We start from the raw sequence: 50,387 nt of genomic DNA on the forward strand, positions 1-50,387 counted from the left end.
CGAAACGCAGTGTCGTTTCCGTATCCTGCATCGGCCAGTACGACGCCGTCCGGTGCACCGCTTTGCCGGGCCTCGCGGGGCGGACCACATCGATGGATTCTTCGCCGAACTGGCGTAGGACTGCGCTCCCGGCACGACGACACGCCTGCGCTATCGAAAGCTCATCGACCGGTTCACGCGTCAGCTCGTGAACATCGAATTGCGCGGTGACAATCCGGCGGCACAGATGTTGGTCAATGAGAGCTGGCCACAAGACGAGCCGACGCCGATCTATTTCTCATCGGAAGACGATGCACGGCTACAAGCGGTGTGCGTTGCAACCGAGGGCGCGGCGTTCAAGGAACTGCGAAACACGGCGATCGTGGCGCTATTTCTCGCGTCAGGGGTCACGGCCGCCGAACTCAAGCAGTTGCGCGTCGACGACCTCGATGTGCATGGCGAGCGCCCCACTGTCTTCGTTGACAAGCATGGACCTCGCATTGCACGGCGGGTGCCAATCGAATCTTTCGCGGTCGACGTGCTGCGCGAATATCGTGAGGCGCGCAGCCGCATCCAGGCCCCGACGCAATGGCTTTTCATAGCCACTGCGGGCGGCAAGCCGATGCTGCCGGATACGATGCTGAAATGTGTCCGCGTAGCGCTACGCCGCGCTGACCTGTCGGCGGCCGACGAGAGTCCACACTTGCTCAGAAACACGTTCGGTCGTCGGCTGATCATCGCCGGCAAAACCAATGAGCAAGTGAGCAATCTTATGGGCCTGTCGAGCCATCGCACTGCGACTCGCCTTCGCCAAACTCTCATACTGAGCGAGGCGTCCGACGCACAAGCCTAGTGCCTTGCGGGCCGGCCTCGGCCACAATCGGGGATCGGACGCCGCGACGCGCTTGCCCCCTGTCACCTGGTCCGAGCAGGACCAGTACGTTGATCGGAGTACCGTCGTCGCGTCATCGCTTGCCAGATGCTTTGTCACGGTCTTCCTGCGAGCCTAAACGACCGTTCGACTCCGCGCGTCGAGCCGGCGCACGCGTCACGCTGGAACCACCCTTGAGCCATCTATCAACGGCTATATAGCGGGCCGATGAGAACTCGACCATTTTCTCGACCGCTTTCGCCGTCTGTATTTGTTGCGCGATTTCGGGAGGAATTTCGCCACAGGCAATTAACACGCCCTTTCCGCTGATTGCCTGCTCTATCGTCTTCCCACGAAAGGAAAGACGTACGCGAAACGACGGCTGCTCATCTGCGTCTGGCGAATATGCAACATCAAGCGTCGAGTCCGCAAAGTCGGTCCACAATTCGGCGAGTCCAGGGTGCTCACTGCCCGTCAACTCCGATGCACGGTCGAACCCATCATTCACGTTGGTTATGCACCGTCTGTCAGGGTCAATCAGGTAGCACAGAAACATGTTACCTCCTGCAGTTGGAGGCCCTCTCCGAAAGCCAGCTTCGAGTTAATGACTTTGGTCGAATGGCTTGCTGCCCGGCCAAAGAACCGAGCCACGGTGTTGGGAGGCGCGGTACAGCGCGCCGTAGTGCTGACCGCCGCTTTAAGGATAGGAGCAAAAAAGAGCCCTGAGCGCGGCTTTTGCGTTCGTCAGACCAAAATTGGGATAGGAGCCGAAGCGCAGACTCGTGGACGGAGCGCGGCTAAGGGGCGAGCCGTCCGGCTCATTCCGGCCATGAAGCGTCATTCGCTTGTACCGCGCAGCGGACATTCAGGCGTCGCGTCCACTGGGATACCGCCCTTTCAAATTTGGCAGCGCGAACGCCAACTGCAAGTCGCGAGCGTCCGCATGACTGTCCGTTGCCGAATCTAAACAATTGAGGGAGATGGATGTCGACCGGCGTCACAGCCGGCGGGATGTTCGCTGAAGGCTACGACGGCGACGGCTGCCGAGGTGCTGGTCCTGACACGAAACTTGGCTCGCACGGGGTATCAAATCGTGGTCGACGGCAAACCGTCCACGACATCTTCTGCTCGGGCATGACGACCGCATCTCGGTCGTCATGATGGGCAGCGCGATAAAGTTCGACGAATTCGAAGGGCGTAAGTCTGGCCCCGGAGGTGAGCGACCAGTCCGTGCAGTATGCACGCCCGCGGGTGTGCGTTCTTGAGCGTGAGGCACGGCGTCGGCGGCTTTGTCGGCGGTTTGCCGGTGCTGTTCGAACGTCGGCCATTTATCTTCGAGCGGTCGATGGTAATTCCCGGCGAGGAGACACGCCTCGCATTCCTGACGCCATCAAAGCCCTCGCGGCTGGCAATCCGATGGCGGTCTATCGCCGACGCCGCGTCCCTAGTTGCCCTCGATCTGGCTCGCACTCAGATCAGTCGGCAGGCAGTGCGGATGCTCGAAGCCCATCGGCGATGCGCCCGTCGAATACAGGATGTTGTCGGTATTGTTCGGGCCCACTCCTTTGGGCACCGCGCCGAGTCCCGCGAGCTTACGCATGCGATAGGCGATTGCGTGATCGGCGCACGCGGAGTCGCCGCTCACGCCCAAGCCGCCGATAACTCTCCCGCCTGCATAGAGCGCGACGCCACCGCCGAAGGTGATCACGCCGCCGAGCACGCGGCCGATGCCGGTTCCCTGCTCAAGAAAGCGCGGGTCGAACGGATTCGAATTGTTCAGGCCATAGAGCGAGCCCCCCGGCTGCGTCGCTCCGTAAAGATTAGCAGTCGAAAGGGCGAGACCATCGTTGCTGAAGCCGTTCGCCGTATAGGCCTTTGCGATCGCGATCGCGCGGCTTCCCGGCCACGCATCGCCGGTCTTGATCACCGAGCATAGATGCCCGTGCCTGTCCACGATGGCCGCCCACATGCGGTTCGGCGTGAAGATGCCGCCATTGCCGCTCTGCACGACGGTAGCCAACTGCTTCTCTACAAGGGAAATCGTTCCCTGCGGGAGCATGCAGCGCCCGGTCGGGCCGTCGTCGTTGTCGTTGGCATGCGCAGGCGCCGACAGCGCAGCGGTCAGAAGTGCTGGAACGACGGGAAGCAATAAACGACGATCGCTGATGAGCATGGTAATTCTCCCAACGAAAGGAGGCCGGGCTCGAACCGCCTCCGGAATACGGACGGACCTACAGAATCACGAACTGGCAAGTTTAATTAACTTAGGAATGCAAAGCACGGGCGCCGGAGATAAGTGTTTTTGGTGTCTGTTCAATCGTGTGTGAGCGGAGATAGAGCCATTATCTCAGTGGGTTTATGACGGTCGAGAAATCAAATGATGATTTAGTCTTTCGCCAGCATTACGTTCGATTGCTGCGTGCAGCCAGGTAGCGAAGGGAAGTGTAGGCAATCTTTTGGAAAAAGGGTAAGCATGAAAGTGTGCGCGCACATGCGTCAGGGAAGTGCAGCGGAACACATCCCACGGATCGGCCGACATTCGAGACGACAGTAGCACCCGGTATCGGAGTCGCGGGTTCGTCGCACGGGCGCGTCGATTCATTGCTGTAGCTCTCGCTTTGTCTTCGCCTATCGTAAAAAGTGGCGGAGATCAAACACGTTTCGATGTCGCCTGTTCAAGCTGCCTTCGGAGTATGCAGACCACATTGGAAGACTCTAGGGCGGTCATATTGGAAGTCGCCGACTCGACTTTCGGCTCGACTTTCCGTCGCGTCGGCGTCTTCTTGGATCGGCGCTTTCACGATGAAGAGATACGATAGTACGGCCATGAGGGCCAAGATGGCGCTCGCGATCGGGGCCAAGAAGAACACGTAAGTGTGATGGTCCACGATGCCCGTCAAGCGCGGCGCCGCAGAGCCCGCGAGAAAGCCACCGCCATGCACGCAGAGACGGTAGGCGGCAGTGGCCGTAGTAGCCACGCACACGAACGGACATAGTCGATCGGGACGATAGAATGAACGGTGATGCCGGCCTTCGACCAGCCTGCAACGTCGCGCAGTTCAAGGACCGCTTTACCTCTCAGATGGAGCACAACGGGCGGGACAAGTGCCGAGCGACTGAAGAGATGTCGACTACTGCCCGATGCGGCCGATTTATGGTCGGCCAGCCCGCCGATTGACATCGGGCGCCGGATCCTATGTCATGCGAAACGCTATTTGAGAAAGACCTAGTATTTCGGGGAAGCAGCCAACGGCTCGGCATGCAGGCAACATCGTCTGCTGGCAGGCATGTTTAGATATCACATGTCGCAAGGACGCTACCTTCGTGAGCAGGTCCCGTAGAAACCCTTCACGGAAAGCCCTGAGGTTTGAGTTATCGGCTTCCGGCGCAATGAAGAATCGGCCGAAAAATTTGTAGCGAGTGCCGCGGCCCGCTGGTTCGGGCGGCTGCAGAAAAGGATCGAATCGGGGTTACTTCTTGGGGGGCGGCGCTCCAGGGATCGCGTTGACGCGCGCGGCATTCGCAGCATTGGCGGCGTTCGCCGCGTTAATCGCGTCCATGTTGTACCTCGGGGCGGCGTTGTAGTTCGGAGCGGCGTTGGCACCCGGGTTCTGGGTCTGCGTGTTGGACAGGTTGTTGCCCGGCGCGGTGTTCGGCTGCTGCAGCGGCTTCGGCTGAAACGTCTGATTGATGACGCCCATCTGGCCCAGCTTCTTCGCGGCCTGGCCGCCGGCGCTGGCAGCAGTGGCGAAGCACAGGCCGGCGGCGCCAGCGATCAGCGCAATCTGCATGATGCGACGCTGCGCGCGATTGCGGTCTTTCTTCATGACGGCCTCCTGGTCCGATGCCCGTCGCGCGAATGCGCAGCCGAGAGTCCTATTTTGCGCAAGGACGATACCCGCGTGGAGGAGGGTTTTTGCCTAGGTCTGAGTGAATCCAGTCTGCGGCATACCGCACGACAACACGCTCAAGCTGACGGCTCCGGTTGTGATGTGGCGACCAACCAAACGATTGCAGATCACATGCTTTGAGGTGCGCAGGTCGTCGCACGGTGCCTTATCGAAGGGCTCCAATACCGTCGACGCCCACCGCGGCTGGCGAACTGCTGAAACGAGCCATCCGGCGATGTCTTGTCTTCGCACGCCAGCAGCGTTTGCGCGACGGGCACCTTGGGCATGACTTCGCGCGTGCTGAGCAACTATCAACTACTCGTTGAATCGCTGCGAGGGCCGCAACTGGGAAACACAGAAGGTCAGCGCGCGCGCCTGGAGGTGTCGTGCAAGTCGGACCTGGCCGGCGCAGCTGGTGACGAAAAGATTATTATTCAAACTGTGTTCATGCAATTCCTGTTTTTGGTTCAGCTTTCCTTTTAGGTGCTCTTTTCACATTTGTTGGGCGGCGCTACGTGAAAACAAGCGGATCAGGGTCTAACGAGATTGGTGATCAACAGAAAGCTGATAACAATGTCAGCTCACCGGTAGGCTTGACGAATCGCTGATGTCGGTCGTGTCCGGCAGTTCGGGCCACGGTCGCTGCGGAAAAACGGCGCTCGAAATGTGATCTTCGGCAACCGGCCACAAACGGCCGTTCGACAAGATGCCGAGAATCGTAGATCGTCAACTCTTGAACTTCGCAGAGTCAGCTACCCGATGCGATGGAACTCGAAATCACTTTGCGAACTGCTCCGGCCGCTGACGAGTGCTTTTTGCTGCGATTTGGCAAGCCTACGACGACTAAATCAGCTCGAAACAGGGAACGCTGGTTTGCGCCGCCTAATGGCGCAGACAGCGCATGCTGAAGGGGCCGTCTCGTTGAGCGTCATGCGCAAGAATCCAGCGCGTCGCCTCTACGTTCTGCGACCGGGCTTTCAATGTGTCGGCGCGACGCCCACTGAAGTGAAAATACTATGGCGCCCATCAATGGTCGCGTCAATCATGACTTTGCCAAGGTAACGACGCGCTTTTCCATCCCTCGGGGCCGGGCGTTCGACGCATCAGGCATGCAAGGGCCTATTGGGAACATTCGACATCGTGAGGCGAATCGCTGACAATCAGTCGGTCCGCCAACCCGCGAGGAACCTCGAAATGGCAGAAGTGAATCTTCCGAAAGTGTACCGAGATTATATTGCCTGTCTGAACGCGCAGGACTGGTCGAAGCTCGGACGTTTTGTCAGCGATGACGTGAGATACAACCGGAAAACGATCAGCTTATCAGGCTATCGCGAGATGCTTGAACGAGATTTTCGCGAGATTCCGGACTTGTTCTTCGAGATTGAGCTTCTCGTTTGCGAGCCGCCGCACATTGCAAGCCGTTTGCATTTCGACTGTACTCCCCAGGGTGCGTTTCTCGGGCTTCCTTTGCAAGGCAAACGGGTTGCGTTCGCCGAAAACGTCTTCTATAAATTTCGCGGCGACAAGATTCAGGAAGTCTGGTCGGTCATCGACAAGGCTGCAATTGAAAAACAGCTGTTTCAACGCGCCGAATAACCGGCAGCTCTTGGTACAGGCGAACGTCCCTTGTGGGTCGTCATGGCTCGTTCGGCGCCTCCTAGGGGCCGAGTTCGACCGCAATTCATCGCGAACGGCAGCAAAGCGGGACGCTGTCGCTGCGCCGTGGCTGAACGGTGTTCGTCGGGCAAGGACGAAGACGTGCCGTCAAGGTTGAGGCTCGCTGCAACGGGGTTCATTCGATAAAAATTAGGATATCTACAACAAATCGCTAAAAACACATTTCGGCAAATGTAAACAGACCCTAGCGATTGGCTCCAGTGACCACTGCGGGAGTGTCAGAGCGTTTTGCGCAACGACGGCGTTGCGGCGGTCCTGCGCGTTCGGGGGTTCTCGTGTTCTCCGTCGGTTAATCGCCCAGCCAGTCTTGAGCTTGTCGCCCGAATAGCTGGCGAAGTCTTTTCTGTTCGTGACGAGCGCAACTGCATCTGCAGCGATCAAATTATCTAGGTGATCATTCTTGCGCTCCCGAATGGCCGTCCGCGGCGACACTTCCACGCTCGCCGCGTCCACTACGTTGGCGGTACCTTTCAAAACACACTTTTTCGCAGATGCCACACATCGCGATCGAGTGACCCAGCAGCGCGAGCGTTGACGGCTTGCGTCAAAATCGATACTATGTTCACATATGTGAACTATCTATGGTGTTATTATGGACTCAGAGGATGTAGGTGGCGCCGAGACGGTCAAGTCAGCGGACCGTACGCTTGATCTCTTCGAACTCCTTGCACGCTGGGGACGGGAGATGTCTCACGCTGAGATTGCAGAGGAACTCGGAATCCCTAAAAGCAGTCTGACCAAGCTTCTTAAGAATCTGGCCGCAAGGAATTACATACGGTATGTCCCGTCGAGCAAAGGCTACCGTCTGGGTGACGCAGTGACCAAGCTGGCTCAACAGACGCTTCAGCTTCGTGACATCGTTACTTGCGCAGAACCGATCATCCAAGAGATCACCCAGCGGACCAAAGAGTCGTGCGCGCTAAATCAGCTCAAAGGGGATCAGGTGGAGGTGGTAGCGACAGCGATAGCCCCGCAGCGGCTCGTATCGCATCTTAAACGCGGCGACCTTGCGCCCCTGTACGCTGTGTCGGGTGGGAAGGCAATCCTCGCGTTCCTTCCTGAAGCAATGCGTGCCGAATACCTGCAACAGGTCAAGTTTGAGCGGTTTACTGCGAACACCATAACGACAAAGAAAGCGTTGTTGGCTGAGCTCGACGAGGTGCGCCGTCGAGGCGTCGCTTACTCTATGCAGGAGTACACGCCAGGCATCGTAGGTGTTGCTGTGCCAATCATTTCCAACGCCGGTTTTCCGCTCGGTTCCATCAACCTCGCTGTCCCCTCCGTTCGATACACGGACGAAGTGGCGCCCAAGCTCGTCGCTGTTCTGCAATCCGCAGCCGATCAAGTACGCCGACAATATCAAACTGCTTGATGCGGTCCCCACATTAAACGCCTGAGGCGTCGAACGAGCGGCGGTTGGCGACTATAGCGAGTTTTCGCTCGTCAGGGCATCTGTTGGAGTCGCGCTTCGCGACTTCTCTCGACGTCTTCTAAACGCGCAAGCGCTGCAACGTCTACGCGTCAATCGCATGCGGTTGCGCGCTGCCCTGACCCGTTGTTGATCTTCTGGGATATTACCGAGACGTTGCCGCCAGCAGTCATCAGCATGTAGGCAGCGCCCTCCTCGACCGTGAACGCCACGGGCACGGTCAAAACCTCAAGCAGGCCGGTTGTTATCCTCCTAACTGTGTACGCCTCTCCACCGTTTAGGCACAGGCGAGCGCGTCGGGGTCGCCCCAATGACTACCCGGTGGGTGACGCGACTACCCGGTGAATGACGCACGGTGCTCCGGTTAGAGGGATAGCGCGCTGGGAGTCGTCAGCGCGAGCCAATATCTGCGAGGCGCGCTGCTTCAAAGAGGCAGAAAGGAGAACTGATTGTTCTTTCTGCTGGCCCTGTCCTATCTTCTTGACCCGGAAAGCAAGCTTGCGCCCGTAGCGCCGCTCCGACAGGCCTCGCATTTCCCTGTGGAACTCGGTGTAAACGCGAATTGCCGCAGCTCACACCCACTACTAAATTCGCATATCGGAACAGGGTGTCATATGGGAACGACTGGCGCCGGCGGGACCGAGCTTATCCTCCCACGAACTTTCACCAATCCTATGCGCAACCGCCGACAAGAAGAGAACCGCTCTGTAATGAGCCTCGGTAGTGCGAGCTTGACGCTATTGCGATCGGAAACCGGCGCCACGAGCGCGTATCGATGGTTTCTCCTTTTTCTGATCTGGATCGCGCTCCTTTTAAGCTTCATCGATAGGCTGGCGTGGGCCAATGTCGCGCCGGCAGTAAGTAGCGCGCTAGGTCTGACTACCGTCTCACTCAACATCTTCGTCTCGGCCTTCTTCGCGGGCTATGTCGTGTCAAATGTGCTTGGCGGCTTGCTCACGGATCGGGCGGGGCCGAGGATAACGCTGGTCGCAGCCCTAATTCCGTTAGGCATATCAACCTTTCTTTTCGGTTCGACAACCAACCTTGCGCTGGGGATTTTGCTTCAAGGTCTCATGGGTCTCGCAGCCGGAGCCGACTTTGCGGCATGCATCAAGCTTCTGTCATCCTGGTTTGACCGAAAACACCGGGCGAAGGCGGTCGGCATAGTCATGACATCCACGTCCATTGCAGTGGTTCTTACGAATGCTGTTATCCCGCCGCTATTGAGAGCCCACAGCTGGTCAAGCGTGTATCACGCGCTAGGCATCATTACTGCCGTGTTCGGCGCGCTTTGTCTCATTCTCGTGCGAGAGGCACCGGTTCAGGAAGAGAAAGGTCTGGTTCCGAATCCCATTCCAATGTCGAAAGGTGTAAGAGCGCTACTGTCGAATGTGGATCTCATGCTCGTCACAATCGCGGGCTTGGGAGCCAATTGGGCAACATGGGGTTTCATTTTTTGGGCGAACGCGTTGATGCAGAAAGGCTATGGGTTCACGGCCGTACAGACCGGAGGGATTATCGCAATCTTCGGCGTCGTTGGAATGCTTTCAAAACCGGTGATTGGCACCCTCTCGGACTGGATTGGGCCGCCGCGCCAGCGTCTTGCGGCTGGCACCTTGCTCGTCTTTTGCGGAACACTGCTTTGGTTTGGAACACGACATAGTTTGACGGAATTCCAGTTTGCCGCATTTGCTGTAGGTACAGTCGCCTTCTGCTGGGGCCCGTTAGTGACTTCGATGGTGACCGAACTGGCGGGTCTTGAACTAGCAGGGTCTGCAGTCGGAATAACTAATGCGATCTTCCAGGTAGGAACAACGGCCGTACCGATAATCGTGGGCTACGCTTATGCGCAATCTGGCTCGTTCCTCGCGGCGTTTTCCGTTTTAGCGCTCGGACCTGCTGTGGCCGTTATCTGCCTGCTCTTCGTTCGGGAATCGCGCTACCGCCTAAACTGACCGCCGCCGTGCGCTCGCAGGTTGAGTCCGCGCCCGTCTGCTGCTTTGAGGCTGCAGATCGTGCCTAGATAAAACGGCTTTTCTCCATCGATCCGACAGCTCAAGGACTCGACAAGCTCATGCAAGATAGTGAAAAAAACGAAGCAAAACCCGCGCGACGAATAGTCCGCGTCGACATTCGCGCGCGTACGCGTACACATTAGCGCGCACGCTCGTCTCGCTATGGCGCCGATGAAGTCCATCGCACATGGAGAAGCACTTAACCCTTGTGGCATGGCTAAAGTTGTGAAACGAAGGGAACTGCGTCGTTTGAGTCAACTCGACTGAGTTGCCGAGTTAGAAGGCGGTCGGATCATCTAGCCGCCACAGACCATGGCCCGCGAAGTCACGCTTCGATGGGCATATTGAGAGAGGCATAAAGAAGCATGGAGAGTAAGATGCAGGCCGGTTTAGGACAAACGCGGCTGGGCCGCACGGACGTTCGTGTTCCGCCGCTAGGTATCGGTGGGGGAAGCCTGTTCAATGCGATCGGGGACGAGAAGTTCCAACAGGTCGTCAACGAGGCGTGGACCCATGGGTTGCGGTACTTCGACACTGCACCTCTCTACGCAGACGGCTGAAGCGAGAGACGTTTCGGCGCGGCGCTCGAGAGCCGTAAGCGCTCGGATTTCGTTCTGTCAAGCAAGACCGGGAGGTGGAGCGATGGCGAGCAAAACCGATTTGATTACAGCTACGGCGGGACGATGCGCTCGATTGAAGAGAGTCTCAAACGCCTGAGCACCGACTACATCGATGTGGTGTTCATCCACGATGTGATAGCCGCGTTACACGGACCTGACCTTGATAAGCGCTTTGACGAAGCAATGGATGGTGCATACATAGCGCTGCAAGAATTGAAGCGTAACGGCATCATCCGCGCGTGCGGCGTTGCGCTGCGCGAGCCGGACGTTTGCGAGCGATTTGCGCGCGCTGGCGAATTCGACTGTTTCATGCTGGCCGGGGGCCATACGTTGCTCCAACATACAGCAGCGGTAACGCTGTTGCCGTTATGCGCGTCTTCCGGCATTTCGGTCATTGTTGCTTCGCCATTCAACACAGGCATCCTCGCGACGGGTTCCGTCGAGGGTGCGCGTTACGAGTATCGCCCGGCCACCGATACCCCAGAGATACTTGAACGCGTCCGTCGGCTCGAGGTGGTCGGCCGGGCGCATGGCGTGCCGCTGGCGGCTGCGGCCTTGCAGTTCCCTCTCCGAAGCAACGCCGTAGCATCGGTCGTTGCTGGGCATCAAAGCGTGACCGAAGTCCGCCAAAATCTCGCTTGGCTGCAGCATGCTATTCCGGACGCGTATTGGGAAGACCTCAAGGCGTCGGGCTTGTTGCCGGCATGAGTGTGACCCTGGGCAGACACTGTCCGCAATTGAATGGGAGGGGTGATGAATTCTACGGCAAACGCTGTGTTAGCTATCTGGAACGACTTTGATCGAACGTTGTTGCACGAATACGAATGCTGGCACACGTTGGAGCATGTTCCAGAACGTGTTTGGGTGCCGGGTATGATTAGCGGCCGCAGATATCGAAACGTAGCTCAGGCAGGGCCCAGATATCTCACGCTATATGACATGGAAAACCTGGACGTACTTGATAGGGACGAGTACGCAGATCTGGTACACAATCCAACACCGTGGTCCGCGAGAATGCGCCAGTCGTTTCTTAGCTTCCAGCGGCAACCATGCGAGCTGTTATCAGTTATCGGCACAGGGACGGCACGCATGCTGTCGGTCTTCAATACTCGCTCCGAGGAGCCGCTGAGCCATTCTGACATCGTCGACGTGTCGCGCTCGCTTTTGGACGAACTTTCTACTGCTGAAACCGGCACTGTAAGGGTGCGTGTTGCCCGCGTGACCGAGCGAGGCCCACAGGCAATTTCGAACGCTACGCAGGCGAAAGAAGGAAACGAATATCTGTGGATGACGGAAAGTCTTGAACCCGGGTTGCCGCCGATCGGCTCAAAGTTGGATGACCTGTTTGTCGCCATGAAGCTTGCATTGGCTGTCGAGTATTCCGGGCTATACGAACTGTTATCGCAGGTAGACCACGGCTCGGTCGTAGCGGAATCAAGGCCGCCCGCGAAAATCCAATTGATGAGTCGATTTTCGTCAGGCCGGTCGTGACTGCGCACTTTTAGCACATTAGTTACCGGCTCGCTTTTGAACGAATGTCGCGCGAAACGGAAACAACCCCAGCAGCGCGATTCTAGCTTTAGGAGAACGACACGCCTCAGTCGGGTCAATGGGTCCCAGCACTCGTCGTGAGCGTTGGGGCAGATTCGTTGCGGGCGGGATCTCGGGGAGAAGCTGCCTTCGACGTCGCAACGGCGATAAACGATAGGTCTCCGCTTTCACGAATCCTTAGCCTCCGGATCAGTCCACCGGAACGGGGACGAGCGCCTCAGCGACGCAGGTGGCACGCCTGGCCAAATAAGTTCGGCCGCGCGCCCGTCCGGCAGAGGAGAGCAGGTGCGACCCTGCGTCATCTCGCTGACGCCGAAGGGCCGCGCCACAGCGAGCGCGGCTTTCAGGTCTCCGCACGTCAAGCCGATATGGGCAAGCTGGCGTTTGGGTCCCCCGACGGATCGTCATGTCAGGCCCTTTCTCGAAGGAACCGATATGCCAATGAATGTTGCTAACCCAGAGGGCGACGCGTTCGGTGCACTTATGCAGTTTTCCCCTCCTCCTTCTGACGATCCCTCGTGGCGCGTTCAATGCCCTTGATACATGCGACGAGCGTCGTGTTGACCGGTGTGGGCACGCCCAGTCGCTCGCCCCAGCGCACCACTGCGCCGTTGATAAAATCTATTTCGGTTACCGAATTCTTTTCGAGGCTCTGCAGCATCGAGGTCTTGAATTGCGCCGAGAGACCCTCAGCGGCCATGTTCCAGGCCTCCTCAGCCTGTGATGGAAAGCGTGATGCCCGCAGCAAGCGCGGTGGCCATCGCTTCTTCGACGGCAGCTAGGGAGGTGGCTTTCAGAACCGGTTCGTCGTAGAGCTTTCCGTAGGTCAGCCGCGTGACGCCGGTGAGCGCGCCCGTCGCAACGTTGACAAGCAGCTTGTCCCACATGGTGCCGAGAATGTTGTGGCTGATGGTAGTCGGAAGGCCCGCGCCATTAAAAGCGTTCGAAATCGCCCTCAAGCGCGGGGTGAGCTCGCCGTTCAGTTCGCCGATGACGGTCAGCTTGCCCTCGACGCGCGACTGGACGTGTCCGGGCGCCAACAGGACGCCTCCCACATAGGTCTTGCCAGCAAGCACCCGCTCGCGCCCGACGATCCCGCTCAGTACTTCTTCGTGGCCAAGACCGTTCTGCATCGACAGAACCAGCGTGTCGGGTCCGATTAGCGCGAGGGCGCCACGCATCGCCGAATCGGTATGGAGGGATTTGACCAGCACGACGACCAGATCGGCCGGCCCAACATCGGCGGGATTCGTAGTGGCGCGGACCTTGACATAGCGCGGACCTCGCTCGTCATCCACCTTGACGTCGTCGCGGACCATTGCCCTGACGTGCGCCGCGGACCGGTTGATGAGCCATATTTCGTGACCCCCTTCGGTAAGCGCGGCCCCGATGGTGCAGCCGAGCGCACCAGCGCCCAGGAAAACGATTTTCATAGATGTCTACCGTGTCGGTGAAGAAGTACAGCGGCCGTTCGCCCGTTTGCAGCTTGATTTGCATACGCCCATCGACGCGGCGGGCTCCGCTTTGGTCTTGCCCACGCCCTGGGGGGGGCGTGCCACCGGCATCCGCGCCGTAATACTGATATCGGCTCGCGACCGTCGCGAAAGTCGCGGACGCCATCGCCGGAATGGCAGCCGTCACAGGTCGTCCAATTTCGGCCCTGCTTTCGAACAGTCGCGCCCGTCGAAGCTGAACGAGCCAACCAATCGCCGGTGCCGCATCCAACCCGAGTTCACATGTAGGAACATGTTATTGGCTCGGTTTTCGTGCTCCAGTCGCACTAAACCTCTGCCTTAACCACATGCTCGGATGCATTGGGAAAAACCCTCGTTGTTCTTGCCAAGGAACGTGTTCATCATAGCGAACATGCACTTGGATGAACATTTATTCATCGCAGCCCGTTACACAATTTGCCGCAGACACCGCGGCCCCATGGAGAAGAAAGGTGACAATGCAGATCAACGGCGCGACCCGCGTGCTGGGCATCGTTGGACATCCCATCCAACAGGTAAGGGCGCCCGCAATATGGACTGGCCTGTTTCGTCGCAACGGCATCAATGCGATATGCATTCCGTTTCATGTCATGCCCGCTGATCTTGACCGGTTTATCGAGGGCGCAAGCGCGCTGCGCAACCTAGCCGGGGTAATTGTGACCGTGCCGCACAAGGCGATGGCGCTGAAACACGTGCAGGCGCCCACGGAGCGCGCGCGCTTAGTTCAGGCCGTCAACATGATCCGATGGCGCGAGGACGGTACTGCCACCGGCGACATCGTGGATGGCATCGGCTTTGTGCGTGGACTGGAGGCGAAGGATAAGCCTGTCGCAGGCAAGTCGGCTCTCGTGGTTGGATCTGGCGGCGCCGGGACTGCCATCGCCTTCGCACTCGCCGAAGCTGGGGCCGCAGAAATCGCAGTTAGCGATATCGATCCGCAACGCGCTGAGAGACTTGCTTCACGCCTGCGCGAGATCGGCACGACGGCACGAGTGTCTCCTGCTGTTGCGCATAGTTTCGATCTGGCCGTCAACGCGAGCCCCACAGGGATGAGAGCGGAGGATCCGTTGCCCATTAATCTGGAGAATGTCTCGGCCGCGACGATTGTGGCCGACGCGATCATGCATCCACCGGTCACGCTCCTTCTCGAACAAGCGACGCAACGCGGCTGCTTTATCCAACCAGGGGCCACGATGATGGACTATCAGCTTGCCGAAATGGCAAAGTTCTTCGGATTCGACGGTGACTACAGCCCCAAGGCGATAGAAGCGGTCGCCGGTCCCGACAACCACTGAATGAAGCGCAGTAATCAAACGCTAATTGCGCATCTTAAATAGTTGTACTTAGGAATATAAAATGGACAAGAATCTCATTGATAATCTGTTGATTCGCGACGCAGTTGAAAACTGGGCCGTATGGCGCGATGCGGGCGATTGGCAACGCTTTCGCACGGTCTGGCATGACGACGGCGTAATGATGGCAACCTGGTTCCAAGGCAGTGCGGACGACTTCATCCGCGTGAGCAAGGAAGGCTGGGATCGTGGCGTGAGCATCCTGCATTTTCTAGGCGGCACGTCGATCGATCTAGCGGGCGCGCGTGCCATCGCTCAAACCAAGATGACTATCTCGCAACGTGCGGTGGTGGACGATGTACCGTGCGACATCGTCTGCACCGGGCGATTCTATGACTTTTTCGTAAAAACCGACGACGGCTGGAAGGTCCTGCTGCGTCAGCCGATTTATGAGAAGGACCGGATTGATTCGACGGTGCCCGGCGTCGCGCCCGTGCTTGATCCGGAAATTCTCGGGCGTTTTCCCGAAGGCTATCGTCATCTCGCATATGCGCAGACGAAGATCGGCTACACCGTCAAGCGCAATATGCCCGGCCTAAAAGGTCCTGAAGTAGAGGCGCTTTATACCAAGGGCCGTGCATGGCTCGCTGGCGGACCCATCGGACGTTAAGCCCATGCCTGATCGATTCGTCTATCAGGGCGCCTGTGCGCGCGTCGTGTTCGGCGCAGGCAGTCTCGACGCGCTGGCGGCAGAGCTCGGTCGGTTGGGCTGTTCGCGCGCACTGGTTCTCTCCACACGCGGCCAACAGGCCGAAGCCGAAGCGCTGGCGAGCGAGCTCGGCTTACTCTGCGCTGGCGTGTTCGCCGATGCAACCATGCACACGCCACTCGCCGTCACTCAACGTGCGCTGGCCTATGCACACGAGCTGCATGCGGATTGTACCGTGGCGTTCGGCGGCGGATCGACCATCGGGCTGGGCAAGGCGCTGGCGATTCGCACGGGCATGAAGCAGATCGCCATTCCGACGACCTATGCCGGCTCCGAGGTCACGCCGATTCTGGGGGAAACGGTCGAGGGCAACAAGACCACTCAACGCGATCCGGCCATTCAGCCTCAGGTCGTTATTTACGATGTCGACCTGACCCTGTCGCTGCCGGTATCGCTCAGCGCGACGAGCGGCCTGAATGCGATGGCGCATGCGGTCGAAGCACTTTATGCCCGCGATGCCAATCCAATCATCTCGTTGATGGCCGAAGAAGGCATCGCCGCACTGTCGCGCAGTCTTCCGAAGATCGTCTCCGAACCCGGGGACCGGGATGCGCGCTCGGACGCGCTCTACGGCGCGTGGCTTGCCGGCACCTGTCTGGGATCGGTCGGCATGGCGCTCCACCACAAGATCTGTCACGTACTCGGCGGCATCTTTGATCTGCCTCACGCCGAAATGCATGCCGTGATCCTGGCTCATGTCGTCGCCTTCAACTGCACCGCCGCGCCGCAGGCCATGACCAGAATCGCCCGCGCGCTTCATGCGAGCGACCCTGCACTGGGGATCGACGCGCTCGCCCGCAGACTCGGCGCGCCCCGCTCGCTCGCGGAACTGGGCATGCCGGAAGCGGGCATCGATATCGCTGCGGAACACGTGACGCACACCCCCTACTGGAACCCGCGCCCCGTCGAGCGCGAGGCTGTCCGGTCGCTCATTGCCGATGCCTTTCACGGTCGCGTGCCCCGCCACGAACAGAACGGAACTTCACATGCGTAACGTCGATGACCGCAGCATTACCGCAGCTGTGATCGAACAGCTCGCCCGATGCGCGTCGCCGCGCGTCCGGCAAATAGGCGAATCGCTCGTGCGCCACTTGCACGATTTTGTTCGCGACGTCGAGCCGACACAAGAAGAATGGTCCGCCGCTATTTCATTTCTGACCGAGACCGGGAAGATGTGCTCGGCTACGCGGCAGGAATTTATTCTGCTGTCGGACACGCTCGGCGTTTCTATGCTGGTCGATGCCATTAATCACCGTCTGCCGCAGCGCGCGACCCAGACCACCGTGCTCGGCCCGTTTTACGTCGAGCGACCGCCCGAACGCGCGCTCGGTGACCTGATCGACACACGTGAAGGTCCAGCGCTCTTTTGTGAGGGCACGGTCAGCGATGTCAACGGCAAGCCGATTGCGGGCGCCGTGGTAGACACCTGGCATTCCGATGCGGAGGGGTTTTACGACGTACAGGGCAAGGACGGTCTATCCGCGCTGACAGGCCGCGCGCGTTTCAGGACGGACGAAAACGGCCGCTACTGGTTCCGCACCGTCCTTCCGGCCTTCTATCCCATTCCGCACGACGGACCGGTCGGCCGCATGCTCGACGCCCAAGGGCGGCATCCATTTCGCCCGGCGCACGTGCATTTCATCATCGAGGCACCAGGGTATGAGCCTTTGGTCACGCATGTTTTTCTCGCCGGCGACCCATACCTCGATTCGGATGTCGTGTTCGGCGTAAAGGATTCCCTGATCACTCGAGTTACCCGACACGAACGCGGAAAGACGCCCGGAGGACACGCGGTCGAACAGCCGACCAACCTGTTGCATTTCGATTTCAGGCTTGCCGACCAGCAAGACGGTCGGTTACGCCGATCCTCCGAGTCTTCCGAACATCCGGCGTCAGCTTGACCCGTCTCAACGTGCGCAGCCGAGCGCGCCCGAAAACGCGCAAGACCGCTTAGAGGCAGTTCCAAAGGAAGCTCCGCGAGCGCACGGCGCCACAAAAAATCAACGATTCTGGAGACTGTTATGGCAAAGAGTATCGGTCGTGAAACCCACGGGACGCGCCAGACGAGAAAAGCTACCGCGAGCGGCTGGATCGGGTCCACCCTTGAATACTACGATTTCTTCATCTACGCACAGGCTGCATCGCTAATCTTCCCGCAGATTTTCTTCCCTGGCGGCAATCCGACGATGGCCATCGTTGCTTCGCTCGGGACCTATGGTGTCGGTTATGTGGCGCGACCAATAGGTGCATTCGTACTTGGTCACTGGGGGGACACGCACGGTCGCAAGAACGTCTTAGTTCTGTGTATGTTTCTCATGGGCCTCTCGACGATGGCAGTCGGCCTTTTGCCAACGTATGAGCAGGTCGGCATGCTCGCACCCGTGCTTCTGGTTGCCTTGCGCCTCGTCCAGGGATTCGCCGTCGCCGGTGAGATTACGGGTGCAAGTTCAATGATCCTCGAACATGCACCGTTCGGTCGCCGCGGTTTCTACGCGAGCTTCACCTTACAGGGCGTGCAGGCGGGACAAATCTTCGCAGCCGCTGTTTTCCTTCCGCTTGCGTATTTCATGCCTGAAAGCGCATTTGTCGCTTGGGGCTGGCGCATACCGTTCCTGCTCAGCGTATTCGTGTTGATCGCAGGTTATTTTATTCGCCGCGAAGTCACCGAGTCGCCCGCATTCGTTAAGGAAGAATCCGCCGGACAACGTCCGAGCGCGCCTATCCTTGAAGCGATTCGCCACGGTTGGAAGGACATGATTCGCATTGCATGTGTTGCCCTCGTGAATGTCATTGCAGTGGTTACCGCGATCTTCGGTGCCGCGTATGCAGTGCAGCCTTCTTACGGAATCGGCTTTCACAAGAGCGTCTTCCTCTGGATTCCGGTCCTGGGCAACATCCTGGCGGTAATCGTAATCCCCTTCTTCGGAAATCTCTCAGACAAGATTGGACGCAGACCACCAATCATCGCCGGTGCATTGTGCGCGGGCGCCCTCTCGTATTTCTATCTCTATGCCATCAGCATCGGTAGCGTGCCTCTCGCAATCGGTGCATCCATGTTGATGTGGGGCATCGTCTATCAAGGCTATAACGCGGTGTTCCCGAGCTTCATGCCAGAACTTTTCCCTACGCGCTCGCGGGTTTCCGCGATGGCTATCGGACAAAATATCGGCACGACGATCACCGCGCTGCTGCCTGCGCTCTTTACATTCATCGCGCCACCTGGTTCGCACAACATCCCTCTGACCATTGGCACGCTCACCTTCGGCATTTGTGTGATCGCAGCGCTCGGTGCGTGGACTGCTCGTGAAACGTATCGCGTTCCGATGGGCGAACTGGGAAATCCGCAAGCAGTGCCGATCGATGAGGCCGAATACGTGAAACTGCGCGAGAAGGTTCTTGAAGAAGAACGATCCACCAAGGCCACACCGGCCGGACACGAAAAGTTTAACTGAACAACCGCGCTTGATGCCGTGACACACAGTCACGCACACAACAGGAACAGCTTATGACCAAGAACGTGAATCACTTTGGGGGAAGCACATTTTCCTTCATGTGGGAGAGCGACGCGCTCTCTTGCATGCGAAGCATGCGTGCACTCGGCCTTAACGATTTCGACGTAATCATGGTGCCCGGCCACCTCTGGCACGATGAACTGTCTTCCGCACAGCGAGCGTCTCTTGCCGCCACGCTGAAACAGGAAGACATCCGGGTAGAGTCCATGAACCTTCCTGCGCTCGACCACAATCTCGCAAGCCGGGTGCCCGAGGCGCGCACGTATTCGATCGAACTCTTCAAGCGCGCTATGCAACTCGGTGCCGATCTCGGTGCCCGCGCGGTCGTCGCGGTGCCTGGCCGCGTGTCGTCCTTGTTTCCTCCACCGCAAGTTGAGACGGAAAAGTTGCTGGCCGATAGTCTGGAGCAGTTGCTTGCCGTCGCCGATGCGCTCGACCTGACGGTACTCATTGAGTCTCATCCGCAGACACCCATCCCGACCGTCGACAAAATCGAGTCGTTTCTCACCCGACTCGATCATCCGCGACTCAAGGTTGCCTACGACGTATCGAACGCGGAGTTCGTAGCGGAAGATCAGGTGGACGCGATTCGCAGACTGGCTCCGCGAATCGGTCAGATTCATCTCTCAGACGGTACCCGCACGCGCTGGCGTCATGACCGCGTCGGTCTAGGCTCCGTGCGCTTCGGCGACATCATGAAGGTGTTAGACGAGGTCGGCTTTCAAGGTACGCGCGTGCTCGAAATCATATCTCCGACCCCGATCGAAGATATTAAGGCATCGCTCGCTTCGCTCAATGCCTACCGCGATGTAATTGCATCCAACAACGAAGACAACGCGGCTGTGACAGCGAGGCCCTACTAATATGACGTCGCTAGGCTGCTTCAAAAGTGTAGGGAGAGAAGAAATGGACGAAGCCATCGAACGGCAGACGATGTCGAAGGTGATCAAGCGGATCATTCCATTTGCGGCCGTGTTGTATTTCATCGCGTATCTCGACCGAGTCAATGTGAGCTTCGCAGCTTTGACGATGAAAGCAGATCTAGGTCTGTCGGATGTGGCCTATGGGACCGGCGCAGGACTGTTCTTTATTGGCTACTTCCTCTTTGAGATACCCAGCAACTTATTGCTGGAACGCTTCGGCGCTCGGCGGTGGATCGCGCGCATCATGATTGGCTGGGGCATCGCATCTATCGCGATGGCGACGGTTCAGGGGACGACGTCGTTCTATGTACTGCGGGTTCCTGCTCGGCCTCGGCGAAGCAGGCTTCTGGCCGGGCATGATGCTCTACTATACCTATTGGTTCCCGACGAAATATCGGGCACGGGTGGTCGGCTTCACCATGTTGGCGATTCCGTGCGCAAATTTCTTCGGTGCCCCCGTGTCCACCGGCATCATGTCCGTACTCAATGGCACACACGGGTTGGAGGGCTGGCGATGGCTGTTCATCGTTGAAGGGTTTCCCGCGGTAGTCGGCGGAATCCTCACGTTGCTTTTTCTCGTGGACAGTCCAGCAAAATGTACCTGGCTCGATGACACTCAGAAGTCATGGTTGCAGTCAAAACTCGCGACCGAGCAGGCAACGGCACAACAGCATGGCGCAGGCGGGTGGATCACGGCGGTCTGCGACCCGAAGATACTGTGTCTTGTCGCGATGTTCGCGCTAAACGGACTAGCCACTTACGGCGTCAACTTCTGGTTGCCGCAATTGGTCAAGACTTTCGCGCTCACGACAATGCAGACCGGCTTGGTCGCCGCCATTCCGTTCTTTTTCGCGGGTATCGCTGTCGTCCTGTGGGGTATGCACTCCGACAGAGCAAAGGAACGTGTCTGGCATTACGCCATAGCAGGCTGGCTTTCCGCGCTTGGGCTCTTCGCTGCAGGCTTCCTTCTCAATCATCCGGTGCTGACGATGATCGCGCTTACGTTCGCCGTCATCGGTGTGAACGCCTGCCAGCCGGCATTCTGGACGATGACCGGGATGGTCCTGTCGACGACCACGGCGTCCGCGGTCGGATTTGCCTTCGTCAGTTCGGTGGGCAATCTAACGGGCTATGTGGGCCCCGTCCTGGTCGGTTGGCTCAAGCAGACTACCGGTGGCTTCGGCGCAGCGTTGCTCGTGCTCGGTTGCACCACCGTCTTAATGGGCGCCCTCCCGCTCACGCTCAGACGATTCATCGCGAATCAGGAGACAGGAAATCCAAGGCAGCGCGACGCCGAGCCGTCGGTGCAAAGAAACTTACCAGTGTCTCAACCATGATATTGCCCGTCCGAGATTATTATGCCCAAGCTGTCGCTTCATCATCTCACCATGCTGGATGCACATCCGCTCCAACTCGTCGATGCCGCGTACGCAGGCGGCTTTGATTACTATGGGCTGCGCATGGTTGCACCGACCGCTGCGGACACCATCGTCGATGTCGCGCATAATCCCGCGCTAATCCGGGAACTTCGGGCGCGCATGGATGCAACAGGCGTGCGTCTTCTTGACATCGAGGCGATCTGGTTGCAGTCCGAGACCTGCATCGAAAGTCTGCTGCCTGCGATGGAGGCGGGTCATCGGCTTGGTGCAAGGCATGTGCTCACCGTCGGTTATGACGAGGATCGCGCACGTCTGCTAGACAACTTCTGCGCGCTATGCGAAGCCGCCGCCCAATTCGACATGACGGTCGGCCTGGAAATGATCACCTACTGCGCTATTGGCACATTGGATGACGCGCTTGCCACGGTTCGCGCAAGCGCGCAGCCGAACGCCCGGTTGCTGCTCGACGCACTGCAATTTTTCCGCTCCGGTGCAAAGGTCAGCGATCTTGATCGTGTGGCCCCGACGTTGATCGAATACGTACAGATCTGCGACGCTCCGCTTGCGGCGCCGATCTCGGTGGAGGAGCGGCGCGTCGAAGCACGTACCGCTCGTTTGCTGCCGAACGACGGCGAACTCCCGCTCCGCTCATTCCTGGCGGCGCTGCCTCGGAATCTTACATTGGCGGTGGAAGCACCCACGCTTGCGCTGCGCGGGCTTCCCTTCGATGAACAAGCCGGCATCATCATGACGAAGATGAAACATTTCCTCGTATAAAGAGTGCTTCCGCTTCTCGTCGGTTCTTGCTAAGGAAGTGCGATCCCGATTCTGGAGGCGGGAGGCGTGTTTTACGATGCTTTCGCGTTGGGCCACCAGAGACGCATCTATTGCTCTGAGAGCTATGACGGCTACGCGAGTCAGCGTCTCGGGAATGAAGTCGGACGAAGACTCGACCGTCGCTGGAGCTGGCGGCTGTGGCGCTCGGCTGAAGGATCTCCTCAACGCGAAAAACGGCGATTAGGATGCTCAACGCCGTGTACCGAAAAGTCACGGTACATGCGGTGCGCACGTAGTTGGACAATAACGCGCTGCACCCGAGGAACGCCAAGCACGAACAAGTGTTCTCGGACGGTTCTACAGCGAGGCGCCGGACGGCCGAATCTCTTGATCGCAGGCACGCCGCAGTGGCGGTTCGCGATATCGGCGAGATGCGCATTTCGCTTACGACGTTACCCGTGCAGGTGAATTGGGGCAACCAACGCGCTTCAGTAGATTTCGACAACGAAAAGGGGGTGATGGCATAACCGTCGATAGCAACGGTAACGTGGACGACGCGGTTAAGTCGTTAATGCACCACAGTGTCCGCGTCTATGATCCGACGGGCCGCATGATCGCCATGCATACCTTTCCCTAAGCGGCCATCCAACGTCACGATCACGAGAAAGAGCGCCGTGACATACATGTACGTCACGGCTACAACCAGCCTATATCGAACCCCTTGTCTGTTGCCCTCGGGAATCTGATTACTTACAAACCTTCCTATCCAACAACACTACACCATGCCGTCGAACTCCACCAGTCTCGCCCCTGAACACGTCGACCGCGTCACGGTCAGATCTCTCACGTTAAGAGTGAACGGATTGCGCATCCATACGAGAGTGGCTGGCGCCGGCCCCGCTTTCCTGCTACTTCACGGATGGCCACAAACCTCCTACGCGTGGCGAAAGCTTATGCCCTTGCTCTCTCCTCACGCTACAGTCATAGCACCGGACTTGCGTGGTTTTGGTGATTCCAGCAAGCCCGCCACAGGTTATGACAAAAAGACAGTCGCAAGCGATCTGGCCGCACTGCTCGATGCGCTGCACATCGATAAGGCCTGCGTCGTGGGCCATGACATGGGGGGCCAGGTGGGCTATGCCTTCGCTGCGCTCTACCCGCAACTCACGGATCGATTCGTTTTCATCGAGAGTGGCCTTCCCGGCTTCGGCCAGGAGAACGCAATGAACGTAGCGACGGGAGGTAGCTGGCACTTTGGCTTCAATATGGCGGGCGACATTTCGGAAGAACTCGTCCGCGGCCGCGAAGCATTGTTTGTCCGACATTTTGTGCGGCGAGATACGGTGGGAACTTTCGATCCCTCCTCCATTACCGAAGAGGACATCAATGTCTACGCAACAGCCCTAACTCAGCCGGGGGCGCTTCGCGCAAGCTTCAGCTACTACCGCACGCTCTTTGTAGATCGAGACGACAATCTCCAGTTCGGGCTGAAGAAACTCGAGATGCCAGTTCTCGCCGTAGGATGCGACTTTGGCTACGGGGGTGGCTCGAAAGCGACCATGGAGCGCGTCGCGTCAAACGTTCGCGGCGTCGAGCTGAGTGAATCCGGCCACTACCCAGCCGAAGAGCAGCCCCAACAGCTCGCGTCGGTTCTTCTCGATTTTCTCGGCTGACGAAAGACGAGCATCGGTGCAATGCGACGCTGCCCGGACAAATCTGCAGTCGGCAACGGGAGAGCAGAGCAATACGATCATTGTCGGTCCACAGCAACCCCACCTTCATGCGTGATAATTCGTATTGAACTGATATGACTTTCCCTGTCAATCGCGATCGGTCCTCGGTTTTGGGTTCATCTGAATTTCCTGAGGGCGACGTAGCAGTACGTCTCGACGGTTGGTCACACTGATATCCGCGGGTTGGTTACCGCATTACTGTGGTCCGCCCTTTGAGCCTGCCGCTACCTAAAGTCGCAAGTCGCAAGAGATGTGTTGCATAGTCCAATCGCGGGTTACTCGGGTGCCGGGCTACGCCGCCTTCAGGAAACTCTCCGTGTTCTCGATAAGGTATCGTGGTGTCAAGGTCTAGTGTCCTGAGTTAAAAATTCATTGAATGATGCCGACCACGTACTACGACGCGCACCAGATCGCCGCGGTCGATCATCCGGTGGAAGTCGGCTCGATCGTGACGAGCATCGCGCTTCATGCGGGCAGTTTCATCGAGGACGTCATGACGCAATACGCGCAGCCGCGTCCGTGGATTCTCCTTCAGGAAGGCGGCAACAACACCTGCGTTTCCAGCGCGATGCCTCAGAAGCGCAATCCGGGCCTGCTGAATTCGACGCGCGCGGATGCATCGACTGCCATCACGCTCGCGATGGGACCGGGCATTCGCGCACACAATCTGCCGCCCGGCATGCCCGACGCGAAGGAAGTCAGGGACAACAAGGAAATGGTGAACAGCGCTGTCACCGTCCTGCGCAAGTGGGACGACATTCTCAAGGCATTGGTGATCGATCAGGGCCGGGCGCTGGAGGAACTGAACAGTGACTGGACCGCATCGCAGGAAGTCGCCGACGTGCTGATGCGCAAATACAAGCTGCCTTTCCGATTGGGCCTCCACTTCGCGTCGGAGGTTGTGGAATACGCGCGAGCGAACGATATCAAGCCCAGCGATTTCCCCTACGATCAGGCGCAGCGCATCTACGCCGAGACGACCAAAGGCTACGGCAACGGCGTGCTGCCGATGAGCGAAGAGGAATTTCGTTCGACGCTGAATCCGGCGGCTATCGTCGATAACCGGCGTACCATCGGCGGGCCTCAACCGGCCGAGATGGAACGCATGCTGACTGGCGCATGAGCGAAGATCGCGCAGCAGGACGCATGGGTGGCCGAAAAGCGCAAGAAGATCGATTCATCGCTGGCCGGGCTCGATCGTGACTTCGACACGCTCTTGAGCAGCCGATGACCATCGGGGTGCTGCAACGGGCTTCTCGACCCAGGCGAATGAACGCTCAGAGTGCCGTCAGACGGCGGTCCGGCGCATCGTCGAGATTCGCGCGGGCCGTCGCGGCTCGCGCGATTTCGAACCGGTTGCCGCCGCGCGATTTTGCGCTGTAGAGCGCGCGATCCGCGGCAGCGAGCACTTTTTCCAGCGTGTCTTCAACAGTGCCGATGCGCGCCATCCCGATACTCACCGTCGCCTCGATATCCACGCCGCCCGCCGTGCGCGTAACGGTCTGCGCGAAGCGGCGAACGACGGCTTCGGCCAGGTCTTTCGCGCGGGCGCTTTCGTGCCCCGGCAACAGCGCGGCAAACTCTTCGCCGCCGATGCGCGCCAGGATCACATCGCGTCCGAGCACGCTGCGCAGAATCTTCGCGAACGACTTCAGCACGTCATCGCCGGCTTCGTGGCCGAAGCGGTCATTGATCGCCTTGAAGCGGTCGAGGTCGAGCGCGAGACACGATGCCGGCGGAAAGGCGTCGCTTTCGCGGATAACGCGTGCGCCTTCTTCGAAGAACCATCGGCGGTTGCCGAGACCGGTGAGGTAATCGGTCTGCGATTCGCGTCGCAGATCGGCGTGGGCTTCGTCGCGCGCGAGGCGCAGGAGCGTCATCGGCAGAACGACGGAGTAGAGCACGCCTTCGTACATGGTCGCCTGACCGACGATCGCCAGCACCTGCGGTCCGAACGACGCCGCCAGCCACGCCAGAATTGCGGCCCTGAATGCGTAGAAGAGCGCGTGACCGCCCGTGACGGCCACGGCGATGTTGCGCGACTGCTTCCATTTGGAATCGCGCGTGCCGAGGAGTTCGCGCGCAGTCAGACCGCACACTACGGCGATGGGGATGGCGCTGATGTACGCCCACATGACCGCTTCGCCGCGCTTGCCCGCGATGGCCCAGGCGAGCGCGAGCATCGACAGGATGCCGAGGGCAAACCGGCCGTAGCGGCGTCCGTTCAGGAGCGCGACGCCTTGCAGATTGAGCAGATACCCACCGACGATGATGAGATTCGCCACCGCGGCGCCCACGACGCCGGGAAGGCCGGGCACGCCATGCCGCATCGACGCGGCGGCGCAGCCCAGCGCGAGCGTGGCGTACCCGGCCGCGAGCACGCCGAGCTCGCGCCTGCGCCGCGGATACGACCGGCGCTCCCAGAGCGTCAGCGCGCTACTCGCGAGGAGCGTTCCTATCGCTAAGAGGTAAAGGGTGATGAGGTCGACACGCATGCGCTCGTTAAGCCTTCTTCCAGCCGAAGACGATCTGACATGGCTCGTTTACGGCAGCGGAATCGGAAAATTTAGGCACGCGTGCCGAATTCGGACGGGTGCCGTCAGGCTGTTTTACCGCGCCCCGTCTTTTGCTGAAGTTCGTCGATGCGCCGAGACGCGTCGGCTTTCGTCAGGGTTTCGTCGAAAGGTTCCTTCGCTTCTTCGCAGAGCGTCTTGAGGTAAGACGCCTGCGCGCCGGTCATCGGCTCATCGCCTGTCGTCCAGTCGGCGGGGTCTTTTTCCGCGTTCGACGTTGGGTGCGATTTGGGGTTGTCCTGCGAATCGGCGGATTTCTGGGTCATGCTGGGATCTCCTTGCAATGCCCCATGTTGCGCAAAGAATGTGCCCCGCCCGCGCGAAATCCCCGACGCGTGATGCCGATATGGGCCGTACTGGATTCGAACCAGTGACCAACGGATTAAAAGTCCGCTGCTCTACCAGCTGAGCTAACGGCCCGGCGCGCCCGATATCCGCCCGCCACCACGGCGCTTCTTGAGTGCCTGCCCTAGCCGATGGCCGGCAGTCGCGCTGGTTGCCCGTGCGAGCACTCCTTGATGACGGTGCGCATCCGGGTCTGCGCAGTCGGAGGGTGGCGGCAGGCGGCCGCCACCCCGCTTTCTCCTGTCGTTGCTGCGCGCCCGCCGGCATCAGTTCGTACGCACTTCGATTCGGCGCGGCCGGGCTTCGTCGCGGCGCGGTATCGTCAGCTTCAGCACGCCGTCCTTCAGGTTCGCATCGATTTTCGACGCGTCGAAGTCAGCGCCAAGCGAGAACGCCCGCGCGAAATGAGGCTGGCGGATCTCCGCGTGCTGCAGACGCAGTCCTGCCGGCCTGGGCACCACCGCCTCGGCCTCGATGTACAGGCTGCCGTCGTGGACCTTCACATCGAGCCGGTCCTTCGTCACGCCGGGCAGATCCGCCCACAGGGTGACGCCCTGACTATCCTCGAAGACGTCCACGGGCGGCGCCAGCGTGATCCGGGGCGGCGACTGCTCGTCGTCGCGCCGAGCCGCCGTCGTGTCATCTTTCCTGGCAAGTTTGGTCGTGTCGTTCATGATGTCCTCCTACATTCTGCGACGCGTTTCATTGAACGGTGATGGCGCGCGGCTTCGACGTCTCCCGCTTGCCGATGCTCACGGTCAGGCAGCCATTGGTGTACCGCGCCGTGACCTTGTCGGGGTCCGCGTGCTGCGGCAGTTCGATGACGCGCCGGAAAGCGCCGACGAACCGCTCCTGCGCATCGGTACGCGTGTCGTCGCCGGCTTCCGGCTGTGCGCTTCCGCGCTCGCCGCTGATGGTCGGCAGCCCCTTGTCGATCGATACATCGAGGCTGGCTGGATCGGCACCGGGCGCGAACGCGACGATCTCGATCGAGTCGTCGGTCGAACCGATGTTGACCTGGGGGAAGGCGCCTGAGCGCCCGGAGCGGATGCTGAAGGGGAAACCGCCGAAGAGGCTCGCCATCTGCTGTTGCAGACGGTCGAACTCGCTGAAAAGGTCGGTCCCGAAGTAGAGATCGCTCATGGTCATTTCCTCCTTGAAACCAGCAGGAAGACGAACCGGCCTACGCGCTCCAGTTCGTCTGCCATGCCGCGGGCAAACAAATCGAAACACGCAGCGCGCCGGACTGCCGGCGCGACTGCTTGAGCGGAATTCAAGATAGGATCCCGAGCGGAAATCTCAAGGGGATTTTGGCGACTTTCCGCTCTTGAATCGGGATGCCCGCACCCTATCCTCACGACGCTCCCGACAGACCATGCGAGGACATCACGGAATTCGAATACGATTGGCTGACCCTGGGCCGGCACCGAATCCGGTTGCGCTCAACAAGGGGTTTTCCGACCGAGACGATGCGTACGGCGGTCGAGGTCATCCGGCTGGCGATCGACAGCAACACGAGCGCGCGTGCGCGGCTCGTTGAAGTCGTATTCCAGCAGGAATCCGCTTACGAGATTGCTGTCGGCACCACGTTCGCCGACGACCGGTTATGCGCGCGGCAACTGGAGGTGGGCGATCGCGACGGTCCTCGGCCTGCAGCCCACGCAGATCAATATCTCCGTGACGGTGGTCACGCAGGAAGAGGTCGATCTGCACTTCGGTGTCTACGAGAGGATGCTGGCCGAAAAGCTCGGCGTGGTGTCGCCGATCCAGTGACGCGTCGCACGTGACACCAAAGTCTCAGACCTGCGGCGAATATGGAGTGCGCGATTCGATCCGCGCGTCCGGCGACCTCGAGCGGGAGCCGGACCGTCGATCTCGCGTCACGCCATTGAAACTCAACCGCCCTTTCCTTCCCTGAGCCGCGCGCGATGCGCGGCGACTTTCGCGCGATTCCCGCAGCTAGCCATACTGCACCAGCGGCGAGCGTGACCGCGCGTGTGATCGGGGAATAGCAGCGTGCATGTCGGACCTTCGCACGCTTTGACGTAGGTGAAATCCTCTTCGCAGACGAGTTTCGCGAGCGCCTCGACAATCGGCATGAGCAGCGATTCGGCGGTCGGATGGCGGCGCTGCATCGCGAATGCAAGCCCGCTCGAAGCGCTCGCATCCGCGACGATCGCGCCGTGTTGTTCATCGCGCTTCAGCACACTGTTCAGCGCGTCCAGTGCGCGCAGGTCTTTGGCCGCAAGCGGCCGCCCCTTGTTCTTTTGCACAAACGCTCTGAACCATTCGCGCAAGCCGCGCGCCTTCGCCGCGCCCTCGTCGAGTTCGGCGGGCGCGATTTGCGAACGCATGCGCGCAAGCACCTCGGCGGGCACGAGGCTCGCCTGTTCGAGCCATGACAAAAAGTCTTCGCCGTCAGCGACCCAGTCGATGGGTTCATCGACCGGCGTAGCAAACCGAGTTGAGAAAGCCGAGGCCGGGCGCGTCAGCCACGAAGAGTGCGGGGAGTGAGCGATATTCCATTTCTTCGATCCAGCGGTGCTTCTACGATGACTTCATCGTAACCGCTAAAGACCCGCTTGCCGAGTTACATAGTTGATAAGTAACCTTGTTATCTGACTTTTGAAGGTTACACGAACGAACGCCCCCATTCGCGGAGAAACAACCATGCCCACCATTGCTCATCGCCATATCGACGTCGACGGTTTCAACGTGTTCTATCGCGAAGCCGGTCCGGCGGACGCGCCAAAGCTGCTTTTGTTGCATGGCTTTCCCAGTTCCAGCCACATGTTTCGCGATCTGATTCCGCTCCTGGCAGACCGCTTTCATATCGTCGCGCCCGATCTTCCCGGTTTCGGCCTCTCCGACATGCCGAGCCGCGACAGCTTCGCATACACGTTCGATAATATCGCCGGCCTGATCGACCGCTTTACTGAGCGAGTCGGCTTCGATCGCTATGCGGTCTACGTCTTCGATTACGGTGCGCCGACCGGTTTCCGCCTCGCGTTGAAGCATCCGGAACGCATCGCGGCGATCGTTTCGCAAAACGGCAATGCCTATGAGGAAGGACTGAGCGACGGCTGGAGTCCGATCCGCGCGTACTGGCAGCCGCCGACGCAGACGAATCGCGATGCGTTGCGCGATGCTCACGAAGGACACGACGAAGTGGCAATACACGCACGGCATGCCCGACGCGTCGGCGGTTTCGCCCGATGGTTACTCGCTCGACGACTACTACCTGAACCGTCCCGGCGCGCACGCTCGCGAAGCGCTGGATCGCGGCGACAAGGAAAAAATCGACAAAAAGCTCGATGAACTGGACGTATCAACAACCGAATCAGGAGAAGACCAATCGTCGAAACCGGACACGGAAGGATCGAATTCATCGAGCAAGAACCTCGACGAGCAAAGCGACTAGCCGGGATCCGCGGTCCCGCCCGAATCCATCGATCAGGCGGGACGAGCCGCGGTCAATGCTTGTCCGGCAGCGCATACGCGATTACGTAATCGCCTAGCTTCGTGAGAAACGAGCCGTGCCCGCCCGCCGCGATCAGCACGTATTGCTTGCCGTTCGCTTCGTAGGTCATCGGCGTCGCCTGTCCGCCGGCGGGCAAGCGCGCTTCCCAGAGCTTTTCACCGGTGTCGGTGCTGAAGGCGCGCAGGTAATCGTCCTGCGTCGCGCCGATGAAGAAGACGTGCCCGGCGGTAGTCATCGGTCCGCCGAGCATCGGCATGCCCATGCGGAACGGAACGGGAATCGGCGATGCATCGCGCGTCGTGCCGATGCGTTTCTTCCAGATCACCTTGTTCGTATCGAGATCGAGCGCGGCGACATAACCCCACGCGGGCTGCTTGCAAGGCAGACGCACCGGCGACAGGAATGGATTCAGCTCGACGCCGTACGGCACCCCGTATTGCGGCTGAATGCCGACTTCCGTGCCGGTGCCCGCCTGGCCCGCTTGCGGCGGATCGATCGGATTGCCGGGGCCGCGCGGCACGAGCTTCGAGACGAACGGCAGCGCGATCGGATTGGCGATGGCGATGCGTCGGTCCGTATCGACGGCGAGCCCGCCCCATTCGAACATGCCGAGATTGCCGGGGAACACGAGCGTGCCCTGCTCGGACGGCGGCGTGAACGGCCCTTCGTACTTCAGCCGATGAAAGATCACGCGGCACATGAGCTGGTCGTACATCGTCGCGCCCCACATGTCCGCGTCGGTCAGGTTCTTTGCGGGCCGGAAAGTCAGCTGGGAGAACGGTTGCGTCGGCGACAGACGATCGCCCTTCGCCGCGCCTTGCGGCACCGGCTGCTCGGGCGCGGGCACGATCGGCTTGCCGGTGCGACGGTCGAGCACGAATATGTTGCCGGTCTTCGCCGGTGCGTAGATCGCCGGGACGATGTTGCCGCTCTGATCCCTGATATCTGCGATGGTCGGCTGCGCGGGCAGGTCCATGTCCCAGAGGTCGTGATGCACGGTCTGATAGAACCACGCGAGCTTGCCCGTCGATGCGTTGAGCGCGAGCAGCCCGCTCGCATAGCGCTCCTGATCGGGCGTGCGGTTGCCGCCCCAGATATCGGGGGTCGTGACGCCCATCGGCAGATAGACGAGATCAAGCTTCGCGTCGTAGGCGGCCGGCGCCCACGAGTTCGGCGAGTTCTGCGTGTAGCTATGTTGATCGTCAGGGATCGCGTTCGGGTCGTGCGCGCCGGGGTCGAAGGCCCACAGCAGCTTGCCGGTGTTCACGTCGAAGCCGCGGATCACGCCCGACGGCTCGCGCGTGCCGTAGTTGTCCGTGACCGCGCCCGCGACGACGATCACTTTCGACGTGACGATCGGCGGCGACGTCGGCTCGTACTGGCCGGGCGTCTTGACCGGCTGCAGATGCTGAAGATCCAGCACGCCATTGGTCGCGAACTCGGGGCACGGCTTCCCGCTCGCGGCGTCGAGTTCGAAGAGACGCCCATCGTTGACGGGCAACACGATGCGGCGCGTGCACATCGGCAGATTCGTCGTGTTGCCGGCGGCGCGCGCCTGCTCGGCGGCGGACGTCTCGTAGTACGACACGCCGCGGCAAGTCACGTGCTGGAAACTCGGATCGGGCTTGAGCTTCGGATCGAAGCGCCATTTCTCCTTGCCCGTCGCGCCATCGAGCGCGATTGCGATCTGATGCGGCGTGCAGAAGAAGAGCGTGCCGTCGATGGCGAGCGGCGTCACTTCATCGGTGATCTCGACCGGATCGTCCGGGCCTTTCATGTCGCCCGTGCGAAAGCGCCAGGCTTCCTTCAGTTCGTGCGCGTTGCCCGCGTTGATCTGCGCGAGTTGCGAATAGCGCGTGCCGGTCTGCGTATTGCCGTAAGCGCGCCAGTCGCCATCTTGCTGCGCGGGCGCAGTGGCGGCAGCCGACGGCGCCGCGCGCACCGTGCCGTCCAGCTCCTGCGGATCGTTGAACACCGCATATGCGAGCGCGATGCCCGACAGCACGATGGTCGCACCGAGCGCGAGTGCGCCGGACTGCCGGGGCCACGTAAAGATGCGCAGCACGAATGGCAGCACCATCCATATGCCGACGATGACAAGCACATCGAGACGCGGCGCGAGCGCCCAGAAGTCGAAGCCCGACTCGACGATCGCCCATATCAGCGTGCCGAGCAACAGCGCCGCGTAGAGCCACAGCGCGAGTCCGTTGGCGCGCCAGACGAGCCACGCGATCACGAGCATCGCCACACCGGCGACCACGTAATATGGCGAGCCGCCCACCGCGATCAGCCATCCGCCGCCGACGGACATGTAAAGCCCCGACAGAACCAGAAAGACGATCGTGATCCACTTCGGTACGGACGAAGGCGAACGATGCCGCGCGGGCGGCGGCGAGGAGGATGTGTTCATTCGATGGACAAAGGAGGCGTTGCCGGCAACGCAGCAGTCCTCGTGCCTGTCGTTTTGTTTTACTCGGGGACGTGGGCCACGACCGCGCCGGTCGCGTCGACGATTGCGGTCTCGCCCGATGCGCTCACCGATGCCGGCGGCTCGATCGATTCCGCGAGCACGAGTTTCGGAGCGCCCGCGTCCGGCTGCGAGGACGTGGCCCCTATTGCATCGAGGACATCGGCGGCAGTCGCGGCGATGATCGACAGGAGATCGCTTGCGTACGACAGGAACGCGACCGGCAATGCAGGCTGCGCTTCGCTGGCCTGCGGCGCGCCCCACTGAACGCGCACATCGGCGAGCGCGGATTGCATCGTCTTTTCGTTCAGTTCTCCGAGTTGCCGGAAACCGACCGCAAAACTGGAAGCGGCGCGCAAGCCCGTCTCGAGATTCGTGCGCGCGACGGAGAAGAAAGGCTGCATCAGAACGGGAAACATTTGGTCGCTCCATTAGCGATGAAAGTCGGCGAATCATGGAGCAACGGGTATGCCATCCACGCGGACTTTCGTTTCGTCAGGACGGCACGGCGATTGCGCCACGCACATGCGCGTCTCTCGACGCGGACCGCGACTTCATCGCATTCAAACGGACTCCAGTGGAGGCAAGCATGGCTGACAACGACCGCGCGCTCGAACCCGTCAACGCTATCAAGACCGAAAGAGCCGACAGCGCCTATGAATTCCCGACGAGCGACAACATGACATCCTCGAATGGAGACCACAGCAGCTTTCGCGAAGCATCGAAGTCATGGGATGCAGGCAACGATGCAACGTCGACGAGCAATCTGCGCTCCGATGCGAAGGCCCGGTTCGCCGACATGCAAGACGCGATGACCCGAAAGTACCGCGCCGCCGCCGATACGACCGACGACTTCGTGCACGAGAATCCGTGGAAGGCGATCACGATGGCCGCGCTGGTCGGCGTGGTCGTGGGCATGCTCGCCGCGCGCTGAGCATCGATCGTTCGTTGAAAAGGAGGAAGGGATCATGGACGTCCCGGCTAGCGAAGAACAGATTCGGGCACTCGCTTATCGGCTTTGGGAAGAAGCGGGCGGCCCTGAAGGCCGCTCGGACGAGTTCTGGATCATCGCGCAGCAGCAACTGGCGACGGAGCCTGGCATGGGCGGCAACGAATTGCCGGGAGGCGACCCCGCCGGTGCATCGCCGTCCTCTCGCTGATCTCGAAGATGACTCGACGACGCGCTTACTCGAGCCTCGGTTTGCGCGTCGCCCGAAGGTAGCGGCGGCCGGCGTCGAGCAGCAAGGCGGCGACGCCCATCGCCACGCCGCGCATGCCGGGCGCATCGATGCGCGCATCGGTGTAAAGGCTTCGCTCGCGCACCTTGCCGTTGCGGCCCGAACGTTCGCGCAGACTGCCCGCCCCTTCATACAACGCGTCGCCTTGGCCATGAGGCTGCCGCGTGAGTCGCGCCTTCACGCCGACGAGACTTGCCAGCCTGCTCATACAGTCGCGGTGCGCGCTGGCCGAACCACGCCATCGCGCGCGACGCTCCACCGACATAGACATCGCACTCGGGCACCACGGCGCAATGCAATATCGCTTTAGCCACCACCTCGGGCGCATAGACCGGTTGGGGCAGCTTCGGCTCGTGCGTGAGATCGTTTCGCGCGTGCTCGACGAAGAGCGTGTCGATTCCCGCGGGCTTGATGAGCGTGATGGAGACAGGCGCACGATCGTTTTCCATCTCGATGCGCAACGCATCGGTATAGCCCTTGACGGCATGTTTCGACGCGACGGATGCCCTTGCAGCGGAATGGCGCCATCCGAGAGTTCACTGCCGGGATTGATCAAAGCGCCGCCATGCTCGCGCAGATGCTTCAACGCACTGAGCGAGCCGTTCACGATGCCCCAGAAATTCGTATCGAAGAGCTTGCGCTGATATTCGAGCGGGACGTCAGTACATCGGCCATAGAGCGACACGCCCGCGTTGTTGATCCACATATCGAAACGCCCGAATCCCGCAATGGCCGCATCGGCTGCGGCCTGCAACTGTGCCGCGTCGCCCACGTACGCAACGGCGTAAGCCGCTCGCTGCGTGTCACCGTGCGAAACTCGTCCGACAGCGCTTTGGGCGCGGCTTCGTCGCCATTCTCGCGGTCACGAGACCGATACCGCTCGTCGCCCCCGTGATGACGATCACTTGTTCGCTGAGTGGTTGAGCTGTACTCGCATGATGATCTCGCCGGTTATGGTCGGACCAAACCGGGAGGGCACGCCGCATGCCGCGTTACGCCCACGAGCGTACGGGCTGTACGAGCGCGTCGGCCGGAATGCCCGCCGATCGTCCGGCAATGCGCTCGAATTCGATCGGGTCACGACTGCAAAACACGTCGAGCGTGCCACGCGAATCGACGCTGGCGCACAGCTCGCGCAACCTCGCCTGATTCCCGAGACGCGCCGCGCGGTCCTTTTCCATCATCCATTGATAGAACGCCAGTCCCGGTGTACAGCGCGGATGTTCCAGATCCATTTCCGTATGAAAGAAATAGGCGTCGGCGGCCAGCAGCAGCCGGCCGCTTTCCTTGCGTACCGCGATGCCCCCATGACCGAAGGTGTGTCCTCTGAGCGGCACGAGTGCGATATCGTCCAACGAATCCGAGAGCGGCCGCACGCATTCGAAGCCATGCCAGCGGTCGCCGGCCGCGGCATCGTGAAATTGCCAGTTCGGCTGCGTCGACCATTGCTGAGGCCTGAAGCGCTGCCGATCGAGCCACGTCTGCTGACGCACCGCATAGTCGCGCTCGATGCGCAGCATATGCACCTTCGCGTGCGGGAAATCATCGAGGCCGCCCGCGTGATCGAAGTCGAGATGACTGAGCACGATATGCCGCACGTCGCTGGCCGAAAAGCCCAGCCGTTCGATCTGGCGTAGCGCCGTCATCTCCTCGCTAAAGTCCGCTTGAGCATCAGCAGGAAGAATGCCGACAGGCGGCTGCGCGGATCGGCAACATCGCGCAGTCCAAAACCTGTATCGATCAGAACGCGACCCTCGCCCGTTTCGACCAGCAGGCAATGGCACGTCAGCTCGCCCCGGCGCAGAAGGCCGGGCGTGCGGCCATCGAAGAGCTTGCCGCCGAGCGGACAACTCGATGTGCAGTTCAGGTGATGAACACGCACGTCATGCCTCAAGCAGAGCGGTCGTCGCGCGGCACTTCGACCGGCAGCGCGCGCTTGTGGCGCGTCGCTGTATAGAAGCGGCGAATGGTCAGCAGCACTTCTTCGCTGACTTCCTTGCCCTCCAGAAAGTTGTCGATGTCTTCATAGCTCACGCCATAGCTATCCTCGTCGGGGCGTTGCGGCGTAAGCGATTCGAGATCGGCTGTCGGCACTTTCATCACGAGGCGATCCGCCGCGCCCATCGAACGCGCAAGCGCACGCACGCGGCGCTTGTTCAGACCCGACAAGGGCAGCACGTCCGCGCCGCCGTCGCCGAACTTCGTGAAGAATCCCATCAGCGATTCGGCCGCGTGATCGGTGCCGATGACGACGCCCACCCGCGCGCCCGCAACGGCGTACTGCGCGATCATGCGCTCGCGCGCCTTGACGTTGCCGAGCACGAAGTCTTCCTGGAAGTCGTCCGTGTATTGCGCGCCACCCTCTTTGAGCGCCGCGAGCATGGCGTCGGATGGGCCCTTCACGTTGACGGTCAGGGTTTCGTCCGGACGTATGAAATCGAGCGCGAGCCGGGCGTCTTCCTCATCGCGCTGCGTGCCATAGGGCAGTCTCAGCGCGACGAAGTGCGCGTCATAACCGCTCGCGCGAAGACGTTCGACGCTCAGTTGCGCGAGGCGCCCCGCCGTCGACGAATCCACGCCGCCGCTGATCCCCAGCACGTAAGTGCGAAGTCCCTGCGATGAGAGATAGCTGCAAAGAAAGTCGATGCGCCGCTCGCGCTCGGCTTCGACGTCGAAATCGCTCGCGACACCCAGTTCGCGAATCACGGCTGCCTGCCAGTTGCGCCAATCGGTAGCGTGCTCGCTCATCGTTTCTCCTTGGCTCGCTGTGCCTGTTGCTGATCGAAGTAGTGCTCGATGCGCGACAGCGCATAAAGCGCCGCTTCGCGCCGGATTTCATTGCGTTCGCCTTCGAATCTCTTCGTCTCGGTGAAGGTGACGATGGTGCCATCGCGCGCGCGATATGACCACGCGAAGCACTGCGTACCCGATGGCGGTCCGTCGGGCACGGCATCGGCGACGCCTGTATTCGATACCGCGATCTGCGCGCAACAGGCTTCCTGCCGCAGCGCGCCCTCCGACATCTCGCGCGCGACGGCTTCGCTCGTCAGTCCGTGCTGCTGCATGGTGTCCTTGCGCACGCCGAGGAAGCCCGCCTTGCCCGTCGGCGAGTACGTGACGAAGCCCACGTCGAGACAGCTTCCGCTACCGGGCACCGACGACACCAGCGAAGCGATGAATCCGCCGGTACACGATTCGGCCGTCGCGAGCATGAGTCCGCGCGAGTTGAGGAATGACACGGCCTGACGGGGAATGTCCATGATTCGGCCTTCCGCAAAGTTCTGGTCTGTTGCGATGCTGTTAGCAGTTCGTATGCCACTGCGGGAGCCGTTCGAAGAACGCATGATCTGGGGCCAGGGCGATGCAGCGGGACTGAAGGTCGTCGAAACGGACGTGAGACGCGTCGGCGCGCTCGCCCATGCGATCTCTTTTCGAGAGATTGTTTTGTCATACTAAGTTCATCCGAACCATCGCCGGAGACATCGCGGTCATGAATCAGCTTGCGCATCACGGGGTCAGGAAGCTCGAAGACAGCAGAAAGCCCGCTTATCTGACGATTCCCGATCTGATCGAGGAAGACTTGGCGAGCGGCCGGCTTGGTCCGAGAGACCGGCTGCCCGGTCTGCGCGACCTCGCCGATCTGCACGGGCTCAACTACACGACCGTCGCGCGCGCGTATGCCGAAGCGCGCAAACGCGGCCTGCTGGATTCACGCGCGGGCAGCGGCACGATTGCCGGTGTGACAGTCGCCGCAAATCCACACTGCCGGGCCGCGAGGCAACGAATCACCGTTCGCCTCCATCACCCACTCATAGAATCGTTCGGTATTGCCTCTGACGTACGCATGCGGCGAGCGCGCCGTCTTGCAACGGCGCAGTTCGGTCAGAAGCGCCTGCCAGTCATCGGGCGCGGGCATGCCCTGGTTTGCTTTGCTGTTCTTGCTCATATCCGACTGCCGTGGGTCGTCCAGAGAGCAGATGGTGTGCCGTCGTCTTGCAAACGGCTTACGCGGGTCGATCGAAGCGTGTTTCCAGCACGCCGGCGATATTCGCCAGATTCGCCTTGATCTGTTCCAGTGCGAACGACAGCGTCGACAACGCCTGCAACTGCCGTGAGTCGTTCGCGGATCCGAGAATCACGTTTGCGATATCCGATTGGACAGCAGCGGACGCATCGTTCAGCGGCCCGAGAAAGCGTTCGGCAGGCGGCAGCGGTGCGCCGCCGCGCATCCATGCAGCCAGTGCCTGCAGATAGCCGCTCGCGCAATCGCGCACGAGTTCGATGCGCTCCGCGAGCGGCTCTGTTGCCTCGTTCGTCAGCCAGCCGCATTGCGATTGCCCGATGCGATCGAGCAGCACCAGTCCATGCCATAGCGTTTCGAAAGCGACGAGCGCGGCGCCGAGCGACGATCCGGTTTCGAAGCGCGCACGCACGCGCGTCTCGCCGCAGACCGCGCGCGCTTCGACGAGATGGCGCAAAAAGCGCTCATGCAGCGCATCGACGCGTTCGCGGCTTTCGAGCGGACCGAGGATCGGCATCGTCGCGAGCAGCGCGCGGCAGTCATCGAGAAGCTCGCCCATGATCTCGAAGGCGCGCGAACGGGACAGTTGCGGCCACACGCTCAACGACACACCGATGCCGATGGCCGCGCCCAGCGCGATCGCTACGGCGCGCGACACCGCGCCCGCAACGCCCGCCGATGGTTCGAGCGCGAGCGCCGCCGCCACGACGATGCTGTAGTTCGTCGTCGGGAAGAGCGTCGACGCGAGGCATGTGACGAGCGTCGCGAGGCCGAGCCGCGGGAAGGCATCGGCGGCATCGGGGAAGAAATGCAGCGTCGCGAGGCCTACCACGGTGCCGATCGCCGCGCCGATCATCTGGCCTACGCCGTACTTGAGGCTGCGGTCGAAGCTCACCTGCAGCGCGAACAGGCTGGAAAAAACACCCCACGTTGTGCTCGATGAACCGATGAAATTCATGCACGCATACGTCAGCATGCTCGCGATGAGCGATTGCACGCACATGCGCAGCGCATCGAACCGGCCGATGCGTCGGGGGCGTCTTCCTGTGATTGTCAATTCGGCTCGAGTCGCTGAGAGGTTTGTACGATGCGAGCATCGCTTGTGCCCATGCCACGGCATTGCGATTGCTGAAATGGCGCATCCCCGAAAACCGGAGCCGATCATGAGACCGCTCGTCAAAACCCTCCTCGTTCTGAGCCTCGCCGCCCTCTCGCCGATGGCCAGCGCAGAGGAACCCGCAAGCAGACACGACCGGCAAGGCGGCGATGCCAGGCTTCAGCTCGTCGCGACCTTCGAGCATCAAGTGACCGGCGTCACCGTGACGCCCGATGGCCGCACCTTCGTCAACTTTCCGCGCTGGACGGAAGACGCGCCGATATCCGTCGCCGAGCTCGGCAGCACGGGCGATCTGCGACCCTATCCCGATGCGGACTGGAACAGCTGGCGCAATTCCCGTCGCGATGAAGTCACGCCGCAGGATCACTGGGTCTGCGTTCAGTCTGTCGTCGCGGACAAGCGCGGCAATCTCTGGGTCATCGATCCGGGTGCGCCGGCGCAGTCGCTCGTCGTGCCGGGCGCGCCGAAGCTCGTGCAGATCGATCTGGCATCGAACCGCGTCGCGCATGTCTATTCGTTCGATGAAACGATCGCACCGCAAGGCAGCTATCTCAACGATGTCCGCATCAGCCCGGACGGCCGCTTCGTCTATATCACGGACTCCGGCGTGCGCGGCGCGATCGTCGTTGTCGATACGGCGTCCGGCTCGGCGCGCCGCGTGCTCGACGGCGACCCGAGCACGCAGGCCGACAAGAGCGTGACCGTGAAGGTCGACGGCAAGCCGCTGCAGCAGACCGATGGACGGCGCGTGAGCTTTTCCGCCGACGGGATCGCGCTGACGCCCGATGGACGCTATCTGTACTGGCAAGCGGTGAAGGGCAAGACGCTGTATCGCATCGCGACGGACGCGCTTCAGAACGCGCAGTTGAGCGCGCAGCAGGTTTCGTCGCGCGTCGAAGCGGTCGGCATCGACGGTCCCGCGGACGGTCTCTGGTTCGACGAGCGCGGACGCCTTTACGTGTCGTCGGTCGAACATCACGCGATCCGCGTGCGTGACGGCGATCGCTTCACGACGCTGCTGCGCGACAAGCGCCTCGTCTGGCCCGACACGTTCTCGGAAGGCGCGGACGGCACGATCTACGTCACGGATTCGCGCATTCCCGACATGACCTGGTTCGACCCGCAAAGCCCCGTCGCGTTACCGACGCGGCTCTATGCGATCAGGGGACGTTAACGAATGCCGTCTTCGTCACTAGCTGACGAAGACGATCTCCTGAACATATGAACTGCTGCAAGTGAAATGGGCGATGCGTCCGATGCGCAAGTGAAGAAGCACTTGCTCGAGTCCGTGGACTTCCCTGCCGTCCTTCTGCTGGCCGACGACGTTCGAGCGGCTCGCCTCGGGCCCGTTGCGCTTCAGGTCGATGATGCGGCGGATGGCGCCCTGCTTGTTGGTGAAGTATCGGTTCATGAAGGCGCGCGTGCGTTGTCGTGCCGCGTTCGTAGCGTCGCTCACCTCAAGCGAATGTTATGCAGGATACGTAGCCGCGCGATCCGCGCAACGTTGCACGCACGGCGCCTCAGCAGCTTCGGATGACATCCGTGAGTTCCGATGCGGTAACGGGCTTGCGCAGATAGCCGTCGAATTGACGCGATGAATCCATGTCGAATCCGCGCGTACCGGTCACTGCGACGATGCACGCCTCCGTCGATGCGCCCGCGCAGCGCACGAATTCGCAGAGCTTGCGTCCGTCGATATCCGGCAAGCCGATATCCATGAACACGGAGTCGTAGCGAGTCTGGCCTGTCATGCGCAGCGCCTCGCCGCCGGTACGCGCGACGTCCGCGTGATGGCCGAGCGAGGCGGCCAGTTCGGCGAAAGCCGCGGCGACGTTTGCATCATCTTCGACGAACAGAAACAGCATTGTCGATTCCGGCCGATTGCGGCCGGCTCCCGGTGTTTGAAGGGACGCGCGCATCCTGTCGCAAGGCGAGCAAATCCCGTACCGCTCGGACGGACTTCGACACGACGCTATTTCGGTTCATCGCGACTCGGCACGGACGGCGTCGATATCGCGCCGAGCGTCGACGCGACTTCGCCGTCCGACCATGTCGCGATATCTCCCAGTGCAAGCATCCCGGCGAGTTGCTTTTCTCCGTTCACGACGGGCATGCGGCGTATCTGCAACCTTTCCATCCGGCGCATCGCGTCTCCGATATCGTCGCTCTCGAAGCACCATTCCACTGGCTCGCTCGCCACTTCCTGCACGGCGCACGAAGCATCCTTGCCTGCCGATACCGCTCGAACCACGATATCGCGATCCGTTACGACGCCCTTGAGCCGCGTGCCGTCGCATACCGGCAGCGCGCCCACGTTCAGTTCGTCCATCAGTTCGGCCGCGCGGCGCATCGTGTCGCCCGGCGCGATCGCCTGCACGTCTCGTGTCATTACATCGGCTACCTTGGCCATGGCTTTCTCCTGTCTGAATCGCGCTGTTCTGGCGATGAGAGAAACAGCCTCCGTCATGCCCTCGTCTCGCGCCGGCGTGCGGCATGGCGATTGCTTGTCACGTCGCACGTCCGGTTTCTGTCCATAGGGACGATGCATCCATGCAAAGCGCAATGACCCCCGCAGGCATCCAGGCAAGCCGCATCCTCGACCTGTGGCATCTGACGCTGGCCGTTTGCTGCGTTGTGTTCGCGGCGATTCTGCTCGCGTGTCTCATCGCGATGATGCGCGCGCCTCGCGCCAATCGCGCGACGCCTGCCGATCTCTCCGCCGTCGGGCATCGCGAGCCGCGCGTGCGCTTCTGGGTCGTCGCCGCGACGGGCGTGTCAACGTTCCTGCTCTTCGGTCTCGTTCTCGCCGATGTCCTCACGGACCGCGCGCTCTCGCGCCTGCCCGTCGACAACGCGTTGCGCATCGAGATGACGGGTTATCAATGGTGGTGGCAAGTGCGCTACGCGAACGATGGCGACGCGCCCGGCTTCACGCTCGCCAACGAACTGCACGTACCGGTCGGACGGCCGGTGGTCGTCTCGCTGAAAGCCGCCGATGTGATCCACACGTTCTGGGTGCCGAATCTTCATGGCAAGAAGGACATGATTCCCGGCCGCGATGCGACCATCGAATTTCGCGCGGACAAGGCGGGCGTGTATCGCGGACAATGCGCCGAGTTCTGCGGTTACGAACACGCGTTGATGGCGTTTCAGGTCATCGCCGATCCGCCTGCGCAGTATGAAGCGTGGGCAGCCCGTCAGCGCCAGCCGTCCATCACGCCATCGGACGAAATCGCCGTGCGCGGCCGCGACGTGTTCATGGGCCAGGACTGCGCGCGCTGTCACACCGTGCGCGGCACCGATGCGCAAGGCACCATCGGCCCCGATCTCACGCATGTCGCGAGCAGGCAGTTCATCGCGGCCGGGACGCTTTCCAACAATCGGGGCAATCTCGCCGGATGGATCGTCGATCCGCGCACGCTCAAGCCCGGCACCGTCATGCCGCCGACGCGCCTGCCGCCCGCCGACCTGCAAGCGCTACTCGTCTGGATGGAGACGCTCAAATGAGTGAAGTACCGCTGACAGACGGTCCGCACGCATCGCCCGAAGTGCGCGATGCGCTCGCAAAAACCTGGAGCGATCCGCCAGGCTTCATCGGCATGTTGAGCGCGGTCAATCACAAGACGATTGCGCGACGCTTCATCGTGACGACCTTCGTGTTCTTCGTGCTCGCAGGCCTGCTCGCGCTCGCGATGCGCACGCAGCTCGCGCGTCCGGATCAGCGGCTGATCGGCCCGAACCTCTACAACGAACTCTTCACGATGCACGGCACGACGATGATGTTCCTCTTCGCCGTGCCGGTCATGCAGGCCGTCGCCGCGTACCTCGTGCCTTTGATGATCGGCGCGCGCAGCATCGCATTTCCGCGCATGAACGCGTATGCGTGTTGGGTGTTCCTGTTCGGCGGCTTGCTGCTGTTCGCCGCGCTCGCCGTGAACACCGCGCCGAACACCGGCTGGTTCAGCTACGTGCCGCTTGCCGGTCCCGACTACTCGCCGAACAAGGGCACGGACATCTGGGCGCAGATGATTACCTTCACCGAGCTTTCCGGCCTGCTCGAAGCGGTGGTTCTCATCACGACGATCTTCAAGCTGCGCGCGCCCGGCATGTCGCTCAACCGCATGCCGCTCTTCGTTTGGGCGACGCTCGTCACGCAGTTCATGGTGATCTTCGCGATGCCCGCCGTCATGTTGTGCAGCACAGCGCTGATTCTCGACCGCCTCGTCGGCACGCATTTCTATAACCCCGCGAAGGGCGGCGACGTTTTGCTGTGGCAACACCTCTTCTGGTTCTTCGGCCATCCTGAGGTGTATCTGATCTTCATTCCGCCGCTCGGCTTCATCTCGTCGATCATTCCGACGTTCGCGCGCCGCCCGATATTCGGCTATCCGGCGATGGTGCTGTCGCTCATCGCCACGGCGTTCCTCGCCTTCGGGCTATGGGTGCATCACATGTTCGCGACGAACATTCCCGAGCTCGGCAAGAGCTTTTTCACGGCGGCGAGCCTGATGATCGCGATTCCATCGGCGATACAGATCTTCTGCTGGATCGGCACGCTATGGACCGGCAAGCTCAATCTGCGCGTGCCGCTATTGTTCGTCCTCGCGTTCTTCTTCATCCTCGTGATGGGCGGCATGACCGGCATCATGGTCGCGTCGGTGCCGCTCGACCTCCAGGTTCACGATACGTACTTCGTCGTCGCGCATCTGCATTACGTGCTGCTCGGCGGCGCGGTGTTTCCGCTCTTCGGCGCGTTCTTCTACTGGTTTCCGAAGTTCGCGGGACGCTTGCTCGACGAGCGGCTCGGCAAGTGGCAATTCTGGCTGTTCTTCATCGGCTTCAACGTCACCTTCTTTCCGATGCATCTGCTCGGTCTCGAAGGCATGCCGCGGCGCGTGTGGACGTATCCGCACGGAATGGGCTGGGACGGCATGAATTTCATGGCGACGATCGGCGCTTACATGATCGCGTTGAGCGTGCTGCTTTTCATCGTCAATGTCATGAAGACGATGCGCAGCGACGAACGCGCCGCCGCCGATCCGTGGGGCGCGGGCACGCTCGAATGGAGCGTGCCGTCGCCGCCGCCGCCGCATAACTTCGATGCGATTCCGGTCGTGCACGGACGCGATCCGCTGTGGGAGCCGTCCGCGCAACCGGCCTTCGTCGCGGGTCTCGCCGCCGATGCGCGCGAAGTGCTCGTGACGAGCGTGCTCGATGCGCAGCCCGATCATCGGCCGATGTTTCCGACGCCCTCTCTGTGGCCGTTCGCAAGCGCCGTCGCGACGACGATTCTGTTCATCGGCTCGATCTACACGCCGTGGGCGATCGTATGGGCGTCGCTGCCGGTCGCCGTGGCGATGATCGGCTGGTTCTGGCCGGGTCGCGGCGAGAACCAGCTCGCGGTCGCGCGGGAGCGCCGGCCATGAACGCCGAAACGCGCCGCGAAGCGCACGGCACCGGCGAGCTCGTGCTCGACGTGCGTGCGCTGCCGACCTTCGCCTTCAGTCACCGCAGCCTCATGTGGTGGAGCACGGCCGGCCTGATGCTGATCGAAGGCACGGTGTTCGCCATCGCGGTGATGATGGTCTTCTATCTGCGCACGCGCGCCCCCGAGTGGCCGATGGCGGCCGAGCCGCCGCGTCTTTTTTGGGGCACGCTCAACACGGTCGTGCTGCTCGCCAGCCTGCGGCCGAACCAGCTCGCGAAGAACGCGGCGGAACGTGGCGATCGCCGGAAAGCGGCGATCTGGCTCGCGGTGTGCCTGGTCGCATCGGTGATCTTCCTCGTGATACGCGGATTCGAATTCGCATCGCTCAACGTGAGCTGGTACGCGAACGCGTATGGCTCGGTCATCTGGCTGCTGCTCGGTCTGCACACGACTCACCTCATCACCGATACCGTCGATACGGCCGTGCTCACAGTGCTGCTCTTTACGGGGCCATTTGAAGGCAAGCGGCTCGTCGATGTCAGCGAAAACGCGCTCTATTGGTACTTCGTCGTGTTGAGCTGGCTGCCGATCTACGGCGTCATCTATTGGGCGGCGCGGCTATGAAAACCTGGCTCGCGCTGCTCGGCGCTCCGTTCGTCGTTCTCGCATGTCTCAGCGTGAACTACGCGCTCGTGACGCCCGCGTGCCGGCTCGGAGGCCATGCGTTGCTCGACGGCGTGAGCGGCGCGAGCGCGATCGTCAGCGTGGCCGCGACGCTGCTCGCATGGCAGCGCTGGCGCGACGCGCGGCGCAAGCTCGCCCTGCCGACGCCCGACACCGGCGACCGCCCGGCGCGCGCCGGTTTCATCGCGGCGGTGGCGGCCGGTGTGGGCGCGCTGTCGGTGCTTTCCGTGATCGCGATTTCGATACCGCAATGGCTACTGTCCGCCTGCTGAAATGCGCGCTGCCTTGCGCGCTGCTGTCGTCCGCCGATGCGTATGCCCACGTCGCTACGACGGAGGCATCTCCGCTCGCGTGGACATTCGAGCCGTGGATCGTCGCCGTGCTGGCGGCGAGCCTGACGCTCTATCTCGCCGGCTATCTGAAGCTGCGCAAGCGCGGCGCGCAAGGCCGTCGCGAGCGCACCGCGAAGCTGATCGCGTTCGCCGCCGGATGGTCGACGCTCTTCGTCGCGCTGGTTTCGCCGCTGCACGCGTTAAGCGAATGGCTCTTCTCCGCGCACATGATGCAGCACGAACTCTTCATGCTCGTGGCCGCGCCGCTGCTCGTCATCGGACGCCCGCTCGCCGTGTGGCTCTGGGCGTTTCCCGCCAATGCGCGAGCGCGCATCGGCGCGGCGACGCGTTCACGCTGGATCAAACTGCCGTGGCGCTTTCTGACCTTGCCCGTCGTCGCGTGGACGTTGCACGCCGCCGCGCTATGGTGCTGGCACGCGCCGCGCTTCTTTGAGGCGGCGCTCGCGCGCCCCGGCATCCACACGCTTCAGCACGCGAGTTTTCTGGCGAGCGCGCTGTTGTTCTGGTGGACGGTGTTCGGCCGCGCGTCGGAAGCGCAGGGCGCATCCAATGCCCACGCGATGCTCTCCCTCTTCACGACGATGGTCCACACCGGCGCACTCGGTGCGCTCCTGACGCTCGCGCCGGGCGTCTGGTATCCGTCATGCATCGAGACGACGCGCGCCCTCGGCTTCGATCCCTTGCAGGATCAGCAGCTCGGCGGTCTGGTGATGTGGGTTCCGGGCGGGCTTGCGTATCTGATCGGCGGATTGCTCGTCGGCGCGCGCTGGTTGATGCGGCGGCCGCCGCCGCGCGCCATCGCCGACGTGGCCCGCGAAGGATGAGCACATGCACACCACTCCAGTCGCGCTCCTTCTGATCGCCACGCTCGCCGCTTGCCAGGGCAAGCCGCCTTCGGCCGACGCGATCACCGGCGGCGATCCGCGACGCGGGCTCGATGCGATCCAGCGTTACGGCTGCGGCGCGTGTCATCGGATCGACGGCGTGCCGGGCGCTTACGGCAAGGTCGGACCGACGCTGCAAAACATCGGCGAGCGGGGTTATGTCGCGGGCAAGCTGCCGAACACACCGGAGAATCTGCAGACATGGATCCGCTTTCCGCAGCGCATTTCACCGCAGAGCGCGATGCCCGATCTCGGCGTCGGCGAAATCGATGCGCGTGACATCGCCGCATACCTGTATCACCAATGACGATGAACGTATCCCGCTTCCTCTTCGTCCTGCTTTTGTGGCCGCTCGCCGTCATGGCGGACGACATCGCGTCGCCATCGCCCGAACTGATTGCGCGCGGCGCGTATCTCGCCAAGGCCGCTGACTGCGCCGGATGCCATACCGCGGCCTCGAACGGCGCGCCGTATGCGGGCGGGCTCGAGATGACGTCGCCGTTCGGCACCATCGTCAGCAGCAACATCACGCCGGATCGCGAGACGGGCATCGGCACATACAGCTACGAGGACTTTGCGAAGGCGTTGCGCGAGGGCGTCGCGCCGGGCGGCAAGGGGCTTTATCCGGCGATGCCGTATCCGGCGTTCGTGAAGATCAGCGACGACGATCTGCGCGCGCTCTACGTGTACATGATGCATGGCGTGCCGCCCGTGAATCACCGGCCGCCGGAAACGAAAGTGCCCTTTCCGTTCAATCAGCGCTGGGCGTTGCCTCTGTGGCGCATGGCGTTCGCGCCGAAGCAGCGGTTTCAACCGCACGCCAATCGCGATGCGAGCTGGAATCGCGGCGCCTATCTCGTGCAGTCGCTCGGACATTGCGGCTCGTGCCACACGCCGCGCGGGATCGGATATCAGGAGCGCGGATACGACGAGTCATCGAAAACGTTTCTCTCCGGCGGCGTGAACGACAACTGGTTCGCGCCGAACTTGCGCGGGGATTTTGGCTCGGGGCTCGGGCGCATCGCGCAGAAAGATATCGCTGCGTTTCTCAAGACGGGCCACGGCGCGGGCATGGTCGCATTCGGCAGCATGGTCGAAACGATCGAGGACAGCACGCAATACCTCACCGATGACGATCTGCGCTCGATCGCCGTCTATCTGAAGACGCTGCCCGCGACCGGCGCGGCGGACGGCGTTTTCGACCCGTCGCTTGCGTCGCCGGGACGTCTCAGGACGCGCGCGCCCGACGTTGCGCCCGAACAGGGCGCGGCGGTCTATGCGGGGTTTTGCGCGCAGTGTCATCGAAGCGATGGCAAGGGCGTGCCGAATGCGTTTCCCGCGCTGGCGGGCAATCCCTCGGTCATCAGCGAAGATACGACCTCGCTGATCCGGCTGCTCGTCGAAGGCGGCAACAGCCCCGCGACGATCCACGGCCCGCCACGTCAGGCGATGCCGCCCTTCGCCGGACGCCTCACCGACGTACAGATCGCGCAAGTGCTCACGTATGTGCGCGCGTCGTGGGGCAACGACGCGCGCCCGGTCACGGCCAACGACGTCGGATCGTTTCGCGCGACCATCCACAAATGACGTGCGTCACTCCTGCGTGCCCGCGCCCTCGTTCGGCTTGACTTCGGAAAGGTCGTCCTTCCGCACTTCGGCTTCGCGCACGGTCGTGCCTTCGTCGTCCGTTTCGGAGACATCGGTGGTGAAGGTTTCGTCGTCGGAGGCCTGTCCGCTTTGCTGGGATGGCGTGCTCGTGTTCGATGCTCCTTACGGTTACGCGGCGGCCGCACGATACGGCCACGCTTGTTTCAACGCTTGCGCGCTATCGATTACTCGTTGGTCGGATCGCCCGGGTCTTCCACGCCCTTTTCGATGTTGTCCTTTTGATCGCCATAGTCCTTGCGATTGGCGCCGTTGGTAATTTCGACATCGCCTTCCACCTTGCGATCTTCATTGCCCGTCACGGTGCCGATGGCCGTATCGGTCCAGCCTTTGATCTGTTCCTTGATCCCTGCCCTTTGATCCTTGTTCATCGTGTGCTCCTGTGTGATGGACAAATGGCGATGACAGCCGATGCCTTCAGCGCGCCGCGCGTCCGCGAATCAGCGCCGCGATCGCGAAGCCTGCGCCGAGCGCGACGTAGGTCATCGCGAGCGAGCGCTTCGACAGATGAGCTTCGAAGCCGGGCGTGACTCGTTTGGGCACGGCGTGGTAATCGACGACATAGGCGACGAGCGCGGTCGTCGCGGCGGCGGCGACGATCGTCGCCGGCCGGGAACGCTGTCCGCATAACGACTCGAACAACACGCCCCAGAAAGCCGAGCTTCCCATGTGAATGGTTGCGCCGAACCCGCTGTATCTGAAGCTCGGTTCTTCATGCCAGATTGCTCTCGGCCATAAGCATTGGGATACGGCGTTGATCGCCGCGTATGGCTCATGTCCCGCGCGAACGGCCGCGGTCGACGCGGCGCAAGCCGAAGCCAGTCCCGCAGCGCAGCCTGAATAGATGGCCCGCTTCATCAGGTCGTCGAAATGCCCTTGCATGTGTGGCTCCTTGCCGAACGCTCACGCGTTTCGCAGCATCCGCCGTGCCGAAGTTGCTCAGTAACGTCTTTCCGTGTGATGTCGTTGTCCGCCCCTCGCGAAGACGAAGAGCGTCGCGCCTGCCGCTGCGATTGCGAATCGGCTGGGGTTCGCTTTCACCGCACCGATTACCTTCGCGATCACCGGCGAGGCGTTCGGCGCGACGCGCGGGCGCGTTTGCATCGCGGGCGCGGTTTGCGGACGGGTTTTGGCGGGCACGTTCGTCGCCGGCGCTGCATGAGGCTCGTGCTTCTCACGCGGTTCATCGGTCTTGCCTTCGCGCGCCTCGACTCGCGTTGCAGCGGCTTCCGCGCCGAGCAGCATGACGGCTGCCGCGAAATACAGCCACATCAGGAGCACGGCGAGCGAGCCGGCCGCGCCGAATGCGCTCGCGGTCCCGGCATGCGTGAGATAGAGCGCGAACAGCTTCTTGCCGACCGAGAACAGCACCGCGGAAATGACGCCGCCTACGAGCGCATCGCGCCACGGTACGTGACCATCGGGCAGATACTTCAACAGCGCGGCGAGAGCGCACGAAAGGATCGCGAGACCGAGCACGAACTGCACGATGTCACCGATGACGACGAGCGGCGATTCCCCGAACACCCATTTGCCCGCTGCCTGCACGGCGGTGTCCAGCACGAGCGACACGATCAGCAGGAACGCGACGCCCATGACGAGACCGAACGAGATCAGCCGAACCTTGACGAGCGTGGCGACACCCGATTTCTCCCTGCCGCTTTTCGGCCAGATGATCGATAGCGCCGTGTTCAACGATGAAAACGTCGCCGATGCGCCCACGGCCAGCAGTACGAACGAAATTACAGCGGCAATGCCGCTTCCGCCGCTCTGATGCGCGTGCTCGACGATCGCCTGCACGCTCGCGGCGGCATCCTTACCGAGCATGCCGCTGATCTGATGAAAGAGCTGACCGCGAGCGGCCTCCGCGCCGAACACGAGGCCGGCGACGGCGATCACCATGACGAGCGTCGGCGCGAGCGAGAACGCTGAATAGAACGCGATGCTCGCGGCCATGGGCGCAGCGCGATCCGCGCTGAAACGTTTGAACGTGCGTGCGGGCCATGCAAAGGTTCGGCCCATAAGCGACTTGACGTTCATGGTTGTCTCCGTTGATTCATCCGCTCGGCATCAAGCATCGGCGATGCCCGCTCCTTCGAAGTCAGTTCGATTGCGTGGCATACGCGTTGCTGATTCCCATTCAGGCCGATGTCGCGGACTCGATCCGGACAGGCGGCCTTTTCATTCCACGACGCGGCTTCCCCCGCGATACGCCAGTGCG

48 protein-coding genes, 1 tRNA gene and 11 pseudogenes are annotated in these 50,387 nt (G+C 61.3%); 34 read left to right on the forward strand and 26 right to left on the reverse strand.

Annotation, left to right across the window (positions count from 1 at the left end):
- Positions 1 to 187: 187 nt before the first annotated feature.
- Positions 188 to 832 carry a tyrosine-type recombinase/integrase gene (locus AWB76_RS34910; protein WP_244173601.1) on the forward strand — a complete coding sequence of 215 codons (645 nt, stop codon included), beginning with the start codon at positions 188 to 190 and terminating at the stop codon, positions 830 to 832.
- Positions 833 to 944: 112 nt separating this feature from the next.
- Here AWB76_RS34910 and AWB76_RS34915 read toward each other — a convergent pair whose 3' ends face one another.
- The 3 genes from AWB76_RS34915 to AWB76_RS34930 form a co-directional block, all read right to left on the reverse strand.
- A complete protein-coding gene (locus AWB76_RS34915; protein ID WP_061164659.1) occupies positions 945 to 1,406 on the reverse strand; it encodes a hypothetical protein in 462 nt (153 codons plus the stop codon).
- 888 nt (positions 1,407 to 2,294) lie between these two features.
- Positions 2,295 to 3,023: a GlcG/HbpS family heme-binding protein gene (locus tag AWB76_RS34920; protein ID WP_061164660.1), complete on the reverse strand. Its 729-nt coding sequence runs from the start codon at positions 3,021 to 3,023 to the stop codon at positions 2,295 to 2,297.
- Positions 3,024 to 4,320: 1,297 nt separating this feature from the next.
- On the reverse strand, positions 4,321 to 4,677 hold the full coding sequence (locus AWB76_RS34930) for a hypothetical protein (protein ID WP_061164662.1): 357 nt from the start codon (positions 4,675 to 4,677) through the stop codon (positions 4,321 to 4,323).
- A 303-nt stretch (positions 4,678 to 4,980) separates the two neighbouring features.
- On the opposite strand from AWB76_RS34930, the gene AWB76_RS34935 reads away from it, so the two are divergent.
- The 6 genes and pseudogenes from AWB76_RS34935 to AWB76_RS34960 all read left to right on the forward strand — a co-directional run bounded on the left by AWB76_RS34935 (position 4,981) and on the right by AWB76_RS34960 (position 11,972).
- The gene (locus tag AWB76_RS34935; RefSeq protein ID WP_157696275.1) at positions 4,981 to 5,223 is read left to right on the forward strand and encodes a hypothetical protein; all 243 of its coding nucleotides are present in this window, start codon (positions 4,981 to 4,983) and stop codon (positions 5,221 to 5,223) included.
- A 711-nt stretch (positions 5,224 to 5,934) separates the two neighbouring features.
- A complete protein-coding gene (locus AWB76_RS34940) occupies positions 5,935 to 6,336 on the forward strand; it encodes an ester cyclase (protein WP_061164664.1) in 402 nt (133 codons plus the stop codon).
- Positions 6,337 to 7,009: 673 nt separating this feature from the next.
- Positions 7,010 to 7,789, forward strand: a complete 780-nt coding sequence (locus AWB76_RS34945) for an IclR family transcriptional regulator (protein WP_061164665.1) — start codon at positions 7,010 to 7,012, stop codon at positions 7,787 to 7,789.
- A 506-nt stretch (positions 7,790 to 8,295) separates the two neighbouring features.
- Positions 8,296 to 9,801 carry an MFS transporter gene (locus tag AWB76_RS34950; RefSeq protein WP_157696276.1) on the forward strand — a complete coding sequence of 502 codons (1,506 nt, stop codon included), beginning with the start codon at positions 8,296 to 8,298 and terminating at the stop codon, positions 9,799 to 9,801.
- Between the two features lie 632 nt (positions 9,802 to 10,433).
- Positions 10,434 to 11,189, forward strand: a pseudogene (locus AWB76_RS34955) (aldo/keto reductase); the annotation flags it as partial.
- 231 nt (positions 11,190 to 11,420) lie between these two features.
- On the forward strand, positions 11,421 to 11,972 hold the full coding sequence (locus AWB76_RS34960; RefSeq protein WP_061164669.1) for a hypothetical protein: 552 nt from the start codon (positions 11,421 to 11,423) through the stop codon (positions 11,970 to 11,972).
- A gap of 541 nt (positions 11,973 to 12,513) precedes the next feature.
- On the opposite strand, the pseudogene AWB76_RS34965 reads toward AWB76_RS34960, so the two are convergent.
- Positions 12,514 to 13,465: pseudogene (locus tag AWB76_RS34965) on the reverse strand (ketopantoate reductase family protein).
- Positions 13,466 to 13,983: 518 nt separating this feature from the next.
- Between AWB76_RS34965 and AWB76_RS34970 the strand changes: the two are divergent.
- The 12 genes and pseudogenes from AWB76_RS34970 to AWB76_RS35015 form a co-directional block, all read left to right on the forward strand.
- Positions 13,984 to 14,820 carry a shikimate dehydrogenase family protein gene (locus tag AWB76_RS34970; RefSeq protein WP_063936427.1) on the forward strand — a complete coding sequence of 279 codons (837 nt, stop codon included), beginning with the start codon at positions 13,984 to 13,986 and terminating at the stop codon, positions 14,818 to 14,820.
- 61 nt (positions 14,821 to 14,881) lie between these two features.
- The gene (locus AWB76_RS34975) at positions 14,882 to 15,487 is read left to right on the forward strand and encodes a nuclear transport factor 2 family protein (RefSeq protein ID WP_061164671.1); all 606 of its coding nucleotides are present in this window, start codon (positions 14,882 to 14,884) and stop codon (positions 15,485 to 15,487) included.
- 4 nt (positions 15,488 to 15,491) lie between these two features.
- Entirely contained in the window at positions 15,492 to 16,580 is a 1,089-nt protein-coding gene (locus tag AWB76_RS34980) for a maleylacetate reductase (RefSeq protein WP_061164672.1), read from the forward strand.
- Positions 16,573 to 17,487, forward strand: coding sequence for an intradiol ring-cleavage dioxygenase (locus tag AWB76_RS34985; protein ID WP_061164673.1), 915 nt, complete (start codon positions 16,573 to 16,575; stop codon positions 17,485 to 17,487). The genes AWB76_RS34980 and AWB76_RS34985 overlap by 8 nt, the downstream gene beginning before the upstream one ends.
- A gap of 120 nt (positions 17,488 to 17,607) precedes the next feature.
- Positions 17,608 to 19,038: an MFS transporter gene (locus AWB76_RS34990; RefSeq protein ID WP_061164674.1), complete on the forward strand. Its 1,431-nt coding sequence runs from the start codon at positions 17,608 to 17,610 to the stop codon at positions 19,036 to 19,038.
- Between the two features lie 53 nt (positions 19,039 to 19,091).
- Positions 19,092 to 19,961: a sugar phosphate isomerase/epimerase family protein gene (locus AWB76_RS34995; protein ID WP_061164675.1), complete on the forward strand. Its 870-nt coding sequence runs from the start codon at positions 19,092 to 19,094 to the stop codon at positions 19,959 to 19,961.
- A gap of 166 nt (positions 19,962 to 20,127) precedes the next feature.
- A pseudogene (locus tag AWB76_RS43280) lies at positions 20,128 to 20,268 on the forward strand (MFS transporter); the annotation flags it as partial.
- A gap of 112 nt (positions 20,269 to 20,380) precedes the next feature.
- Positions 20,381 to 21,358 carry an MFS transporter gene (locus tag AWB76_RS40560; RefSeq protein WP_279616470.1) on the forward strand — a complete coding sequence of 326 codons (978 nt, stop codon included), beginning with the start codon at positions 20,381 to 20,383 and terminating at the stop codon, positions 21,356 to 21,358.
- A 21-nt stretch (positions 21,359 to 21,379) separates the two neighbouring features.
- Positions 21,380 to 22,177 carry a sugar phosphate isomerase/epimerase family protein gene (locus AWB76_RS35005; protein ID WP_061164676.1) on the forward strand — a complete coding sequence of 266 codons (798 nt, stop codon included), beginning with the start codon at positions 21,380 to 21,382 and terminating at the stop codon, positions 22,175 to 22,177.
- A gap of 451 nt (positions 22,178 to 22,628) precedes the next feature.
- Positions 22,629 to 22,814: pseudogene (locus AWB76_RS43155) on the forward strand (SMP-30/gluconolactonase/LRE family protein); the annotation flags it as partial.
- Between the two features lie 145 nt (positions 22,815 to 22,959).
- Complete coding sequence (locus AWB76_RS35010; RefSeq protein WP_061164677.1) at positions 22,960 to 23,850, forward strand: alpha/beta fold hydrolase; 891 nt, start codon at positions 22,960 to 22,962, stop codon at positions 23,848 to 23,850.
- Between the two features lie 454 nt (positions 23,851 to 24,304).
- Positions 24,305 to 25,141: pseudogene (locus AWB76_RS35015) on the forward strand (lyase family protein); the annotation flags it as partial.
- Between the two features lie 46 nt (positions 25,142 to 25,187).
- On the opposite strand, the gene AWB76_RS35020 reads toward AWB76_RS35015, so the two are convergent.
- The 5 genes from AWB76_RS35020 to AWB76_RS35040 form a co-directional block, all read right to left on the reverse strand.
- Positions 25,188 to 26,405, reverse strand: coding sequence for a GGDEF domain-containing protein (locus AWB76_RS35020; protein ID WP_061164678.1), 1,218 nt, complete (start codon positions 26,403 to 26,405; stop codon positions 25,188 to 25,190).
- A gap of 104 nt (positions 26,406 to 26,509) precedes the next feature.
- On the reverse strand, positions 26,510 to 26,749 hold the full coding sequence (locus tag AWB76_RS35025) for a DUF3072 domain-containing protein (protein WP_061164679.1): 240 nt from the start codon (positions 26,747 to 26,749) through the stop codon (positions 26,510 to 26,512).
- Between the two features lie 81 nt (positions 26,750 to 26,830).
- Positions 26,831 to 26,903: transfer RNA gene (locus tag AWB76_RS35030), tRNA-Lys, on the reverse strand.
- A 191-nt stretch (positions 26,904 to 27,094) separates the two neighbouring features.
- The gene (locus AWB76_RS35035) at positions 27,095 to 27,502 is read right to left on the reverse strand and encodes an Hsp20/alpha crystallin family protein (protein WP_061164680.1); all 408 of its coding nucleotides are present in this window, start codon (positions 27,500 to 27,502) and stop codon (positions 27,095 to 27,097) included.
- 28 nt (positions 27,503 to 27,530) lie between these two features.
- Positions 27,531 to 27,971: an Hsp20/alpha crystallin family protein gene (locus AWB76_RS35040; RefSeq protein ID WP_061164681.1), complete on the reverse strand. Its 441-nt coding sequence runs from the start codon at positions 27,969 to 27,971 to the stop codon at positions 27,531 to 27,533.
- A 194-nt stretch (positions 27,972 to 28,165) separates the two neighbouring features.
- Here AWB76_RS35040 and AWB76_RS35045 point away from each other — a divergent pair.
- Positions 28,166 to 28,601 (forward strand): annotated as a pseudogene (locus tag AWB76_RS35045) (hypothetical protein).
- Between the two features lie 122 nt (positions 28,602 to 28,723).
- Here AWB76_RS35045 and AWB76_RS35050 read toward each other — a convergent pair.
- Positions 28,724 to 29,354: pseudogene (locus AWB76_RS35050) on the reverse strand (CGNR zinc finger domain-containing protein).
- 144 nt (positions 29,355 to 29,498) lie between these two features.
- Here AWB76_RS35050 and AWB76_RS43325 point away from each other — a divergent pair.
- Positions 29,499 to 30,090, forward strand: a pseudogene (locus AWB76_RS43325) (alpha/beta fold hydrolase); the annotation flags it as partial.
- A gap of 211 nt (positions 30,091 to 30,301) precedes the next feature.
- Here the strand turns inward: AWB76_RS43325 and AWB76_RS35065 are convergent.
- Positions 30,302 to 32,719 (reverse strand): glucose/quinate/shikimate family membrane-bound PQQ-dependent dehydrogenase, encoded by a 2,418-nt coding sequence (locus AWB76_RS35065; protein WP_061164682.1) that lies wholly within the window; start codon positions 32,717 to 32,719, stop codon positions 30,302 to 30,304.
- A gap of 59 nt (positions 32,720 to 32,778) precedes the next feature.
- A complete protein-coding gene (locus AWB76_RS35070) occupies positions 32,779 to 33,195 on the reverse strand; it encodes a hypothetical protein (RefSeq protein WP_061164683.1) in 417 nt (138 codons plus the stop codon).
- Between the two features lie 170 nt (positions 33,196 to 33,365).
- Between AWB76_RS35070 and AWB76_RS35075 the strand changes: the two genes are divergently transcribed.
- Both AWB76_RS35075 and AWB76_RS35080 read left to right on the forward strand, forming a co-directional pair.
- Positions 33,366 to 33,710, forward strand: coding sequence for an ElaB/YgaM/YqjD family protein (locus tag AWB76_RS35075; RefSeq protein ID WP_061164684.1), 345 nt, complete (start codon positions 33,366 to 33,368; stop codon positions 33,708 to 33,710).
- A 34-nt stretch (positions 33,711 to 33,744) separates the two neighbouring features.
- Positions 33,745 to 33,936, forward strand: a complete 192-nt coding sequence (locus AWB76_RS35080) for a DUF2934 domain-containing protein (RefSeq protein ID WP_061164685.1) — start codon at positions 33,745 to 33,747, stop codon at positions 33,934 to 33,936.
- A 25-nt stretch (positions 33,937 to 33,961) separates the two neighbouring features.
- Here the strand turns inward: AWB76_RS35080 and AWB76_RS42470 are convergent, their stop codons facing one another.
- Positions 33,962 to 34,222: a hypothetical protein gene (locus AWB76_RS42470; protein ID WP_244173613.1), complete on the reverse strand. Its 261-nt coding sequence runs from the start codon at positions 34,220 to 34,222 to the stop codon at positions 33,962 to 33,964.
- Positions 34,223 to 34,307: 85 nt separating this feature from the next.
- Between AWB76_RS42470 and AWB76_RS42475 the strand changes: the two genes are divergently transcribed.
- On the forward strand, positions 34,308 to 34,658 hold the full coding sequence (locus tag AWB76_RS42475) for a hypothetical protein (RefSeq protein ID WP_244173614.1): 351 nt from the start codon (positions 34,308 to 34,310) through the stop codon (positions 34,656 to 34,658).
- Here AWB76_RS42475 and AWB76_RS42480 read toward each other — a convergent pair.
- The 4 genes and pseudogenes from AWB76_RS42480 to AWB76_RS35100 form a co-directional block, all read right to left on the reverse strand.
- Positions 34,589 to 34,786: pseudogene (locus tag AWB76_RS42480) on the reverse strand (SDR family NAD(P)-dependent oxidoreductase); the annotation flags it as partial. The gene AWB76_RS42475 and the pseudogene AWB76_RS42480 overlap by 70 nt on opposite strands.
- Before the next feature lie 220 nt (positions 34,787 to 35,006).
- Positions 35,007 to 35,896, reverse strand: a pseudogene (locus AWB76_RS35090) (MBL fold metallo-hydrolase).
- An 8-nt stretch (positions 35,897 to 35,904) separates the two neighbouring features.
- The gene (gene nadE, locus AWB76_RS35095; RefSeq protein WP_061164686.1) at positions 35,905 to 36,762 is read right to left on the reverse strand and encodes an NAD(+) synthase; all 858 of its coding nucleotides are present in this window, start codon (positions 36,760 to 36,762) and stop codon (positions 35,905 to 35,907) included.
- Entirely contained in the window at positions 36,759 to 37,274 is a 516-nt protein-coding gene (locus AWB76_RS35100) for a CinA family protein (RefSeq protein WP_061164687.1), read from the reverse strand. The genes nadE and AWB76_RS35100 overlap by 4 nt, the downstream gene beginning before the upstream one ends.
- On the opposite strand from AWB76_RS35100, the gene AWB76_RS41290 reads away from it, so the two are divergent.
- Entirely contained in the window at positions 37,273 to 37,470 is a 198-nt protein-coding gene (locus AWB76_RS41290) for a hypothetical protein (RefSeq protein ID WP_157696280.1), read from the forward strand. The genes AWB76_RS35100 and AWB76_RS41290 overlap by 2 nt on opposite strands.
- 34 nt (positions 37,471 to 37,504) lie before the next feature.
- Positions 37,505 to 37,744 (forward strand): annotated as a pseudogene (locus AWB76_RS39795) (GntR family transcriptional regulator); the annotation flags it as partial.
- On the opposite strand, the gene AWB76_RS35105 reads toward AWB76_RS39795, so the two are convergent.
- Together AWB76_RS35105 and AWB76_RS41905 are read right to left on the reverse strand one after the other, a co-directional pair.
- Positions 37,724 to 37,960 (reverse strand): DUF2252 family protein, encoded by a 237-nt coding sequence (locus AWB76_RS35105; RefSeq protein WP_061164688.1) that lies wholly within the window; start codon positions 37,958 to 37,960, stop codon positions 37,724 to 37,726. The pseudogene AWB76_RS39795 and the gene AWB76_RS35105 sit on opposite strands and share 21 nt — an antisense overlap.
- A gap of 58 nt (positions 37,961 to 38,018) precedes the next feature.
- On the reverse strand, positions 38,019 to 39,092 hold the full coding sequence (locus tag AWB76_RS41905) for an FUSC family protein (protein WP_208606650.1): 1,074 nt from the start codon (positions 39,090 to 39,092) through the stop codon (positions 38,019 to 38,021).
- 106 nt (positions 39,093 to 39,198) lie between these two features.
- On the opposite strand from AWB76_RS41905, the gene AWB76_RS35115 reads away from it, so the two are divergent.
- Entirely contained in the window at positions 39,199 to 40,326 is a 1,128-nt protein-coding gene (locus tag AWB76_RS35115; protein WP_061164702.1) for an L-dopachrome tautomerase-related protein, read from the forward strand.
- Between the two features lie 18 nt (positions 40,327 to 40,344).
- Here the strand turns inward: AWB76_RS35115 and AWB76_RS35120 are convergent, their stop codons facing one another.
- The 3 genes from AWB76_RS35120 to AWB76_RS35130 all read right to left on the reverse strand — a co-directional run bounded on the left by AWB76_RS35120 (position 40,345) and on the right by AWB76_RS35130 (position 41,562).
- Entirely contained in the window at positions 40,345 to 40,563 is a 219-nt protein-coding gene (locus AWB76_RS35120) for a hypothetical protein (protein ID WP_157696281.1), read from the reverse strand.
- 109 nt (positions 40,564 to 40,672) lie between these two features.
- Positions 40,673 to 41,017 (reverse strand): response regulator, encoded by a 345-nt coding sequence (locus AWB76_RS35125; protein ID WP_008345740.1) that lies wholly within the window; start codon positions 41,015 to 41,017, stop codon positions 40,673 to 40,675.
- Between the two features lie 107 nt (positions 41,018 to 41,124).
- Positions 41,125 to 41,562, reverse strand: coding sequence for a CBS domain-containing protein (locus AWB76_RS35130; RefSeq protein WP_061164691.1), 438 nt, complete (start codon positions 41,560 to 41,562; stop codon positions 41,125 to 41,127).
- 140 nt (positions 41,563 to 41,702) lie between these two features.
- Here AWB76_RS35130 and coxB point away from each other — a divergent pair, with 140 nt between their 5' ends.
- Genes coxB through AWB76_RS35165 form a run of 7 tightly spaced genes read left to right on the forward strand, consistent with a single transcriptional unit; the run spans position 41,703 to position 48,088 of the window.
- On the forward strand, positions 41,703 to 42,659 hold the full coding sequence (gene coxB / locus AWB76_RS35135; RefSeq protein WP_061164692.1) for a cytochrome c oxidase subunit II: 957 nt from the start codon (positions 41,703 to 41,705) through the stop codon (positions 42,657 to 42,659).
- Positions 42,656 to 44,578 carry a cytochrome c oxidase subunit I gene (gene ctaD / locus AWB76_RS35140; protein ID WP_061164693.1) on the forward strand — a complete coding sequence of 641 codons (1,923 nt, stop codon included), beginning with the start codon at positions 42,656 to 42,658 and terminating at the stop codon, positions 44,576 to 44,578. Before coxB ends, ctaD begins: the two co-directional genes overlap by 4 nt.
- Positions 44,575 to 45,204 (forward strand): cytochrome c oxidase subunit 3, encoded by a 630-nt coding sequence (locus tag AWB76_RS35145; RefSeq protein ID WP_061164694.1) that lies wholly within the window; start codon positions 44,575 to 44,577, stop codon positions 45,202 to 45,204. The genes ctaD and AWB76_RS35145 overlap by 4 nt, the downstream gene beginning before the upstream one ends.
- On the forward strand, positions 45,201 to 45,536 hold the full coding sequence (locus AWB76_RS35150) for a hypothetical protein (RefSeq protein ID WP_061164695.1): 336 nt from the start codon (positions 45,201 to 45,203) through the stop codon (positions 45,534 to 45,536). The genes AWB76_RS35145 and AWB76_RS35150 overlap by 4 nt, the downstream gene beginning before the upstream one ends.
- On the forward strand, positions 45,515 to 46,441 hold the full coding sequence (locus AWB76_RS35155; RefSeq protein ID WP_061164696.1) for a cytochrome c oxidase assembly protein: 927 nt from the start codon (positions 45,515 to 45,517) through the stop codon (positions 46,439 to 46,441). The genes AWB76_RS35150 and AWB76_RS35155 overlap by 22 nt, the downstream gene beginning before the upstream one ends.
- A gap of 4 nt (positions 46,442 to 46,445) precedes the next feature.
- The gene (locus AWB76_RS35160; protein ID WP_061164697.1) at positions 46,446 to 46,808 is read left to right on the forward strand and encodes a c-type cytochrome; all 363 of its coding nucleotides are present in this window, start codon (positions 46,446 to 46,448) and stop codon (positions 46,806 to 46,808) included.
- 53 nt (positions 46,809 to 46,861) lie between these two features.
- The gene (locus tag AWB76_RS35165) at positions 46,862 to 48,088 is read left to right on the forward strand and encodes a c-type cytochrome (protein WP_244173611.1); all 1,227 of its coding nucleotides are present in this window, start codon (positions 46,862 to 46,864) and stop codon (positions 48,086 to 48,088) included.
- A 245-nt stretch (positions 48,089 to 48,333) separates the two neighbouring features.
- On the opposite strand, the gene AWB76_RS35170 is transcribed toward AWB76_RS35165, so the two are convergent.
- The 4 genes from AWB76_RS35170 to AWB76_RS41910 all read right to left on the reverse strand — a co-directional run.
- The gene (locus AWB76_RS35170) at positions 48,334 to 48,537 is read right to left on the reverse strand and encodes a CsbD family protein (RefSeq protein WP_061164698.1); all 204 of its coding nucleotides are present in this window, start codon (positions 48,535 to 48,537) and stop codon (positions 48,334 to 48,336) included.
- A gap of 46 nt (positions 48,538 to 48,583) precedes the next feature.
- Complete coding sequence (locus AWB76_RS42960; protein WP_341845322.1) at positions 48,584 to 48,835, reverse strand: hypothetical protein; 252 nt, start codon at positions 48,833 to 48,835, stop codon at positions 48,584 to 48,586.
- 270 nt (positions 48,836 to 49,105) lie between these two features.
- A complete protein-coding gene (locus tag AWB76_RS35180; protein WP_061164700.1) occupies positions 49,106 to 50,206 on the reverse strand; it encodes a YihY/virulence factor BrkB family protein in 1,101 nt (366 codons plus the stop codon).
- The coding region (locus AWB76_RS41910; protein WP_208606651.1) for a hypothetical protein at positions 50,203 to 50,387 on the reverse strand (185 nt) is incomplete at its 5' end. The genes AWB76_RS41910 and AWB76_RS35180, both read right to left, overlap by 4 nt.

The sequence above is a fragment of the Caballeronia temeraria genome (assembly GCF_001544795.2).
GTDB classification, from domain to species: Bacteria; Pseudomonadota; Gammaproteobacteria; order Burkholderiales; family Burkholderiaceae; genus Caballeronia; species Caballeronia temeraria.

Bases quoted from the DNA above. Each gene is read 5' to 3' on its own strand.
- AWB76_RS34915 (WP_061164659.1), bottom strand. From the start codon at position 1,406: ATGTTTCTGTGCTACCTGATTGACCCTGACAGACGGTGCATAACCAAC.
- AWB76_RS34920 (WP_061164660.1), bottom strand. From the start codon at position 3,023: ATGCTCATCAGCGATCGTCGTTTATTGCTTCCCGTCGTTCCAGCACTT.
- AWB76_RS34930 (WP_061164662.1), bottom strand. From the start codon at position 4,677: ATGAAGAAAGACCGCAATCGCGCGCAGCGTCGCATCATGCAGATTGCG.
- AWB76_RS34940 (WP_061164664.1), top strand. From the start codon at position 5,935: ATGGCAGAAGTGAATCTTCCGAAAGTGTACCGAGATTATATTGCCTGT.
- AWB76_RS34945 (WP_061164665.1), top strand. From the start codon at position 7,010: ATGGACTCAGAGGATGTAGGTGGCGCCGAGACGGTCAAGTCAGCGGAC.
- AWB76_RS34960 (WP_061164669.1), top strand. From the start codon at position 11,421: ATGGAAAACCTGGACGTACTTGATAGGGACGAGTACGCAGATCTGGTA.
- AWB76_RS34970 (WP_063936427.1), top strand. From the start codon at position 13,984: ATGCAGATCAACGGCGCGACCCGCGTGCTGGGCATCGTTGGACATCCC.
- AWB76_RS34975 (WP_061164671.1), top strand. From the start codon at position 14,882: ATGGACAAGAATCTCATTGATAATCTGTTGATTCGCGACGCAGTTGAA.
- AWB76_RS34980 (WP_061164672.1), top strand. From the start codon at position 15,492: ATGCCTGATCGATTCGTCTATCAGGGCGCCTGTGCGCGCGTCGTGTTC.
- AWB76_RS34985 (WP_061164673.1), top strand. From the start codon at position 16,573: ATGCGTAACGTCGATGACCGCAGCATTACCGCAGCTGTGATCGAACAG.
- AWB76_RS34990 (WP_061164674.1), top strand. From the start codon at position 17,608: ATGGCAAAGAGTATCGGTCGTGAAACCCACGGGACGCGCCAGACGAGA.
- AWB76_RS34995 (WP_061164675.1), top strand. From the start codon at position 19,092: ATGACCAAGAACGTGAATCACTTTGGGGGAAGCACATTTTCCTTCATG.
- AWB76_RS40560 (WP_279616470.1), top strand. From the start codon at position 20,381: ATGCTCTACTATACCTATTGGTTCCCGACGAAATATCGGGCACGGGTG.
- AWB76_RS35005 (WP_061164676.1), top strand. From the start codon at position 21,380: ATGCCCAAGCTGTCGCTTCATCATCTCACCATGCTGGATGCACATCCG.
- AWB76_RS35010 (WP_061164677.1), top strand. From the start codon at position 22,960: ATGCCGTCGAACTCCACCAGTCTCGCCCCTGAACACGTCGACCGCGTC.
- AWB76_RS35020 (WP_061164678.1), bottom strand. From the start codon at position 26,405: ATGCGTGTCGACCTCATCACCCTTTACCTCTTAGCGATAGGAACGCTC.
- AWB76_RS35025 (WP_061164679.1), bottom strand. From the start codon at position 26,749: ATGACCCAGAAATCCGCCGATTCGCAGGACAACCCCAAATCGCACCCA.
- AWB76_RS35035 (WP_061164680.1), bottom strand. From the start codon at position 27,502: ATGAACGACACGACCAAACTTGCCAGGAAAGATGACACGACGGCGGCT.
- AWB76_RS35040 (WP_061164681.1), bottom strand. From the start codon at position 27,971: ATGAGCGATCTCTACTTCGGGACCGACCTTTTCAGCGAGTTCGACCGT.
- AWB76_RS35065 (WP_061164682.1), bottom strand. From the start codon at position 32,719: ATGAACACATCCTCCTCGCCGCCGCCCGCGCGGCATCGTTCGCCTTCG.
- AWB76_RS35070 (WP_061164683.1), bottom strand. From the start codon at position 33,195: ATGTTTCCCGTTCTGATGCAGCCTTTCTTCTCCGTCGCGCGCACGAAT.
- AWB76_RS35075 (WP_061164684.1), top strand. From the start codon at position 33,366: ATGGCTGACAACGACCGCGCGCTCGAACCCGTCAACGCTATCAAGACC.
- AWB76_RS35080 (WP_061164685.1), top strand. From the start codon at position 33,745: ATGGACGTCCCGGCTAGCGAAGAACAGATTCGGGCACTCGCTTATCGG.
- AWB76_RS42470 (WP_244173613.1), bottom strand. From the start codon at position 34,222: ATGAGCAGGCTGGCAAGTCTCGTCGGCGTGAAGGCGCGACTCACGCGG.
- AWB76_RS42475 (WP_244173614.1), top strand. From the start codon at position 34,308: ATGCAATATCGCTTTAGCCACCACCTCGGGCGCATAGACCGGTTGGGG.
- nadE (WP_061164686.1), bottom strand. From the start codon at position 36,762: ATGAGCGAGCACGCTACCGATTGGCGCAACTGGCAGGCAGCCGTGATT.
- AWB76_RS41290 (WP_157696280.1), top strand. From the start codon at position 37,273: ATGATTCGGCCTTCCGCAAAGTTCTGGTCTGTTGCGATGCTGTTAGCA.
- AWB76_RS35100 (WP_061164687.1), bottom strand. From the start codon at position 37,274: ATGGACATTCCCCGTCAGGCCGTGTCATTCCTCAACTCGCGCGGACTC.
- AWB76_RS35105 (WP_061164688.1), bottom strand. From the start codon at position 37,960: ATGAGCAAGAACAGCAAAGCAAACCAGGGCATGCCCGCGCCCGATGAC.
- AWB76_RS35115 (WP_061164702.1), top strand. From the start codon at position 39,199: ATGAGACCGCTCGTCAAAACCCTCCTCGTTCTGAGCCTCGCCGCCCTC.
- AWB76_RS35120 (WP_157696281.1), bottom strand. From the start codon at position 40,563: ATGAACCGATACTTCACCAACAAGCAGGGCGCCATCCGCCGCATCATC.
- AWB76_RS35125 (WP_008345740.1), bottom strand. From the start codon at position 41,017: ATGCTGTTTCTGTTCGTCGAAGATGATGCAAACGTCGCCGCGGCTTTC.
- AWB76_RS35130 (WP_061164691.1), bottom strand. From the start codon at position 41,562: ATGGCCAAGGTAGCCGATGTAATGACACGAGACGTGCAGGCGATCGCG.
- coxB (WP_061164692.1), top strand. From the start codon at position 41,703: ATGCAAAGCGCAATGACCCCCGCAGGCATCCAGGCAAGCCGCATCCTC.
- ctaD (WP_061164693.1), top strand. From the start codon at position 42,656: ATGAGTGAAGTACCGCTGACAGACGGTCCGCACGCATCGCCCGAAGTG.
- AWB76_RS35145 (WP_061164694.1), top strand. From the start codon at position 44,575: ATGAACGCCGAAACGCGCCGCGAAGCGCACGGCACCGGCGAGCTCGTG.
- AWB76_RS35150 (WP_061164695.1), top strand. From the start codon at position 45,201: ATGAAAACCTGGCTCGCGCTGCTCGGCGCTCCGTTCGTCGTTCTCGCA.
- AWB76_RS35155 (WP_061164696.1), top strand. From the start codon at position 45,515: ATGGCTACTGTCCGCCTGCTGAAATGCGCGCTGCCTTGCGCGCTGCTG.
- AWB76_RS35160 (WP_061164697.1), top strand. From the start codon at position 46,446: ATGCACACCACTCCAGTCGCGCTCCTTCTGATCGCCACGCTCGCCGCT.
- AWB76_RS35165 (WP_244173611.1), top strand. From the start codon at position 46,862: ATGGCGGACGACATCGCGTCGCCATCGCCCGAACTGATTGCGCGCGGC.
- AWB76_RS35170 (WP_061164698.1), bottom strand. From the start codon at position 48,537: ATGAACAAGGATCAAAGGGCAGGGATCAAGGAACAGATCAAAGGCTGG.
- AWB76_RS42960 (WP_341845322.1), bottom strand. From the start codon at position 48,835: ATGGGAAGCTCGGCTTTCTGGGGCGTGTTGTTCGAGTCGTTATGCGGA.
- AWB76_RS35180 (WP_061164700.1), bottom strand. From the start codon at position 50,206: ATGAACGTCAAGTCGCTTATGGGCCGAACCTTTGCATGGCCCGCACGC.